Annotated in this window: 43 protein-coding genes (1 of these 43 running past the window's edge); 36 read left to right on the top strand and 7 right to left on the bottom strand. The window is 35.7% G+C overall.

Annotated features, from left to right (window positions below):
• Positions 1–1,209 carry the 3' portion of an L-arabinose isomerase gene (araA, locus tag IAE51_RS04260; protein WP_200094940.1) on the top strand. It extends 216 nt beyond the left edge of the window, so 1,209 of the gene's 1,425 nt are visible here — the last part of the coding sequence; its start codon lies beyond the left edge, outside the window; its stop codon occupies positions 1,207–1,209.
• A gap of 148 nt (positions 1,210–1,357) precedes the next feature.
• Entirely contained in the window at positions 1,358–3,826 is a 2,469-nt protein-coding gene (locus IAE51_RS04255) for a phosphoketolase (protein ID WP_058203006.1), read from the top strand.
• A gap of 73 nt (positions 3,827–3,899) precedes the next feature.
• Here the strand turns inward: IAE51_RS04255 and IAE51_RS04250 are convergent, their stop codons facing one another.
• Positions 3,900–6,074, bottom strand: coding sequence for a GH92 family glycosyl hydrolase (locus IAE51_RS04250; protein ID WP_200094822.1), 2,175 nt, complete (start codon positions 6,072–6,074; stop codon positions 3,900–3,902).
• Positions 6,071–7,108, bottom strand: coding sequence for a LacI family DNA-binding transcriptional regulator (locus tag IAE51_RS04245; protein WP_200094820.1), 1,038 nt, complete (start codon positions 7,106–7,108; stop codon positions 6,071–6,073). The genes IAE51_RS04250 and IAE51_RS04245 overlap by 4 nt, the downstream gene beginning before the upstream one ends.
• A 274-nt stretch (positions 7,109–7,382) precedes the next feature.
• Here IAE51_RS04245 and IAE51_RS04240 point away from each other — a divergent pair, with 274 nt between their 5' ends.
• From IAE51_RS04240 to IAE51_RS04175, 14 genes are all read left to right on the top strand, one after another.
• The gene (locus IAE51_RS04240) at positions 7,383–8,642 is read left to right on the top strand and encodes a glycoside hydrolase family 125 protein (protein WP_052053872.1); all 1,260 of its coding nucleotides are present in this window, start codon (positions 7,383–7,385) and stop codon (positions 8,640–8,642) included.
• A gap of 34 nt (positions 8,643–8,676) precedes the next feature.
• Positions 8,677–11,364 carry an alpha-mannosidase gene (locus IAE51_RS04235; protein WP_200094817.1) on the top strand — a complete coding sequence of 896 codons (2,688 nt, stop codon included), beginning with the start codon at positions 8,677–8,679 and terminating at the stop codon, positions 11,362–11,364.
• Positions 11,361–12,293, top strand: a complete 933-nt coding sequence (locus tag IAE51_RS04230) for a sugar ABC transporter permease (RefSeq protein ID WP_003130089.1) — start codon at positions 11,361–11,363, stop codon at positions 12,291–12,293. Before IAE51_RS04235 ends, IAE51_RS04230 begins: the two co-directional genes overlap by 4 nt.
• A 55-nt stretch (positions 12,294–12,348) precedes the next feature.
• Positions 12,349–13,269: a carbohydrate ABC transporter permease gene (locus IAE51_RS04225; RefSeq protein ID WP_003130090.1), complete on the top strand. Its 921-nt coding sequence runs from the start codon at positions 12,349–12,351 to the stop codon at positions 13,267–13,269.
• 101 nt (positions 13,270–13,370) lie between these two features.
• Positions 13,371–14,822 carry an ABC transporter substrate-binding protein gene (locus IAE51_RS04220; protein WP_003130091.1) on the top strand — a complete coding sequence of 484 codons (1,452 nt, stop codon included), beginning with the start codon at positions 13,371–13,373 and terminating at the stop codon, positions 14,820–14,822.
• Positions 14,823–14,899: 77 nt separating this feature from the next.
• On the top strand, positions 14,900–15,877 hold the full coding sequence (locus tag IAE51_RS04215) for a family 20 glycosylhydrolase (protein WP_003130092.1): 978 nt from the start codon (positions 14,900–14,902) through the stop codon (positions 15,875–15,877).
• Positions 15,867–17,459, top strand: a complete 1,593-nt coding sequence (locus IAE51_RS04210; protein WP_233611031.1) for an alpha-glucosidase — start codon at positions 15,867–15,869, stop codon at positions 17,457–17,459. The genes IAE51_RS04215 and IAE51_RS04210 overlap by 11 nt, the downstream gene beginning before the upstream one ends.
• A 21-nt stretch (positions 17,460–17,480) precedes the next feature.
• The gene (locus IAE51_RS04205) at positions 17,481–20,252 is read left to right on the top strand and encodes a discoidin domain-containing protein (RefSeq protein WP_129880914.1); all 2,772 of its coding nucleotides are present in this window, start codon (positions 17,481–17,483) and stop codon (positions 20,250–20,252) included.
• 114 nt (positions 20,253–20,366) lie between these two features.
• On the top strand, positions 20,367–20,975 hold the full coding sequence (locus IAE51_RS04200) for a YesL family protein (protein WP_012898106.1): 609 nt from the start codon (positions 20,367–20,369) through the stop codon (positions 20,973–20,975).
• 29 nt (positions 20,976–21,004) lie between these two features.
• A complete protein-coding gene (locus tag IAE51_RS04195) occupies positions 21,005–22,432 on the top strand; it encodes a glycoside hydrolase family 1 protein (protein ID WP_129880912.1) in 1,428 nt (475 codons plus the stop codon).
• 36 nt (positions 22,433–22,468) lie between these two features.
• Positions 22,469–23,350, top strand: a complete 882-nt coding sequence (locus IAE51_RS04190) for an ROK family protein (protein WP_129880911.1) — start codon at positions 22,469–22,471, stop codon at positions 23,348–23,350.
• A gap of 102 nt (positions 23,351–23,452) precedes the next feature.
• The gene (gene scrK / locus IAE51_RS04185) at positions 23,453–24,328 is read left to right on the top strand and encodes a fructokinase ScrK (protein ID WP_021723037.1); all 876 of its coding nucleotides are present in this window, start codon (positions 23,453–23,455) and stop codon (positions 24,326–24,328) included.
• 208 nt (positions 24,329–24,536) lie between these two features.
• Positions 24,537–26,078, top strand: coding sequence for a glutamine-hydrolyzing GMP synthase (guaA, locus tag IAE51_RS04180; protein WP_058211934.1), 1,542 nt, complete (start codon positions 24,537–24,539; stop codon positions 26,076–26,078).
• A 272-nt stretch (positions 26,079–26,350) separates the two neighbouring features.
• Positions 26,351–28,096: an MFS transporter gene (locus IAE51_RS04175; RefSeq protein ID WP_195228874.1), complete on the top strand. Its 1,746-nt coding sequence runs from the start codon at positions 26,351–26,353 to the stop codon at positions 28,094–28,096.
• 43 nt (positions 28,097–28,139) lie between these two features.
• On the opposite strand, the gene IAE51_RS04170 is transcribed toward IAE51_RS04175, so the two are convergent.
• Entirely contained in the window at positions 28,140–29,519 is a 1,380-nt protein-coding gene (locus IAE51_RS04170; protein ID WP_195228872.1) for an MATE family efflux transporter, read from the bottom strand.
• 104 nt (positions 29,520–29,623) lie between these two features.
• On the bottom strand, positions 29,624–30,529 hold the full coding sequence (locus IAE51_RS04165; RefSeq protein ID WP_200094813.1) for a magnesium transporter CorA family protein: 906 nt from the start codon (positions 30,527–30,529) through the stop codon (positions 29,624–29,626).
• Between the two features lie 181 nt (positions 30,530–30,710).
• Between IAE51_RS04165 and IAE51_RS04160 the strand changes: the two genes are divergently transcribed.
• Together IAE51_RS04160 and IAE51_RS04155 are read left to right on the top strand one after the other, a co-directional pair.
• Complete coding sequence (locus tag IAE51_RS04160; protein ID WP_200094811.1) at positions 30,711–31,130, top strand: MarR family winged helix-turn-helix transcriptional regulator; 420 nt, start codon at positions 30,711–30,713, stop codon at positions 31,128–31,130.
• 264 nt (positions 31,131–31,394) lie between these two features.
• Complete coding sequence (locus tag IAE51_RS04155) at positions 31,395–33,194, top strand: 1-deoxy-D-xylulose-5-phosphate synthase (RefSeq protein ID WP_200094809.1); 1,800 nt, start codon at positions 31,395–31,397, stop codon at positions 33,192–33,194.
• Between the two features lie 104 nt (positions 33,195–33,298).
• Here the strand turns inward: IAE51_RS04155 and IAE51_RS04150 are convergent, their stop codons facing one another.
• Positions 33,299–34,030, bottom strand: coding sequence for an SDR family oxidoreductase (locus IAE51_RS04150; protein ID WP_129880906.1), 732 nt, complete (start codon positions 34,028–34,030; stop codon positions 33,299–33,301).
• A 76-nt stretch (positions 34,031–34,106) separates the two neighbouring features.
• Between IAE51_RS04150 and IAE51_RS04145 the strand changes: the two genes are divergently transcribed.
• Entirely contained in the window at positions 34,107–34,541 is a 435-nt protein-coding gene (locus tag IAE51_RS04145; RefSeq protein WP_012898088.1) for a MerR family transcriptional regulator, read from the top strand.
• 39 nt (positions 34,542–34,580) lie between these two features.
• Here the strand turns inward: IAE51_RS04145 and IAE51_RS04140 are convergent, their stop codons facing one another.
• Positions 34,581–35,468: a DMT family transporter gene (locus IAE51_RS04140; RefSeq protein ID WP_021722737.1), complete on the bottom strand. Its 888-nt coding sequence runs from the start codon at positions 35,466–35,468 to the stop codon at positions 34,581–34,583.
• Between the two features lie 167 nt (positions 35,469–35,635).
• Positions 35,636–36,022, bottom strand: a complete 387-nt coding sequence (locus IAE51_RS04135) for a Fur family transcriptional regulator (RefSeq protein WP_010905993.1) — start codon at positions 36,020–36,022, stop codon at positions 35,636–35,638.
• A gap of 125 nt (positions 36,023–36,147) precedes the next feature.
• On the opposite strand from IAE51_RS04135, the gene IAE51_RS04130 reads away from it, so the two are divergent.
• From IAE51_RS04130 to IAE51_RS04050, 17 genes are all read left to right on the top strand, one after another.
• Positions 36,148–36,837, top strand: a complete 690-nt coding sequence (locus tag IAE51_RS04130) for a VIT family protein (RefSeq protein ID WP_003130417.1) — start codon at positions 36,148–36,150, stop codon at positions 36,835–36,837.
• Positions 36,837–37,517, top strand: a complete 681-nt coding sequence (locus IAE51_RS04125; protein WP_003130418.1) for a VIT family protein — start codon at positions 36,837–36,839, stop codon at positions 37,515–37,517. Before IAE51_RS04130 ends, IAE51_RS04125 begins: the two co-directional genes overlap by 1 nt.
• A 75-nt stretch (positions 37,518–37,592) precedes the next feature.
• Positions 37,593–38,336, top strand: a complete 744-nt coding sequence (locus IAE51_RS04120) for a class I SAM-dependent methyltransferase (RefSeq protein WP_058221099.1) — start codon at positions 37,593–37,595, stop codon at positions 38,334–38,336.
• Positions 38,337–38,448: 112 nt separating this feature from the next.
• Positions 38,449–38,868 carry a MarR family winged helix-turn-helix transcriptional regulator gene (locus IAE51_RS04115; protein WP_017864691.1) on the top strand — a complete coding sequence of 140 codons (420 nt, stop codon included), beginning with the start codon at positions 38,449–38,451 and terminating at the stop codon, positions 38,866–38,868.
• An 11-nt stretch (positions 38,869–38,879) separates the two neighbouring features.
• Positions 38,880–39,518, top strand: a complete 639-nt coding sequence (locus IAE51_RS04110) for a nitroreductase family protein (protein ID WP_025016710.1) — start codon at positions 38,880–38,882, stop codon at positions 39,516–39,518.
• 14 nt (positions 39,519–39,532) lie between these two features.
• A complete protein-coding gene (locus tag IAE51_RS04105) occupies positions 39,533–39,892 on the top strand; it encodes a DUF1304 domain-containing protein (protein ID WP_012898082.1) in 360 nt (119 codons plus the stop codon).
• Between the two features lie 458 nt (positions 39,893–40,350).
• Positions 40,351–41,721 (top strand): anthranilate synthase component I, encoded by a 1,371-nt coding sequence (gene trpE, locus IAE51_RS04100; protein ID WP_200094807.1) that lies wholly within the window; start codon positions 40,351–40,353, stop codon positions 41,719–41,721.
• A 123-nt stretch (positions 41,722–41,844) separates the two neighbouring features.
• Entirely contained in the window at positions 41,845–42,441 is a 597-nt protein-coding gene (locus tag IAE51_RS04095; RefSeq protein ID WP_200094806.1) for an aminodeoxychorismate/anthranilate synthase component II, read from the top strand.
• Positions 42,431–43,438, top strand: a complete 1,008-nt coding sequence (gene trpD, locus IAE51_RS04090; protein ID WP_033900942.1) for an anthranilate phosphoribosyltransferase — start codon at positions 42,431–42,433, stop codon at positions 43,436–43,438. The genes IAE51_RS04095 and trpD overlap by 11 nt, the downstream gene beginning before the upstream one ends.
• Positions 43,439–43,484: 46 nt before the next feature.
• Positions 43,485–44,279: an indole-3-glycerol phosphate synthase TrpC gene (trpC, locus tag IAE51_RS04085; RefSeq protein WP_058211742.1), complete on the top strand. Its 795-nt coding sequence runs from the start codon at positions 43,485–43,487 to the stop codon at positions 44,277–44,279.
• Positions 44,269–45,330, top strand: coding sequence for a phosphoribosylanthranilate isomerase (locus tag IAE51_RS04080; RefSeq protein ID WP_200094804.1), 1,062 nt, complete (start codon positions 44,269–44,271; stop codon positions 45,328–45,330). The genes trpC and IAE51_RS04080 overlap by 11 nt, the downstream gene beginning before the upstream one ends.
• A gap of 37 nt (positions 45,331–45,367) precedes the next feature.
• Positions 45,368–46,576 (top strand): tryptophan synthase subunit beta, encoded by a 1,209-nt coding sequence (gene trpB, locus IAE51_RS04075; protein ID WP_012898074.1) that lies wholly within the window; start codon positions 45,368–45,370, stop codon positions 46,574–46,576.
• Entirely contained in the window at positions 46,573–47,334 is a 762-nt protein-coding gene (gene trpA / locus IAE51_RS04070) for a tryptophan synthase subunit alpha (RefSeq protein WP_058206901.1), read from the top strand. The genes trpB and trpA overlap by 4 nt, the downstream gene beginning before the upstream one ends.
• 176 nt (positions 47,335–47,510) lie before the next feature.
• Complete coding sequence (gene licT, locus IAE51_RS04065) at positions 47,511–48,350, top strand: BglG family transcription antiterminator LicT (protein WP_021722748.1); 840 nt, start codon at positions 47,511–47,513, stop codon at positions 48,348–48,350.
• 100 nt (positions 48,351–48,450) lie between these two features.
• Entirely contained in the window at positions 48,451–50,361 is a 1,911-nt protein-coding gene (locus tag IAE51_RS04060; RefSeq protein ID WP_058206903.1) for a beta-glucoside-specific PTS transporter subunit IIABC, read from the top strand.
• A 47-nt stretch (positions 50,362–50,408) separates the two neighbouring features.
• Positions 50,409–51,845 carry a glycoside hydrolase family 1 protein gene (locus IAE51_RS04055; protein WP_057720581.1) on the top strand — a complete coding sequence of 479 codons (1,437 nt, stop codon included), beginning with the start codon at positions 50,409–50,411 and terminating at the stop codon, positions 51,843–51,845.
• A gap of 468 nt (positions 51,846–52,313) precedes the next feature.
• The coding region (locus IAE51_RS04050) for a KxYKxGKxW signal peptide domain-containing protein (RefSeq protein ID WP_200094802.1) at positions 52,314–57,671 on the top strand (5,358 nt) is incomplete at its 3' end.

The following is a 57,671-nucleotide window of genomic DNA, read 5'->3' as shown; positions in this document are numbered from 1 at the left end:
GTTGCGGGCGTGATTACATGGATGCACACCTTTTCTCCAGCCAAAAACTGGATTCGTGGGACACAACTTTTAAATAAACCCTTACTACACTTAGCTACTCAATTTTTGAACCATATTCCTTACAAAACGATTGATTTTGATTATATGAATGTGAATCAATCAGCTCATGGTGACCGAGAATATGCTTTTATCAATGCACGTTTGAAAAAAAATAATAAGATTATATTTGGCCATTGGGAAGATGATGAAATTAGACAACAAATCGCTAAATGGATGAATGTTGCGGTGGCTTACAATGAATCCTATAAAATAAAAATCGTTACATTTGCTGATAAAATGCGAGATGTCGCTGTTACGGACGGAGATAAAGTTGAAGCGCAAATTAAATTTGGCTGGACGGTTGATTATTGGGGAGTAGGTGATTTAGTAGAATATGTTAATGCTGTAGCAGAGAGTGATATTAATCAGCTTTATAAAGATTTACAAAGTAAATATGATTATATTGAAGGAAACAATAGTCCGGAAAAATTCGAAAAAAATGTTAAATATCAATTACGTGAATATTTAGGAATTAAGAAATTTATGGACGATAAAGACTATAGTGCCTTTACTACTAACTTTGAAGACTTGGTAGGCTTAGAACAATTACCTGGACTTGCAGCACAATTACTTTTGGCTGATGGTTATGGATTCGCTGGAGAAGGAGATTGGAAAACAGCAGCACTTGTCCGTCTGTTCAAAATTATGGCGCATAATAAAGAAACAGTCTTTATGGAAGATTATACTTTGGATTTGCGTCAAGGACACGAAGCAATTCTTGGGTCACACATGCTTGAAGTTGATCCTTCAATAGCATCAGACAAGCCACGAGTTGAGGTTCATCCGTTAGATATTGGTGGTAAGTCAGATCCAGCACGCTTAGTATTCACAGGTATGATTGGTGAAGCTGTTGATATTACTATGGCAGATTATGGAAATGAATTTAAGTTAATTTCTTATGAGGTTACTGGAAATAAACCAGAAGAAGAAACTCCGTTCTTACCAGTTGCTAAGCAGCTCTGGACGCCTAAACAAGGATTAAAAGTTGGGGCTGAACAATGGTTAAAAGCAGGAGGGGGACATCATACTGTTTTATCTTTTGTGGTTGATTCAGAACAAATTGGTGATTTGTGTGCAATGTTTGGACTAACTTATATTAATCTTGGATGAAAAATTTGAGAGAGAATTCTCTCTCTTTTCGTATTCGCTAATTTCAATAAACAAAAATATATAGCAATGTTTCCTAGTGGATATATGAACAAATTATTAGAATATCAAGCATAATTGACCTATAATAAAAGAAAATCAGGAGGAAAAAATGACAGAATATAATTCAGAAGCTTATTTGAAAAAGCTTGATAAATGGTGGCGAGCAGCAACTTATCTTGGAGCAGGAATGATCTTCTTGAAAGAAAATCCTTTGTTCTCTGTGACAGGTACTCCAATTAAAGCGGAAAACCTTAAAGCCAATCCTATTGGGCACTGGGGGACGGTTTCAGGACAAACTTTCCTCTATGCTCATGCTAATCGTCTAATCAATAAATATAATCAAAAGATGTTTTACATGGGTGGCCCCGGACATGGTGGACAAGCTATGGTTGTTCCTTCTTATCTTGATGGCTCATATACAGAAGCTTATCCAGAGATTACTCAAGATTTGGAAGGCATGTCACGTTTGTTTAAACGTTTCTCATTTCCTGGAGGAATAGGGTCACATATGACAGCACAAACCCCTGGTTCACTTCATGAAGGAGGTGAGTTGGGTTATGTGCTATCACATGCAACAGGGGCTATTCTTGACCAACCTGAACAAATTGCTTTTGCTGTTGTTGGGGATGGAGAAGCTGAAACTGGACCGTTGATGACAAGTTGGCACTCTATTAAATTCATTAATCCTAAGAATGACGGGGCAATTTTACCAATTCTTGATTTAAATGGTTTTAAAATTTCAAATCCTACTTTGTTCGCTCGAACTTCAGATGTTGATATTCGTAAATTCTTTGAAGGACTGGGTTACTCACCTCGTTATATTGAAAATGATGATATTCATGATTACATGGCTTATCATAAATTAGCAGCTGAAGTTTTTGATAAAGCGATTGAAGACATTCATCAAATTCAGAAAGATGCGCGTGAAGATAATCGTTATCAAAATGGAGAGATTCCAGCTTGGCCAATTGTTATCGCACGTTTACCAAAAGGTTGGGGTGGTCCACGTTATAATGATTGGTCAGGTCCTAAATTTGACGGTAAGGGAATGCCGATTGAACATAGTTTCCGTGCGCATCAAGTTCCACTTCCGTTATCTTCTAAAAATATGGGAACTTTACCAGAATTTGTAAAATGGATGACTTCTTACCAACCAGAAACTTTATTTAATGCTGATGGAAGTTTGAAAGAAGAGTTGCGTGATTTTGCACCAAAAGGTGAGATGCGAATGGCTTCAAACCCTGTAACAAATGGGGGAGTTGATTCTTCTAATTTGGTTTTACCAGATTGGCAAGAATTTGCAAATCCAATTTCTGAAAATAATCGAGGAAAATTACTCCCTGATACAAATGACAATATGGATATGAATGTTTTGTCAAAATATTTTGCTGAAATAGTCAAACTTAATCCTACGCGTTTCCGTTTGTTTGGTCCTGATGAAACCATGTCTAATCGTTTTTGGGAAATGTTTAAGGTGACGAATCGTCAATGGATGCAAGTCATAAAAAATCCAAATGATGAATTTATCTCACCTGAGGGTCGCATTATTGATTCTCAATTATCAGAACACCAGGCAGAAGGTTGGCTTGAAGGTTATACTTTAACTGGACGTACAGGAGTATTTGCAAGTTATGAATCATTCTTGCGAGTCGTGGATTCAATGTTAACTCAACATTTCAAATGGATTCGTCAAGCAGCAGACCAAAAATGGCGCCATGATTATCCTTCGCTTAATGTTATTTCGACTTCAACTGTTTTCCAACAAGACCATAACGGTTATACTCACCAAGATCCTGGAATGTTGACTCATTTGGCAGAAAAGAAATCTGATTTTATCAGACAATACCTGCCAGCTGATGGAAATACTTTGCTAGCCGTATTTGACCGTGCTTTTCAAGATAGAAGTAAAATTAATCATATTGTAGCCTCTAAACAACCTCGTCAACAATGGTTTACTAAAGAAGAAGCTGAAAAATTGGCGACTGACGGAATTGCAACAATTGATTGGGCTTCAACGGCTAAAGATGGAGAAGCAGTAGATTTAGTTTTTGCCTCAGCAGGAGCTGAGCCTACAATTGAAACACTAGCAGCTTTACATCTTGTAAACGAAGTTTTCCCACAGGCGAAATTCCGTTATGTGAATGTGCTTGAACTGGGTCGGTTGCAAAAGAAAAAAGGCGCTCTAAACCAAGAACGTGAACTCTCAGATGAAGAATTTGAAAAATACTTTGGCCCTTCAGGCACTCCAGTAATTTTTGGATTCCATGGGTATGAAGATTTAATCGAATCCATTTTCTATCAAAGAGGACACGATGGTTTGATTGTTCATGGTTACCGTGAAGATGGTGACATCACGACGACTTATGATATGCGGGTTTACTCTGAGCTTGACCGTTTCCACCAAGCGATTGATGCCATGCAAGTTCTTTATGTCAACCGAAAAGTTAATCAAGGTCTAGCGAAAGCTTTCATTGACCGAATGGAACGGACACTAGTTAAACACTTTGAAGTGACAAGAAATGAAGGAGTTGATATTCCTGAGTTTACTGAATGGGTTTGGTCTGATTTAAAGAAATAGGCTTAAATTTATAAAATAAAAAAAACACGCTGATTTTAATCAATCAAGCGTGTTTTTTTTACTGACAGAATGATTAGGTCTGGTCTGTCAGTAATGAATTTTCTGTCAGTGAATAAGGAAGTTGTTCGTTCGTATATTTAAGTGGATTTGGTACGATTCCTAAATCAAATTTTAGGGTTCCGCCTTTTATCAATTCTTCGTGCTTGATAAAAGTATCATTGACTTTTTTGTCAGTAAATATGATTTGGTTGACGAAAACTTGTTGCGGAGCATTTGGTTCTGCAAGAATAATAAGTTGCTGACCAGAGGAAAGGTTGATTCTAGCTTTGTCCCAAAGTGGAATTCCTAATACATATTGATTAGAAGCAGCTGTGACTGGATAGAATCCTAAACTTGAAAAAATATACCAAGCTGCCATTGTTCCATTATCTTCGTCACCAGGATAGCCCTTCGGACTATCATTAAATGTTTCTGTCAGTAAATTTTTGATTAAAGGCGTAGCCATCCAAGGTTTGCCAATGTAGCTAAAAAGGTATGGGTAATGGAAACTTGGTTGATTTGAGATAGCCACTTGTCCAAATTCGATAGCAGCCATTTCACTCATTTCGTGAATTTCAAAACCGTATCCTTCAACATTGAAATTTGGTCGTTGGTTGCAAAGCTCGATGAGTTTGTTTTCAAAATTTTCTCTTGAGCCATGTAGTTTAATCAATCCAGCAAAATCATGAAGAACTGACCAAGAAGTTTGCCAAGCAGAACCTTCTGCATAATCACGACCCCAACGAATATCTAAAAAGTCAGGTCTGAAATTTCCGTCAGCATCTTTTGCTCGCATAAAACCAGTTTCAGAATCAAAAATATTTTGATAGTTTTTTGCTTGATGGGCATAGAAGTCTGAAATTTCTTTGTCACCGGTTTGTTTCGCCACTTGAGAAATACAGTAATCAGAAAATGCGTAATCTAAAGTGTGATTAACTGATTCATGGTGAGTGAGCGGAACATAACCAAGTTTTAGATAATCTTTTGTGCCACGACGGCCGTAATTAGAGTTTTCAGATTGACTTGTGGCTCCTTTTTTCATTGCTTCCAAAAACTCGGGCATCAAATCAGGACGAATGTTTTTGATTGCAGCATCAGCAATGACAGCGTCTATCAAGGTACCGGGCATTAGACCACGTTCATCAGGAGAAAGCCATTTTGGAAGAAAACCAGTCGCACGATAAGAATTTAGGAAACCTTCGAGCATATCACCGTACTCGTCAACGGCTATTAGACTATAAAGCGGATAAACTGTTCGGAAAGTATCCCAGAAGCCATTGTTTGTATAGAGCGGGCCTTTCTTGACAGTTTTAGAGCTTGTATCGTAATGGATTTTTTGATGCTCTTGGTCAAATTCATAAAAAGTTTGTGGAAAGAGAAATGAGCGATAAAGATTGTGATAGAAAGTGGAAACTTCTTGTTGATTATGATGCTCAATTTCGATACGTGAAAAAAGGTTATTCCAAGCTGATTCAGCATTTTCCAAATATGTTTCTGCTGAATTATCTTGTTCACGCTCCAGATTAAGAGCGGCTTGTTCCTTGGAAATAAAAGAGGTAGCAAAATGTATTTGAACCTGCTTGGCTGCTTTGAAATCTAAGCGAACAGAAGAATCTTCATCAGATAAATTTCCACTTAAAACAAAAGGTTGGTCAGCAGTAAATTTGAGATAGAAAGTAAAATTTTCATCTTCACAACCCGCAAAATTAATAATTGAAAGCTCTAAGCTGTAATCGTCAAGTTGTTGAAGTTCATAAGAACCGGGGAGATGAAGCATCAAGCCATTATCTTTAAGGCTTAAATTTTGATAATTCATTGATAGAATTCCACCATACATTGATGGAATTAACTGAGATGTAATCTGATAACGTAATTGAGTAATTTTGAGTTGCGTTGGATTAAAAGTTGATTCTTCTGGACGGTATGAACTCACTGTGTGCCACAAGGAAGTTTCAGGCAAAGGACCTGCAACAGGCGTCATTGTCAAATGTGAGAAATCTCCCATCCAAGGACTGGGTTGGTGAGTGATTCGGTAGCCTTCAAAGGTACGGTCTTCTGGATGAAACCACCAAGCTCCACGAGCAGCACCGGTTGAAGGGGCAAAATAATTCATTCCCCAAGGAAAACCAGTGTAAGGAAGGCAATTTCCATGTGAAAAAGTGGATTGGTTAGCAGTACCATGACGGGTATCAATTTTGTTTATCTTCATTTCAACTCCTCAGTTGTTTTTCTTTTAATTAAATTGATTGGAACTTTGACATCTTTGGGGGTTTGACCACTTTTAATCCAGTCTAAAAGCAGTTCGCCAGCGATTCTTCCCATGCCAATAAAATCTTGAGCAATGGTTGTTAATGGCGGATTTGATAGGCTTGCTGCTTGAATATCATCAAAGCCAATAATTGATATATCATTTGGAACAGAAAAATGGTTATCTTGCAAAGTCTTCATAGTTTGAAGAGCGACTAAGTCATTTTCACAGATAAGTCCTGTGACTTTTTCATTATGAATAAGTTCCAAAACAGAACTTTCGGTATAAAGTGAGTCATCAAGAGTAGTGTGAAACTTGATTCCTTGTTCTTTTAGAACTTTGACATATCCTAAGTATCGATTTCTTGTTGTTTGGGGATGGTGGGTATCATTACTAGCCACAAAAGCAATTCGTTTATGCCCTAAATTTAAGAGCGCTTGAGCGGCTTGCTCACCACCATTAAAGTTATCTGAGGAAACACAAGGAAATCCGAGGTCGTAAATTTGTTTATCTAAAAGAACGACAGGAAAGTTTTGTAGTGAAAGTTCTAATAAGATATCTAGATAATCTTCTGTATACATTGGATAGTAAATTAATCCATCAAAATTTTCTTTAATATCATCCGATGTATTTTCTTTAAGGTAACTTGCGTAAGTGATAAATACGGTTGTGTTTTCAACTTTTAAAGCAGGAACCAAACCTTGTGTGAAATCTCCAAATGACATTCCTTCAAAAGGAATAATAAAGAGCACTCTTTTTAATAGTTTGGTATGGTTTTTATTTAATTCTTGAACAAAAGTTCCTTTTCCTCGTGTTCTACTGACAAGACCAAGCTGTTCTAATTCAGTAAGAGCTCTTTTTGCAGTAATGCGGCTAACTGAATAAGTCTCTGAGAGTTCTTTTTCAGTGGGAAGCTGGTCTCCTGATTTAAATGTTTTAGTGACAATTTTTTGCTTTAAATCATCGGAAATCTGCTGGTAGAGTGGTAAGCTCATAGAAGTATCCCTTTGTATTTTATTTGATATATCATATTTTACTCTTTTTTTATAAAAAAACAAGTCTTTTACAAGTGAAAATGATAAAAATAGGCTTTTTACCTCTATAAAATTCAGAAAAAATAAAAATAGATAACATAATTAATCTTATTTTAATAAAAAAGCGCTTGCAAAATATAAAAATTTATATTAAAATAACCTTAAATGATATATCAAATGAATTTTAAAAGGAGATGCAGTGAAAGCAAATATTCCAAAATCTGTTAAAAAGTTTATGAATGACATAACAATTCTTTGTGGAGAAGAACATAAAGAGTGGGCTGTAAACTTTAATCATTCTTTCTCAAACACACTTGAAACTACTTTAAGAGTGCATGATGACAGGACTACCTTTCTTTTAACAGGTGATATTCCAGCAATGTGGTTACGAGATTCAACAGCTCAAATGAGACCTTATTTGGTACTTGCACGTGAAGATGAAGAAATTCGTGATTTGATTGTTGGTTTAGTAAAAAAACAAATGATATATATTAATCTGGATCCTTATGCTAATGCTTTCAACGAAAGTGAAAACTTTGCTGGGCATCAGACAGACCATACCAACTTTAATGAACATAAAGGCTGGATTTGGGAAAGGAAGTATGAGATTGACTCCCTTTGTTATCCTATTCAACTCGCTTACTTAGTCTATAAAAACACAGGTTATACCAAACATTTTGATGAAGAATTTATCAAAGCAGTCAAAAACACCTTGAATGTTTTTAAAACAGAACAAAATCATGAGGATTCTCCCTACCATTTTGTTCGAGATACTGAGCGACATGAAGATACTTTAATAAGAGATGGAAAAGGAGCCAAGACAGCCTACACTGGAATGACTTGGTCAGGATTTAGACCAAGTGATGATGCTTGTGAGTATGGTTATTTGGTTCCGTCAAATATGTTTGCTGTTGTTATTTTGGATTATATCAAGGAAATTTTTACTGAGCTTCTATCTAATGAAGAAATTGCAAATGAAGCAAAGATTCTTAGAGATGAAATTCAAGAGGGACTTGAGAAATTTGCCAAAACTAAAAATCAACAAGGCGAAGAAGTTTGGGCTTATGATGTTGATGGACTTGGGAACAAAACTTTAATGGATGATAGCAATGTTCCCAATCTGATTGCAGCTCCATATTTGGGATTTTGTCAGGCTGAAGATGAAGTTTATTTGAAAACACGACAAACTTTATTGAGTAAAGAAAATCCTTATTACTATGAAGGAAAATATGCACGAGGAATTGGTTCTAGTCATACACCAGAAAATTATGTCTGGCCAATTGCTTTAGCGATGGAAGGAATGACTACAAATGATAAGAGCGAAAAAGAACGAATCTTAAATCATTTGGTCGAAACAGACGCTGGAACACATTTGATGCATGAAGGATTTGATGTCAATAATCCACAAAATTACACTAGAGAATGGTTTAGCTGGGCTAATATGATGTTTTGTGAGTTGGTCATGGATTATTTTGATATCCAAATTGAAAAATAAGTTAATGAGATTAGTTTTAGAAAGATAGAGCTTTATGAAAAAGAAAACGGTACATATCATCTCTCACAGTCATTGGGATCGAGAATGGTATATGGCTTATGAAGAACATCATATGCGTTTAGTCAATTTAGTGGATGATTTACTTGATTTATTCAAGGAAGATCCTGAGTTTGATAGCTTTCATTTGGATGGACAAACGATTATTTTAGATGACTATTTGCAAGTACGTCCCGAGCGTCGTGAGGAAGTACAAGCAGCAATTTCAGCTGGAAAATTGAAAATTGGTCCATTTTATATCTTACAAGATGATTTCCTCATTAGTTCTGAATCAAACGTTCGTAATATGCTTGTTGGGCGTAAAGAATCGGAGCGTTGGGGGGCTCCAGTTGAGTTGGGGTATTTCCCTGATACTTTTGGGAATATGGGCCAAACGCCACAAATGATGAAAGCGGCAGGACTTAGCGCTGCAGCTTTTGGTCGAGGAGTGAAGCCAATCGGGTTTGATAATCAAGTTTTGGAACAATCAGAGGAAGCCTATAGTTCGCAATTTTCAGAAATGTGGTGGGAAGGTCCTGATGGGACAAAAATTCTTGGAATTCTATTTGCCAATTGGTATTCAAATGGAAATGAAATTCCTGCTGAAAAAGCAGCAGCACTTGACTTTTGGAATCAAAAATTAGCAGATGTTGAAAAATTTGCTTCGACATCACATCTCTTAATGATGAATGGCGTGGATCATCAACCAGTTCAGAAAGATTTGAGCAAAGCGATTCGCTTGGCAAATGAACTTTTCCCAGATTATGAGTTTGTTCATTCTAATTGGCCAACTTATTTAGAAGCTGTAAGGTCAGATTTGCCTGAAAACTTATCTACGGTAACAGGGGAACTAACCTCACAGGAAACTGATGGCTGGTACACTTTAGCAAATACGGCTTCGAGTCGAGTTTATCTCAAACAATGGAATACAAAAGTTGAGCGTCAGTTAGAAAATGTTACAGAACCTCTCGCCAGTTTAGCTTATCGGGTGACAGGAGAGTATCCGCACGACAAATTGACTTATGCTTGGAAAACTTTGATGCAAAATCATCCACATGATAGTATCTGTGGTTGCTCTGTTGACGAAGTTCATCGTGAAATGATGACACGTTTTGAAAAAGCGAATGAAGTAGGAAAATATCTTGCTGATGATGCATTATTTGAACTCGCTAAAGTGATTGACTTTGAAGGCCAACATCCTTTTGTAGTTTTTAATACAGCTGGACATTCTAAAACAGGTGAGGCTGAAGTTGAAGTAGTTCTTGAGCGTAAATTATTTAAAGAAGGAATTCCTGAAAAACTTTATGATGAACTAAAGGCACAGCCCAAGGCAACTTATAAAGTAATCAATCGTGAAGGTCAAGAAGTCCCAGCTGAAATCAGTGAAGAAGAAGTCTTATTTGATTATGATTTACCGAAAGATCGTTTCCGAGTTCCTTACATGAAACGATTTGTAAAAGTGAAATTATTTTTAAATGAAATGAGTGCTTTTTCTTGGGAAAGTTTTGATTTGGTACTTACTGACGATGCTGACAGTTCTGTCAATAATAATGAAAGTATGATTTCTGGTCAAACTATTGAAAATGAAAGTTTGAAACTGACAGTTAATCATAATGGAACATTGAGTATTTTTGATAAGTCGCTCAATAAAGTTTTTAAAGATTTGTTTGTCTTTGAAGACACTGGTGATATTGGAAATGAATATATCTATTTTCAACCTAAAAATACCAAACCAATTCTTTCTACTGACAGTCCTGTTGAGTTTTCAATTATTACTGACAGAGCAGAAATTGCGGAAGTTCAGCTTAAACAAGTGCTGATGATTCCTGAATCTGCTGACGAATTATTGGATGAGGAACAAAAAAAGGTTTTGGAATTCCGTTATCGTAATGCTGGTCGTTCTGATAAACTTTTGCCTTTAGAGGTAACAAGCAAAATCACTGTACGTAAAAATTCAAAAAAAGTTGATTTTGAAACAAGCATTGATAACCAAATGAAAGATCACAGACTTCGTGTACTATTCCCAGCGGGATTAACAAGCGAAAATCACGAAGCTGACAGTATTTATGAAGTAGTGACAAGACCTAATGTTATGCCTGAAACTTGGGAAAATCCAACAAATCCACAGCATCAGCAAGCTTTCGTTAATCTTCATAATGAAGAATATGGTTTAACTGTTGGTAATTTTGGCTTAAATGAATACGAAATTACTGACAGTGCAAATATTGCATTAACTTTACTTAGAGGAGTTGGCGAACTTGGTGATTGGGGTTACTTCCCAACACCAGAGGCTCAAACTTTAGGACGTCATACTTTTAACTATAGTTTAGAATTTCATGGACCGGCTTACGAACGTTATGAAACTTATCAACATGCTTATGTTGCACAAGTTCCATTTTCAACGGTAGAACTGACAAATCCGTCAGCAGAAAAAACTTTACCGTCAGCTGGGAAAATATTAGAAATTGATACTGATAAATTTGCTATCACGGCATTGAAACGTCGCGAATCAGATAATGGTCTAGTTTTACGAGGCTACAATATGTCTGGTCAGTCATTAAGTTTAGCGCTCGAAGAAGAAGCGAAATTACTTAATTTACTCGAAGATGAAATTGAAGCAGACTCACAAACACAAATTGCAGCTCACGAAATCCGGACTTTGTTGATTAAGGAGAAAAATCAATGAAAAAATTTTTTCGGAATATTTGGCGCTATAAAGCACTGATAATTATGGCTCTGCCAGGTGCAATTTGGATGATATTCTTCTTTTATATTCCAGTATTTGCAAATGTGGTGGCTTTTAAAGATTTTCATATTGACCCAGATGGATTTTTGGCCAGTTTGACCAATAGTCCTTGGGTAGGATTTAAAAACTTTGAATTCCTCTTTTCTTCCGGTGCTGCTTTTGATATCACAAGAAATACGGTTCTTTATAATGTTGGGTTTATTACACTGAACTTGATTATTTCTATTGCTTTTGCAATTATCATGAGTGAATTAAGAAATAAAAAGTTGGTAAAAGTGTATCAAACGATGTCACTTCTTCCTTATTTCCTTTCATGGGTTGTTATTTCTTACTTTGTTTATGCCTTCTTGGCACCAGGAAACAAAGGGATTTTCAACCAAATGATTATGCATAATGGTGGGATGCCAGTCAATTGGTATCAAGAACCAAAATATTGGGTCTTCATCATCCTCTTCATTGGAGTTTGGAAGGGAATTGGTTATAATTCGATTATTTACTTTGCAACAGTAATGGGAATTAACCCAACCTACTATGAAGCAGCAATGGTTGATGGAGCAACAAAATGGCAACAGATTAAAAATATTACCATTCCTCAAGTTGTTCCACTGATGACGATTTTGACAATCTTAGCCGTTGGAAATATTTTCCGTGCTGACTTTGGTCTTTTCTATAATGTTCCACGACAATCAGGTGCTTTGACACCAGTAACGCAGGTCCTTGATACCTATATCTATAATGGATTAGCTAACACTGGTGACTTAGGAATGGCGACGGCAGCAGCGCTTTATCAATCGGTAGTAGGATTCATTCTTCTAATGATTACAAACTTCTTTGCCCGCAGACTTGATAGTGATTCAGCATTATTCTAAGAAAGGAGGAAGCTAGTAGGTCAAGCCTTTTATCAAACTTGAAAGCTAATAATATATGAAAAAGAAAAAAATAGCCTCATTATCTGTTCGAGGATTTAATCGTCCAGTTAACTTTGTTTTTAATATCGTCATTGCACTTTTTGCAATCTCTTGTGTCTTACCTTTCCTCTTTGTCTTAGCCATTTCGCTGACAAAAGAATCGGCTTTGCAACAATTCGGTTATAGCTTTTGGCCACGAGAATGGAGCTTTTATGCTTATACATTCTTATTTGACCAAATGAAAGATAAAATGTTGCAATCATTGTTTGTCACAGTACTTGTTACGGTTCTAGGGACTGCAATTAATTCTACAGCAACTTCACTTTATGCTTATGCGATTTCTAGAAATAACTTTCCTTTCCGTCGATTCTTCACTATCTTTTGTTTAATCACAATGTTATTCTCACCTGGGATGATTGCGAATTACTTGGTAATGACTAATCTTCTACAATTGAAAGATACAATTTGGGCTTTGATTTTGCCAATGGCTGTCTCGCCATTTAACATCATTGTTATGAGAACTTTCTTTAAACGTTCAGTTCCAGATTCAATTATTGAATCTGCCCGAATTGACGGAGCAAGTGAACTTAGAATTTTCACTCAAATTGTTCTTCCTTTAGCAGTACCTGGGATTGCAACCATTTCCCTCTTTGCGGCCTTAGGATATTGGAATGACTGGTTTAATGCTCTTCTTTATATCTCAAACGATAAATTGATTCCATTGCAATATTTGCTGATGAAAGTTCAAAACAACTTACAATTCTTAACACAAAATGCAGGAGCAGGCTCACAGATTGCCGGAGGTTTAGCGGCTCTCCCTGGTGAATCAGCACGTATGGCAATTGTTATCATTTCAACTTTACCAATTGCGATTAGTTATCCATTCTTCCAACGTTATTTTGTCAAAGGTTTAACCATTGGTGGCGTTAAAGAATAAGAAGACTCTGCTTATTAGCAGAGTAAATTTAGACGCTTAAAGAAAGCGCAAACATTAATAAAGTTAAAAAAATTGGGGAAACCCTAAAGGAGCATACTCTAATGAAAAATTATCAAAAAGTTGCACTCGGTACCGTATCAGTGCTTGCAGCCTTTACACTTGTGGCTTGTGGTTCATCTGCGAAGTCAAAAAGTAGTTCTGGTAAAACAACTTTACACATGTACCAGATTGGTGATAAGCCAGACAATTACAAAGAATTGATGGCTAACGCTAATAAAATTCTTGAGAAAAAAGCTGGTGTGAAATTGGATATTAGCTACATTGGTTGGGGAGATTACGCTCAAAAAATGAACGTCATCGTTTCATCTGGTGAAGCTTATGACATTGCTTTTGCCCAAGATTATGCAACAAATGCCGCTAAAGGTGCCTTTGCTGATTTAACTGATTTAGCCCCTAAATATGCCAAGACAGCTTATAATGAACTTAATCCTGCTTATATTGAGGGAAATAAAATCAATGGAAAACTTTATGGATATCCTGTAAATGGTAATATTTATGCTCAACAAGTGATTACTTTTAACAAGCAATATTTGGATAAATATAATTTATCAATTGACGGCGTTGATTCATTTGCCTCTGCTGAAAAAGTGATTGAAGAATTCCATAAAAAAGATCCTAATGTTGCAGCTTTTGCCATTGGTCAAGGTTTCAAAACACCAGGTAATGTTGACTATGTCCTTGGAAATGGTTTGCCATTTGCTGTAGATACAACAGGGGATGGTAAAAAAATCCAAAATGTTTATGACATTCCTGCCTATATTGATAATTTGAAGAAAATGCATGATTACTATACTAAAGGTTTAATTCCGGCCGATGCAGCTACTTCAAATACTGCATTTGACTTGAATTCAAATAACTGGTTCGCTCGTGTCGAAACACAAGGTCCTTACGATTACGGCGATACTATTTTGACTCAAGCAGCAGGACAAACACTTGTATCTAAAGCAGTAACTAATCCATTGATTACAACTGACCAAGCTCGTATGGCTAACTTCGTTGTTTCAAATACCTCTAAACATAAAGAAGAAGCGGTTAAAGCACTTGGAATCATCAATAGTGACGCTGAACTTTTAAATGGTTTAGTTTATGGTGTTGAAGGACAACAATGGGAAAAAACTGGTGATAAGAAAATTAAATTACTTCCTTCATACAGTGAAGGTGTAAAACATATGGCTGCTTGGAATACAGGAAATAATGCCATTCTTTATACAACTGATGCGGTTACCAATGAAATGATTACTAAACGTGACCAATCAATTAAAGATGCAAAAGTTTCACCATTGCTTGGCTTTACTTTTGACCAATCAAAAGTGAAATCTGAAATTTCAAACTTATCAAATGTCATGAGTCAATATTTGGATCAATTGAACACAGGATCTGTTGACCCAGTTCAAACTTTACCAAAACTCAAAGCTGAATTGAAAAAAGCAGGTTATGATAAAGTTCAAAAAGAAATGCAAAGTCAATATGATACTTATCTAAAAAATAAATAAGAGGTAAACAAATCCAAGATCTCCTTTCTAAATTCATTTTGAAACTAGTTTGGAGGTCTTATTTTATTGAAATTATTATGGAAAAAGGATTATTAGTCGATATTGGACGAAAATATTGGTCAATAGCAGAGTTAAAAAGATTAGTTCTTTTACTTCAAGAGCATAAGCTGACACATTTACAACTTCATCTCAATGAAAATGAAGGATTTGCGCTAAATTTTACTGACAGCCCTGTCAGTAAAAAATATTCAGAAAATATGCTCAAAGAATTGAAAGAATTTGCAAAAACACACGAAATCACTTTGATTCCTGATTTTGATAGTCCAGGTCACATGGGCTCCTTGTTAGAGCAAAATCCTGAATTTGCACTACCTGACAGCAATCAACAAGCGGTAGATGTTACTAATCCAGCAGTCATTGATTGGATTATGGGAATAATTGATAAGATAGTCGATATTTTCCCAGATTCAGATACTTTTCATATCGGGGCTGATGAATTTATTGATTTTCGGCAAATTGAAAAATATCCTTATTTAGTGGAGAAAACTCGGGAAAAATATGGAAATAAGGCAAGTGGTTTAGAGTTTTATTATGACTATGTTAATCAATTGACCGAGCATTTGCAAAAAAAAGGAAAACAAGTTCGTATTTGGAATGATGGATTTTTACGAAAAGACCTTCAGTCATTGGTTCCTTTGAATAAAAATGTGGAGGTTTGTTATTGGACAAACTGGGACAAAGGGATGGCAGAAGTCAAAGAATGGTTAACTAAGGGTTATACCTTAATAAATTTTTGTGATAATGACCTTTATTATGTTTTAGGTGAAGAAGCAGGCTATTCTTATCCAACGGCTGAAAAACTGGAAAGGGAAGGAAAAATTCAAAAATTTTCTGGTCAGCAATATTTAAATCAAGAAGAAATGAAAGCTGTCAGAGGAACTTACTTTTCGATTTGGGCTGACAATGCTGCAGCTAAGTCTGTCAGTGAAATTTTAGACGATCTTAGCAAGGTACTTCCGGTATTTATGAAAATTTATGGAGGAAATGATGAATAATTGGTGGAAAAAAGCAGTCATTTATCAAATTTATCCCCGGTCATTTAAGGATTCAAATGATGACGGAATTGGTGACATCAATGGAATAATAGAGAAATTAACTTATCTTGAAAAACTAGGAGTGGATGGTATTTGGCTATCTCCGATTTATCAATCTCCGATGATTGATAATGGTTATGACATTAGTGATTACTATAAAATTGACCCACTTTTTGGAACAATGGCTGATTTTGAAGCGCTCATAGAAAAAGCAAAGCAACTTAATATTCGTGTCATTATGGACTTGGTTGTCAATCATACTTCTGACCAACATTTGTGGTTTAAAGAATCCAAAAAATCTAAAAATAATTCGAGAAGAGATTTTTATATTTGGCGGGATCAACCGATTGGAGAAATTAAAAATTGGACTTATGACTCAAGCACTCAACAATATTATTTTCATCTTTTTAGTCCACAGCAGCCTGACTTGAATTGGGAAAATGAAGAAGTGCGTAAGGAAATCCATAAGATGATGAATTTTTGGTTGACTAAGGGAATTTCTGGTTTTAGATTAGATGTCATTGATTTGATTGGAAAAATACCAGATCAAGAAATCACGGTTAATGGTCCAAAACTGCATGATTATCTAAAAGAGATGAATTTAGCAACTTTTGGTAAAAAGGATTATCTCACTGTTGGTGAAGCTTGGTCAAGTTCACCAGAATTAGCAAAGTTATATAGTGGCCCCAATCGTCATGAACTTTCAATGGTTTTTGGTTTCTGGCATCTATTGACATCAGCAGGAAACGGGGACAAATGGAAAAAGCTCCCCTTAAATGTTCCAAAGCTAAAAGAAGCAATGACCGCTTGGCAGAAATTGACGCCAAATGAAGCATGGAATTCTCTTTTTCTAGGCAATCATGATTTGCCACGCATTGTCTCTTTTTGGGGAGATGGGGGGACATATAGAGAAAAATCAGCCAAAGCTTTTGCAATTCTCTTTCATTTGATGCGTGGCACTCCTTTTATTTATCAAGGCGAAGAATTAGGAATGACCAATTTTCCTTTTGAAAATCTGTCAGCAATAAATGACGTAGAATCACATGAATATTTTACTGACAGAAAAAAAGAAGGGCAGTCAGAAGAAGAAATTATCAAAGTTTTACGAGAAATGAGTCGTGATAATGCTAGGACGCCAATGCAATGGACCAGTGATGAGAAAGCTGGTTTTACAAAAGGGAAACCTTGGCTTTCTATCAATCCTAATACTAAGATAATAAATGCTGACCAAGCTGTCAGTGATTCTAACTCTGTATTTTATACTTATCAAAAGTTAATCAAACTTCGTCACCAAGAAAATTGGCTGATAGAAGCAGATTTTGAATTACTTGAAAGTGCTGACGAAATCTTCGCATACTTGAGAAAAACGACAACAAGAACTTTTCTGGTGGTCGCCAATTTATCAAATTCAAGCCAACGTTTTGAAAGTTCTTTTGTCAAAAAAAATGAAATCATCAGTAATGACAGCTTTCCAGATTTACTGACAGACATAGAAATTCAACCTTGGCAAGCTTTTGCTTTAGAAATAAAAAATCTTGATTAATAAATTTTATTGGAGGATTTTATGAAAAAATCGAAAAAAATTTTTATTAGAATATGCCTTTCTACAGGAATTTTGGCATCTGCAACTTTACTGACAGCTTGTTTTGGAACTTCAGCAAAACATGTGAAAGCTAATTATAAAGTGACAGCAGAAGCAATTCCAGATTACCAAAGTAAGAATGCTCCCATTTCATCTTATTGGATGCCTGATAAATTTCTAGAATGGTCAGCGGAAAATGACAAAGATTTAGTTTACAATCAATCCCGAGTGCCACTTACCAAAAGAATTTCTCCTGATAAACTAAGTCCATCCAATCAAAATCAGAACAAAAAGACAAAAATTGTCGCCTTATCGATGATGAACTCACAAACTTCTGGAAATCCTTCGCGAGGCACAACAAAATTTGAGAGCTATACTTTTGATTATTGGCAATACATTGACACACTGGTTTATTGGGGTGGCTCATCTGGTGAAGGAATAATTGTAACTCCGTCAGCAGATGTTATTGATGAAGCACACAGCAATGGTGTTCCGGTACTTGGAACAATTTTCTTACCGCCTAAAGAATACGGTGGAAAAGTAGATTGGGTCAAAACAATGCTCAAAAAAGATGAGCAAGGACAATATCCATTTGCCAGTCAAATGGTTAAGGTCGCCAAGACTTATGGATTTGAGGGATGGTTTATCAATGAAGAAACCCAAGGGCTAAATGCTGATGATGCAGCTAACATGAAAGCCTTGATTCAACAGGTGAAAAAAGAAGATTCTAGTCTTCAAATCATGTGGTATGATGCCATGACTAAAGATGGAAAAGTGGATTGGCAAAATCAGTTAAATGACCAAAATGCGACATTTGTACAAGATAAAGCAGCAGACGCGATGTTTTTAAATTTCTGGTGGACTCAAAATAATTTGGCCGACCAAAAATTACTTGAAAAATCGAATCTCTATGCTAAAAATCACAATATTGACCCTTATAATATTTATGCCGGAATAGATGTGCAAGCGAAAGACGTCCAAACTCCAGTTAAATGGAACCTTTTAGAAAAAGGAAATCAAGCCACTCAAACATCAATTGGACTCTATGCAGCAAGCGCTACCTACACTAACGCAAGTAATTGGGATGATTTTCAAAATCGTGAATCAGCATTCTGGGTCAATCAAAAAGCAGACCCTCGTCAAGTTGATCACTCTGTTAATGAATCATGGACAGGACTTTCCAAATATGTTCTGGAAAAATCAGCAATAAGCGGTAATGAATTTAATACTAATTTTAATTTAGGAAATGGTTATAACTATTTTAAAGCTGGTCAAAAAATCTCAGAAATGGATTGGAACGACCGCAGTTTAGCAGGTATTTTACCATCTTACCGCTGGATTATTGACAACGAAGGAAAAAATAAAATAAGTCCAAGCTTCGACTTTGCAAATGCTTATAACGGTGGAAATTCACTGAAATTTATGGCTGAACATTTAGATGCAGGGAAAAGCTCAAACATCACATTGTTTGCTAGTGATTTGAAAATTGATAAGGGAGCAAAATTCTCCGTTAGTATGCGCTCAGACCAAGTGCTTAAAGTTTCTGCAATCTTAGAACTAGCAAATGGTCAAAAAGTTAGCATTACAGGAGATAAAAGCCTGACTGAGAATTGGTCAGAAATAAGTTTTGATGTTAAGAAATTTGAAGGTCAAACAATCAAAAAAATCGGTTTAAGCATAAAATCTGATCAAGCAATGGATTTTAAAGCCATTAATCTAGGAGAAATGACTTTGACCAATGGTCAAAAAGTCTCTCCAATCACACTTTCGGATGCAAAAGTAACTGATGAAGCTTTTGAAGAAGAAGGAACAGTAGGCGGTTTTAGACTTTCTTGGAAATCAGATGCAACTAAAAATAATCTTTCTACTTATGAAATCTATCAGTTGAATGATGATGGAAGTAAAGAATTTTTAGGAGCAAGCAATATCAATGCCTTCTTTGTTAATGCCTTAAAACGCGGCAAAAATATCAATTCAACAAAATTTGAAATTGTCCCAATTAATAAGGCTGGAGAATCTGGACATTCAGTTACGACCTCTGTGAAATGGCCAGATAATTCATTAGCTAAAGCGGCATTTGTAGCAGATAAAACCCTAGTTACGATTGGTGAAAAAGTAACTTTAATGAATCAATCTAATCTAGCTTCCGTCAAATATAAATGGGAAATTGACGGTGCAAGTCCTGCTACTTCTACAGAAAAGAATCCTCAAGTAAGTTTTGATAAAGCAGGGAGTTATTCCGTCAAATTAACGGTCATCAATGAAAAAGGACAAGAAGATTCAGTCACTCAAACTGAACTGATTACTGTAATTGATCAACCAGTAGAATTAACAAATTTTGCATTAAATCAATCCGTTCAAGTAGACAGTTTCACTAATGAATCTGAATCAGGACCAAAAGCAGTTGATGGAAAATTAAATACCAAATGGTGTGCCGTTGGCACGGGTAAACACAATATTACAATTGACCTTGGGAAATCAGAAAAAATCAATCAAGTCCTGATTGACCATGCTCAAAAAGGAGGAGAATCACCTGACATGAATACTTCTGATTACACCATTGAGATTTCAAAGGATAATCAAAATTGGACAGAAGTTGTCAACGTTAAGAAAAATAAATTGGGGGAAACCAAAGATTCTTTCAAACAGACAGAAGCGCGGTACGTTAGGATCACAGCCATTAAACCAACACAAGGAGCAGATACCGCTGTTCGTTTATATGAAATACAAGTATTAGGACAAAAAAATAGCTGACAAAGGGCTGTAAAAGTTTGCCATAAAAGCAAAGAAAAGGCTATCATGAAAACCCTAACATTTCATTGGAAAAGTGTTATAATGAAGTAATAAAAGTTAGAAAGTTATAGAAAAATGATTGGAAAAGCACTAGAAGAATTCTTTATTCGAATTTGGGTCGTTGTTAAATTGACCTTGATATTTTGGCTCTTAGCGCTCACAGGGCTGTTTGTTTTAGGACTTGGTCCTGCCTTTAAAGTGGTAACAGAGTTGTATTTGGAACATGGTTTTGACTATAAGTCAATCTCAGTGAAACAGGCTTATCAAATTTTCAAGCGAGACTTTTTAAGAGCAAATATCATTTTTTGGCTCTATACCTCTTTGAGTCTTTTGCTCGCTTATAATTTATATCTTTCAGTACAAATCCAAGGTTTACTTTTCTTGGTGATTGATTTCATTCTATTCTTTGGTTTAACTTATCTTATGACCGCTTTTGAATATACAATGATTTTTGATAGTCAATTTGAAATTAGTTTTGGAAACTTATTAAAAATGAGCTTTATTTCAAATTTTATTAGTTTTAAAACCTATCTAAAACTTTTATTTGGGATTGTCCTTATCTTTGTTTTGACTTGGCAATTTAAAGGCATGATTCTCTTTGGTTTGATTGGCCTTTTACAAGTTTATTCTTTAAGTGTGACAAAAACTTGGCGTTTGAAAGTCGAAGAACAGTTAGCAGAGTAAAAAAGAAGAGTTACTGAGAGGGGTGGAAAATGGAATTAAAATTCCAAGAAAATTTTTTGTGGGGAGCAGCAACGAGTGGCCCACAAACTGAAGGGCGTTTTAAAAAGCGGCATGACAATGTTTTTGATTATGATTTTGACCATTATCAAGAACGTTTTTGGGGCGGAATTGGACCTGATACAGCCAGTAATTTTTTCAATGACTTTCGAGAAGACATAAAATTAATGAAGGCTGCTGGTCTAAAATCAATAAGGACAAGTATTCAATGGTCGCGTTTGATAGATGATTTAGAAAAGAATACGGTAAATGAAAAAGCGGTTGATTTCTATAACGCTGTAATTAATGAATTTATAGCGCAAGGGATTCGTCCGATGATTAATTTAAATCATTTTGATTTACCAGTTGAACTTTTAAAAACATATGGAGGCTGGGAAAGTCGTCATGTTGTTGATTTATATGCAGGTTTTGCAGCAAAATGTTTTGCTGAATTCAGCGACCGAGTGAGTGATTGGTTTACTTTTAATGAGCCAATGGTTGTCGTTGAGTGTGCTTATCTATTAGGTTTCCATTATCCTGATATTGTTGATGGAAAAAAAGCTGTTCAAGTGGCTTATCATTTGCAACTCGCCTCATCTCTTGCGATTGAACAATACCGAAAAATCAATAAAAATCCTGAAGGACGAATTGGAATCATTTTAAATTTAACTCCGTCCTATCCAGCAACTGAAAAAATAGAAGATTTAAAAGCAGCTGAAATGGCAGACCTTTGGCAAAATCGCCTCTTTTTAGATGCATCAATAAAGGGAGAATTTCCAGAAGAATTAGTCAGCCTTTTACAAGAAGAAAATGTCTTGTGGCAGTCGGAAGCAGAAGATTTGAAACGGATTAAGGAAAACAAAGTGGACCTTTTGGGAGTAAATTACTACCATCCGAGTCGAGTACAAGAACCTGAATATTCTAGTGATAGTTTGGCTCAAGATTGGCGTCCCGACAAATATTACGCATCGTTCAATAAACGTGGGGTGCGGATGAATGCTGACAGAGGTTGGGAGATACATCCACAAACCATTTACGAAATTGCCAAGCGAATTCAAGAAGATTATGGGAATATTCCTTGGTTTATTTCTGAAAATGGGATGGGCGTAGAAAATGAAGAGCGTTTCAAAGATGAAGAGGGCCAAATCCAAGATGATTATCGAATTGTTTTTACAACAGAACATCTTTTTTGGCTCCATAAAGCAATTCAAGAAGGCTCTAATTGTTTTGGTTACCATGTTTGGACACCAATTGATTGCTGGAGTTGGCGTAATTCATACAAAAATCGCTATGGTTTGATTAGTTTGAATATCCATACCCAAGTGAAAACTTTAAAAAAATCAGCTTATTGGTATAAAAATTTAACAGACTCATCACTTTTACAAGTTCCAGATTCGATTTTAGAAAAATACAATCAATGATTTCTGTTAAAATATAAGAAAATTTGGAGGAGAAATATGTCATTATTAACAATAGATATTGGTGGAACAAGCATTAAATATGCAAGATTTGCTGACGGAAAATTAGGAGAAGAAGGTGCTTTCGGAACTCCTGATAATCTGGATCAATTTTATCAATCACTGACAGCAGTCGTTGAACAATTTAAGGAAAATTCTGATGTTTGTGGTGTCGCTATTAGTTCTCCAGGAGCAGTAAATAAAGCGACTGGTGTCATTGAAGGAGCAAGTGCTCTCCCTTATATTCATGAATTTGATATTCATGCTGAACTAGAAAAACGATTTGGTTTACCTGTTTCTATCGAAAATGATGCCAATTGTGCAGCGCTTGCCGAAGTGAAATTTGGTGCGGCAAAAGGTTTGTCAGATGTTTTGCTTCTTGTGCTTGGAACAGGTGTTGGCGGTTCTGTAGTTATGAATGGGAAAGTTCATCATGGGAAACATCTTTTCGGCGGTGAATTTGGCTTTATGCTCATGGATGATGAACATTCGTTTTCAACATTAGGAACAACGATTAGAATGGCTGAGCGCTATAATAAACGCACAGGAGAAGCTCTTGATGCCATCGAAATCTTTGAAAAAGCCTTTAATGGTGATGAAATAGCCAATGAAGAAAAAGAAATTTTTCTATACAATGTCGCAAAAGGGATTTTTAATCTGACTTATTCTTTTGATCCAGAATTAGTGATTATTGGAGGAGGAGTTTCCCAAGCTGAATGGTTAATTCCAGAACTACAAAAACAACTTCAAAAAATCATGGAAATTATTGAAGTAGCGACTTTTATGCCAGAAATTGTAACTTGTGAATTCAGAAATTCTGCCAACTTAATTGGTGCAGCGGTAGATTTTTCACAAACTTACGCAAATAAGACTGACAAATAAGCTAGAAGTTTTCTGTCAGTAATATTTTTTACTGACAGAAAATTCCTTCACTAATATTATACGAAATAGAACATAAAAAGTAACAAATTATAGGAAAAAATTATGACAAATCATTATGGCTCAATCGAAGCAGGCGGAACAAAATTTGTACTTGCGATTGGTGATGAGCAGTTTAACATTTTAAAAACAAATCAAATTCCAACGACTAGTCCCGAAGAAACAATTACTAGAACCATTGAATTTTTTAAAGAAAATCCTGTTAAATCATTGGCAGTTGGTTCTTTTGGGCCTATTGACATCAAGCCTGAAAGTGCAACTTATGGCTATATAACAACCACGCCAAAAGCTGGTTGGGCAAATGTTGATTTATTAGGAAAACTCAAAGCCGCACTTGATATTCCGATGGTTTTCACTACCGATGTCAATAGCTCGGCTTACGGTGAGATGATTGTGACTGGCGGAAAATCATTGGTTTACTTCACAATTGGAACAGGAATTGGTGGAGGAGCCGTACAAGATGGGAAATTTATTGGAGGATTTTCTCATGCAGAAATGGGTCATCAATATGTGAAGCGTCATCCAGACGATCTTAATTTTGCAGGCGTTTGTCCATTTCATGGTGATTGTCTAGAAGGAGTGGCAGCCGGTCCTTCCCTTGAAGCCCGCTTAGGAATTCGTGGAGAAGATATTCCAGCTGACAGTAAAGTTTGGGATATCCAAGCTTTCTACATTGCACAAATCGCCGTTAATACAACCTTAGCACTTGCACCTGAGAAAATTGTTTTTGGTGGTGGCGTTATGACCCAAACGCACATGATTGAGCGCGTGCGTAAGGAATTCACAAAATTAATGGCAGGTTATGTCCACGTGCCCTATTTACTGACAGATTATATTATGACTCCGTCAGTCGCAAATAATGGTTCGGCAACGATTGGAAATTTTGCTTTGGCAAAAGAATTAGATGAAAAAAATTACTGACAGCTTTGTCAGTAGTTTTTCATTTTCGTCAGTAAAAATAAATGTAATCACTATCATACGATTTTTCTAAAATTTATTTTATTTATTCACAAATATCTCTGCAAAAAACAATAAATTATGATAGAATAAATCTAATAAAATAATTGAACAAAAGTTCGAACTTTCCAACAGGAATTCGGACTTTTGCACCTTATTAGAGGAGGGTCCCTTGTCCGACACTACACTTGAAAAAATCATTGTACTCGACTATGGTTCACAATACAATCAACTTATTGCGCGTCGTATCCGAGAAATCGGTGTTTTCTCAGAACTCATGAGTCACAAAGTTACAGCCAAAGAAATTCGTGAGATTAATCCAATCGGTATTATTCTTTCAGGCGGTCCAAATTCAGTTTATGATGAAGGTTCATTCGATATTGATCCTGAAATCTTTGAACTTGGTTTGCCAGTTCTTGGTATTTGCTACGGAATGCAATTGATGAGCTACAAGCTCGGCGGTATGGTAGAAGCAGCAGGCGAACGCGAATACGGTGTTGCCCCACTTCAACTTACTGAAAAATCAGCATTGTTTGCAGGAACCCCCGAAGTTCAAGATGTTTTGATGAGCCACGGTGACCGTGTAACAGCTATTCCTGAAGGTTTCCACGTTGTCGGAACTTCACCAAACAGTCCATTTGCTGCTGTTGAAAATACAGAACGCAACTTGTACGGTATCCAATTCCACCCAGAAGTTCGTCATTCAGTTCACGGGACAGAAATGCTCAGAAACTTTGCGCTTAACATTTGTGGAGCAAAAGGGAACTGGTCAATGGAAAACTTCATTGATATGCAAATCAAAAATATTCGTGAAAAAGTTGGCGATAAAAAAGTTCTTCTTGGACTTTCAGGTGGTGTTGATTCATCAGTTGTAGGTGTACTTTTACAACGTGCCATCGGTGACCAATTGACATCAATCTTTGTTGACCACGGTTTCCTTCGTAAAGGCGAAGCTGACCAAGTCATGGAGACATTGGGCGGAAAATTTGGTCTTAATATCATCAAAGTAGATGCTCAAAAACGCTTCATGGACAAACTTGTTGGCCTTTCAGACCCAGAAACAAAACGTAAAATTATCGGTAACGAATTTGTTTATGTTTTTGATGATGAAGCAAACAAATTAGAAGGTGTTGACTTCCTTGCCCAAGGAACCCTCTACACCGACGTCATTGAATCAGGAACAGATACAGCTCAAACAATCAAATCACACCATAACGTTGGTGGACTTCCTGAAGATATGCAATTCCAATTGATTGAACCATTGAATACACTCTTTAAAGATGAAGTTCGTGCGCTTGGAACACAACTTGGAATGCCTGATGAAATCGTTTGGCGTCAACCTTTCCCTGGACCAGGACTTGCCATTCGTGTCCTTGGTGATTTAACAGAAGAAAAACTAGAAACTGTTCGTGAATCAGATGCAATTCTTCGTGAAGAAATTGCTGCTGCAGGCCTTGAACGTGATGTTTGGCAATATTTCACAGTAAATACAGACGTGAAATCAGTCGGTGTCATGGGAGACCAACGAACATATGACTATACACTAGCTATTCGTGCCATCACTTCAATCGATGGAATGACAGCTGACTTTGCCCAACTTCCTTGGGATCTTCTCCAAAAAATCTCAAAACGTATCGTTAATGAGGTGGACCACGTCAACCGTATCGTCTACGATATTACGAGCAAACCACCAGCAACTGTTGAGTGGCAATAGAATAAAAAACTGATAACAGTATCTGTTATCAGTTTTTTTATTTTAATAATAAATTTTAAGACTAGCACTCATTGTTCAATAGCATTATTTCCTAAAAGATTACGTAATATTAATCAATTTTATCGCTTTGAAAGCGTTATACTTGATTTGCTTGAAATTAATTAGGTGTAACTATGTTTTGCAATATTTAAGAGTAAAAAGTCTTTAATTTGCAACCTAATATAATTGTAACTTTTTACTTTCAAGAAATATATTTGAATTTGGAGAAAGTTATGGTTGGCAATGAAAAAACAAATTTTTTTAGGGAATTTTTTAGTTTCAAAACAAACAAAGCAGAAGGAGTAATTGGGTTTCATCGAGCTTTAGGAATTGGTTCATGGGATATGTTTAATGGAGGAACTGGTGGCCTTATTGGTTCTTGGCTCTTATATTTTATGACCTCTTTTGGTGGGGTTAATCCTGGATTAGCTGCACTTTTAATTTCAGCCCGACTGGTTATAGATATGTTCTGGGCTCCTGCCGTTGCTGTTATTTCAGATAATTTTTATCACTTTGCACTCGGCCGAAAATATGGGCGTAGACGCTTCTTTTTAATTTTTGCAATTCCAACATCGGTTGCTTTTGCAGCGATGTGGATTCCAATGGCAGGTGGCCTTTCTTGGCTTTATTATCTTGTGTCATTTATACTTTTTGATTTTTGTTTGGATTTAGTTCTCATTCCTTGGGAAGCTATCCCTGCAGAAATTACCTCTACCTATACACAACGTAATAAAATGGGGTCAATCAGAATGTGGGCTTCAGGTTTAGCCCAACCCTTAATCGCTTTTGTCCCGACTCTCTTTATGAAACTTTTACCTGCTGAACATGGAATGCAAACTTCCGCCTGGGCCTTATTTGCAACAGCTTGTGTTTGGGGTGTCATTGGGATTATATTTACACTCTTTGTTTACTTTTCTTCTTGGGACCCTATTCTGATTTCTAAAGAAAAGACAGAACTTATGTTGCGACATTTAGATGAAGAAAGAAAACGAGCTAAAACTCCTGCTAGGTTATTCTTGGAAAATATTGCTAATTTACTTTTAACCTTAAGGATTAAAACTTTTCGTAAACATCTAGTTCTTTATTTCTCTACTTTTGGGATTATTGATTCTTTTACAGCTATTTTTGTTATCTTTGCGACGATTTCGTTTTTGCCAACTCTAACACTTGATCCAGCGCAAGCAGCTCTTATTTTAGCGACACCCTTATTGATTATGACAATTGCATATACACCATTTGGAGCATGGCTTTTTAATCACCCCAAAATTGGACCACGCCTGCTTTACCTAATTGGTTTTGGCATTGGTATTTTATCATGTATCACTTATGGTATTGTTTATTTCACAAGAGGAAGTTTATCAGAAGCTCAGATTACGGGACTCATCATTTTTACAACTTGTGTTTTCACTGTGGGTCGTAACATCATTGGGGGCCTTCCTTGGGTCGTCTTTCCTTTAATTCCTGATATTGATATGATCATTCATAAAGAACAGCGGGCAGGAGTTTTTGCTGGAGCTATGACTTTTGTACGTAAATTCACTAATATTGTCTTTAATGTTGTCATTGGAGCGGTTATGGGAGCTGCTGGTTATAACCAACATGTTTCTAATGTGGCAGACAAAATGTCAAATTATGTACAAGTGCACCATGTGACGACCAGACAAGCTTTTCACCATTTGGTAACAAGTTCTACATTAGAACATCAGATTCAAAGTGCAGGCTTTGGAATTGCTATGCTGATGACGTTTTTAGTTGGAGGCTTGATGCTGATTGCTTTATGGAATGCTTTTACTTTTAAACTTAATTCAAAAACACATGCTATTTTGGTTGAAGAAATTTCACGTCTACAAAAGGCTGATTCGATTGGGGGAGAAGTGGCAGTAAAAAATGCTAAAGAGTCAGCTGACCTCAAAACAAAACAAACAATTGAAGCTTTATCAGGCTTAAATTATGATAAATTCGTCTGGACTGGAAAATAATATATAAAAAAACGAGGCCATAAATTTCCTCGTTTTTAATATATTATTCAGCAACGGCTAATTCAGTTTGATTTTCCATAAGTTTACCATTGTTTAATTTTAATAAATAAGGGATAAGCATGATGAGACCTGCTACAAAGGCAATTCCTTCTGTTAGGGTCATTGACCAGATGAGGCCAGTTAATCCGTAAAAATGATGTAAGATAATGACGATTGGGATATAAAGAATCCCTTGGATAGTAGACATTACCCCAGTTTGCGCACCTAGACCAGAAGCTTCAAAAATTCCAGTAAATAATCCCGAAAAACCATTGAAGACAGATGAAACCAGTTGTGCGGCTAGTACGATTAAGCCCACTTTGATTACTGAACTATCATCAGTAAAGAGTTGCATGACAGGAACTCTAAAAAGATAGACAATTAAAGCAAAGAGAATAGAAATTCCGCCAATCCAAAGAGTTAACTCTTTAAGTGCTTCTTTTAATCGTTGAGTATTGTTTGAAGCAAAACTATAGGCAAAGAGTGGAATGGCCCCTAAAAAGAGTCCCATAGTCAAAAATTCAGGCAGTTGAGTGATTCTAAGGGCAATCCCAAAGCTAGCAAGAACATTATCACCATATTGAACAGAAAAATGATTTAACAAAAGTGTTGTGACAATCATAAATGCTGATTTGAAAACTTCTGCAACCCCAATTTTATAGATTTCAAATTGGTCTTTTAAACTGATTTTAAAATGTTTTAAAAATCCTTTAAGCGATTCACTTTTATTTTCTAAAAACCAGACATAATAAGCTGTAGAAGCTAGATTTGCAATCACCATTGAAAGTCCAGCCCCAATGACATGAAGATTTAAAACTAGGATAAAGAGGGCATCTAAGACAATACTAGTCGCAACCCCAACGAACATGCCATACATTGATTCTTTTGAGGCACCTTCTGCACGAACTAATTGTTCCAGTCCATAGTTTAAAATCATACTAAAACCACCACCTAATAAAACTCCAGCATATTCTTTAGTATAAGTAAGAGTTGCGGCGTCTGCTCCTAAAATATGAGCGATTGGACTTAAAAAGAAAAGCGAAACAAGCCCAATAAGTAAACCAATGATTAAACTCATATAGAAAGAATAACCAGCGATTTTCTTTCCTTTTTCTTTATCGCCAGAACCTAGCAGGCGAGTGATAAAGGTTCCACCTCCAACACCAAAAAGGTTTCCGATGGCCATAAAAACAATGGTTATTGTTAAACCTAGAGTGATTGTTGACATCATATTTGTGTCATGGACAAGGCCGATAAAGTAGGCATTGATTAAGTTATAGATTGTTGTTGCGGAAATTCCAATCATCATGGGAATTGATAAGTGAGCAATTGCTTTTCTGATGGGTGCTTCCTTAAGATAATAAGAGTTGGATTTTTTACTCATTTTTATTGTTCTTCTTTCTGAATCGAAATGATAGATATTCTAATAGTTAGATATCTAACTATTAGAATATCATAATACTTATTTTTTGTTTTGTCAACCCAAAACTATCGTTTAGAAAAATAATCTTTTTTGACGAAGAAGAGAGTCAGTAAAACTGACAAGAAAAGGGCTAGTAAACAAATGATTTCCCAAGATATTTTTGGGAGATTAGTCAAGGGGAGCGGAACATTCATACCATAAAAACTAAAAATGATGGTAGGAATAGTCAGAATAATTGAATAAGAGGTCAAAAATTTCATGACACTATTTGTATTATTATTAATGATTGAATCATAAGAATCAGTCATCTCATTCAAAATCCTATTTGAAATATTAGACATATCAAAAGCTTGGTCAACTTCAATCATTAAATCATCAATAAGTTCCTTTTCATCATCATAAAGTTTTAAATATTTACCACTTTTAATTTTAGAAATGACTAAAGAATTTGATTTCAAGGACATAATGAAATAAATTAAACTTCGCTCAATTTTCATCAAATTAATCAAGTCTTCATTTTTCGGTGCCTTACCCAAAGTTTGTTCAATTAATATTCTTTTACGATTGAGAATTCTAATTTTATCGACATAAATTTTGCCAATAGCTAGCATGAAATGAAGGACAAAAGAAGTCTTATGTTTTGGATTTAACTGATGAAGCAGTTTTGAATTTTTTAAGATTGTTGCCATCTTTTTATCCGCTACATTTGTGATGATGACCTCTTTTGTTACAATAAAACTCATAGGTCCCGATGAATAATAAGCCACATCTGTTTGATCTTCAAATGGCATATCAAAAATAATCAGTAGACTTTTAGTTTCATCGTCAATCTCTATTCGAGCACTCTCGTCCTTATCTGTTGCATAAGATAAGAACTCTTCCGGAATGTGATATGTTTTTGAGAGATAACTTTTATCAAACAGTTTTTGGTCTGAGAAATTAATCCATTCTCTTGTTAAATTTTCAGACATTTGATTCTCCTTTTTTAAAAAATAGTTAGAGTTCTAACTAACAAGAATTATCATAAATCAAATAAATGAAAATGTCAAGAACTAACTGTTAGATATCTAATTGTTATAAATTGACAAATGAATAAAAGACCATTATACTAAGAAATAAGAAACAGCAAATCAAATAAGAGGAGTCCTCCAAATGGCTAATACAATCTATTCAAATTTATTTCGTTCTATTTCACAAAAATCAATGATGACCTCTAGTCAAATGATGAAAGATTTAGAAGTGAATCAACAACAAGCTAGAGTAATCGCATATATTGCAGAAAATCAAGATAAAGGTCTCATCCAAAAAGATTTAGCAGAAGTATTTAATAGACGAGGAGCAAGTATAACAAGTATGCTCCAAGGTTTGGAAAAAAAAGGATATATCGAAAGACGAATTCCTAAAGAGAATGAACGTCAAAAAAATATCTATATTTTGCCCAAAGGGCTAAAAATTATTAATCAGATTAATCAAATATTTGAAGCATCTGAAAAGAAATTGATTGAACCCTTGACCGAGAAAGAACAAGCTGAGTTCTTGAGACTCTTAGAAAAAATAGATGACAATTTATAAGATAATAGGAAAAAGACTAATAATTACGTTAGTCTTTTTTTATTTCAGTCCAATGCGTTTCTCAAAATAATATTATAGACTTTCTTTAAAAAAGATGACAGATTTCTTGACAAGTAAAATGTAAAAAAGTATAATTTCTTTAACGTTTACAAACGTAAACGTTACTGTTATATTAGCTTATTAAAAAATGACCTTATTAAACTTAAATAATATTAAATTTTACTCGCAGCTTTATAATCTAAATAGAACTAGGAAGAAAAAATTATGACAGTATTAGACAAAGTAAATGACCCCAAAGACATCAAGGCTCTTACACCGCTAGAACTAGAAGAGCTCGCTACAAATGTACGTGATGCAATTCTTAATCGTGTCAGTCAATATCCAGGGGGCCATCTCGGACCAAATCTTGGTGTGGTAGAAATGACTGTTGCTTTACATAAAGTCTTTAACTCACCTGTTGATAAATTAATTTGGGACGTTAGTCATCAAAGCTATCCGCATAAAGTTTTAACAGGACGTAAAGAATTTTTTACTGATAAGGACAAATTTTCTGGAACAACAGGCTATACAGATCCTGAAGAAAATGAACATGACTTTATACGAGTCGGTCATACATCTACATCTATTGCAACAGCTATGGGATATGCCTTGGCTCGAGATATGCAAGGAAAAAAAGAAAATATTGTAGCCATCATTGGTGATGGCGCACTCTCAGGAGGACTTGCATTTGAGGGACTTGATGGCGCAGGTACACTTAACGGGAATCTTATTATTATTGTAAATGATAATGAAATGGCCATCACCGAAAATCATGGAGGAATCTATCAACATCTTGCAGATTTGCGAGCAAGTAAAGGAACCTCAGCAAATAATCTTTTTAAATCATTTGGGCTTGATTACCGTTACCTTGAGGAGGGAAATGATATCCAAAGTTTGATTGCCCTTTTTGAATCAGTAAAAGATATCAATCGGCCAATTGTTCTTCATATCCACACAGAGAAAGGACATGGTTATAAACCAGCAGTTGAAAATAAAGAAGGAATGCACCAAGTCTTTGCACCCTTTGATATTGCTACAGGTCAACCAGTCAATAGCTCAACCAATATCGTTCGCAGCTATAATAATGTATTTCTTGACTTTATGGAAGAAAAGTTAGCCAAGGGTGACAATCTTATCGCCATTAATGCCGCAATTCCAATGTTCTTTGGCTTGTCTCAATTTGCTAAGAATCATCCAAAAAATTATGTTGATGGAGGAATTGCTGAACAATATACAGTGACACTTGGTGGAGCAATCGCAGCAGCAGGAACTCGAGCTATTATTTTCCAAAATGCAACTTTCTTACAACGTGCCTATGACCAACTTAACCATGATTTGGCACTGAATAAAGAACCAGCAATTGTTATTATCAGTAACAGCCAAATTGGCGGAACAAACGATACTCACCAAGGAAGTTTTGTTTATAGTCAAACATCAAATATTCCCAATGTAATTGACCTTGCAGCAACAAGTGAAGAAGACCTTTTTGCAATGCTTAATTGGGCATATAATCAACATGAACATCCAGTATTTATACACTTGCCAGAGCATACTTTGGAAAATCGCCCAACAAAAATTACTGATTTTAGTAAACCTCAGTATGAAGTTGTTAAGTTTGGCGAAAAAGTTGCAATCTTAGGACTTGGTGCAATGCTTGAGAAAGCTGAAAATGTGGCAGAAGAACTTGAAAAATCAGGATTTAATCCAACGGTTGTAAATCCATTCTTTGCAAATTTGTTGGATGTAGCTGCTTTAGACAAATTATCTGAAACTCATGGACTCTTTGTTACGATTGAAGATGGCACTAAAGATGGGGGATTTGGTCAAAAAGTGGCGACCTATTTGGCAAGTAAAGGGATAAAAACACTTGTATATGGTGCAGATACTGAGTTTATTGATGCTGTTCCAAAAGAAGAACTTTACAATCGTTATCACATAAGACCAGAACTTATGGCAACTGATATTATTGAAGCAACCAAAGAATCTAAAGGACCTAATTTTTTTAAGAAAATATTTTCTAAATAAAAGTTTTTGGAGGCAGAGCTTATCTCCTAGATAAAATATGAAATAAATAGCTAAAAAAGATACTAGCGATTAACTAGTATCTTTTTTAGCTAAGATATTAAATATTAAGCATTTTGATTGGTTGCGGCAATATCAATTTCTCTGATGTTGACCGTTTGAGGCATATCATAAATGAATTTCACGGTTTGCGCCACTCTTTCAGGAGCAAGTGTTGTACCACCCATTGATTCTTTCCAAAGATTATAATCATTTAGGGCACTTTCGTCAGTAACATGTGTCAATAATTCTGTTTCGGCAGCACCAGGTGCAACAAGTGAAATTCGAACATTTTTACCAGAAACTTCCTCTCTGACAGTCTCACTTAAACCATGTACACCAAATTTTGAAGCGACATAAGCGGCGTGGTTGGTAAAAGTTTTTTTACCAGCAAGAGAAGACATGTTAATTACTGTTCCTCCTTGGCGTTCAACCATTTGTGGAAGAACAATTTGCATTCCATTAAGGACACCCAAAACATTAGTATCCATCATTTGTTTCCATTCTGCTGGATTTTGATTAAGAACATTTCCTAATAACATGACACCTGCATTATTGACTAGAAGATCAGTTTTGCCATATTTTTCTTCAGCTTTAGTAATTGCATTTTCAAATGATGTTTTGTCCGTGACATCTACAGATTCCACAAGGACATTCGTAAAATCAAGGGGCAAGGCTTTGATTTTATCTGTACGACGACCTAAAAGCAACATTGGGAATCCATCAGCATTAAATAATTTTGCAATTTTAGCACCAAATCCTGAACTTGCTCCTGTTATAACAATAAGTGGTTTAGACATTTTATTTCTCCTTAAGAGTATTTTTTTGATATACTGATTATACAACATGGAGTTAACTCCATGTCAAGGAGAAAGAATGACAAAATATACAATTGGCGATATTTCACGTAAATTAAACGTTTCTAACGATGCTGTACGTTATTATGATAAGGAAGGTTTGCTCCCTTTTGCTAAAAGAAATAAAGCTGGTCGAAGAGAATTTACAGATGACGATCTTGGCTATATTGAAGTCATTGATTGTTTAAAAAAATCAGGCATACCCATAAAAGATATTGCTCAATTTATTGATTGGTGTATGGAGGGCGACTCAACACTTGATGAACGTTTAGATTTTATGAAAACACACGAAGAGCAATTAGAAGAAAAAATTAAAGTTTTAGAAATGAATTTGGCCTTTTTAAGATGGAAAATTTGGTACTATCAAACAGCATCAGAAGCAGGCACTGAAAGTATCCACTTTATTCCGGGAACAACACAAGTTAAACCAGAGATAAGAGATATTTTCAAATAATATAAAAAAAACAAAACGTATTTTTTACGTTTTGTTTTTTTATTTTTTCTTAGTTGGAAAATTTATGAGAAATAGTGACAGAAAGACGACAAAAATACCTAACTGTTGGAATCCTAAAAATGAAACGCCTAGGAATAAAGTGGAAATTAAAATAGCGGTGACAGGTTCAAGCATTCCAAGCATACCAACAATATGAGGTTCTGTATATTTTAGACTATTGATATAAAGAGAGTAAGCTAAGAGCGTTCCAACAACAACGATGAGGCTGACCAAAAGTAAATCAGTCTGATCAAAATTTTTAGGTAAATTTGTGACTGGATGTAAGAAATTAGAAATGACACCACCAATTAATAAGGCCCAAGCAACAAGGCTTAAAGGAGAGTGTTCTTTGATAAGTGGACATGGAATAAGAGTGTAAGCACAAACACCAAGGGCGGATAAAAGCCCCCAAACAAGAGCAGAAGCTGAAAAACTAAGTTCTCCAATATTTCCATTGGTCACAAGCAGAAAAACACCAATTAAAGAAAGAAAAATGGCAATAATATCAAGACGACGTGGAATTGCTTTACTTTTGATAGCTAAAATAATAATAATGATGGAGGGACCTAGGGATTGTAAAATAGTTGCAATAGCTGCATTTCCGTAATAAACAGATAATAGAAAAGAAGATTGTGCAAAAAGTACTCCGAAAATCCCAAAAGCTACAATTCTTAGACTTGATTTTACAGAAGACCAGACACTAAAGATGTTGTGTTTAGTAATTGCTAACCAAGCAAGTAACAACAAGCCTGAAAAGAGCATGCGCGTGGTAACTAGCCAACCTGGCTCAATAGAACAACGATTAAAGAGGAGTCCAGCAATAATACTACTAATCCCAAAAAACGCGGCTCCCAAAGAAGCGTAAATAATTCCTTTAAATTTAGTCATATATGTACCATGTGTTGAGTTTTTTTGTTTTTGACATTTTTATCCTCAATTTCTAAATATATTATCTTCCTATAATCATTATATATAAATTACAGGGCATAGTAAAATATTCACTGGAAATGGTATAAAAGAATAAAAAAAGCACTAATTAATTGGATTAGTGCTTTTTAATCTTCAACTCCATAAATTTCAACTTTGTAACCAGTAATATTAAGACCACTAGCTTTTCGAGCGGCCTCCATTAGGGGACGAAAATCAAAATTATCTACATTCATAATCTCACCTGTCGTTTTATTGACAACATGATAATGAGGCTCTCCGTAGTAGTCATATCTTCTTTTACTACCGTCATTTATAGCAATCACTAACTCACTATCAACCAATTTATCAAGGGTATTATAGACCGTTGCTAAGCTAATATTTTCCAAATCTTCGTGAATTTGCTCTGCCGTTGGGTGAGTTTGATGTTTTATCAGGTATTCTAAGACAATGAGACGCTGTGGTGTAGCTTTTAAACCATGAGATTGTAATAGTTCTTTTAAGTCTTGTTCCAAAATCAGCACTCCTATCTTTATTATTTATTTTATTATATCATCAACAGAAAATCATTTCAATGACTTGACATTTGTTTAGAATCATTCTAAAATATAGTTTAGAATGATTCTAAAAGGGTGAGATAATGAAAGAAAAAAATAACTTAATTCAAAGGAATAATATTGTCAGGGCAAGTATTATGGGAGCAAATGACGGGATTATTTCGATTGCAGGGATTGTCATTGGTGTCTCTGGCGCAACCTCTCATATTGGGACAATTTTGCTGGCAGGTTTTGCCGGAACTTTAGCAGGTACGGTCAGTATGGCAATGGGAGAATATGTTTCGGTCAGTTCGCAACGTGATGCTCAGGAAAAAATTATCCAAGAACAAAAAGTAGCACTTGCTACTAATTATCAAAATGAATTTGATTTTGTTTATCAAAAATATAGAGCAGATGGGATTTCTAATGAACTAGCTCATAAAGCAACGGATGAGATGATGAAAAAGGATGCTTTAGCAACAACGGTTCGTGAAAGACACGGTTTTACAATTGGACAAGAATTGAGTGCTAAAGGAGCGGCAATTGCCTCAATGCTCTCATTTCCAACTGGAGCACTTTTGCCTATGCTAGCCATTTCTTTAATTCCTAAAAGTTGGAGTGCTTTGGCAACATTTATTTCCGTACTAATCGCTCTAGGATTTACAGGTTATGCCGCCGCTTATTTAAATGGTGCTGATAAAAAACATGCAACTTTTAGAAATATTATTGCTGGGATTCTAACGATGCTTGTTACTTATGTAGTGGGTTTGCTCTTTAAACAAGGAGGTTTGTGATGAAAAAACAAACAATGACAATAGATGAAAAATTAAATAGTGTCCGTGCGGGAGTCTTGGGTTCAAATGATGGAATTCTTACAGTTGTTGGTGTGCTCTTTTCGGTTTCCGCAGCTTCTGGAAGTAGCTTTGCTTTACTGATTGCTAGTTTGGCAAATTTAATTTCTGGTGCTTTTTCAATGGCTTCTGGTGAGTATGCAAGTGTCAGTTCTCAATCTGATAGTGAGAAAGTTGTGGTTCAAGAAGAAAAAATATTATTGAAAAAGGATTTTAAAAATCAAAAAGCAGCAGTGAAAGATTTTTATATTGAAAAAGGAATCAGTCCGGAAACTTCAGCAGAAATTGCTAATGAATTACTTGCTCGAAAACCTTTGGAAACTGTTCTGTCAGTAAAATATGATATTGCTTTAGGACATTATATGAATCCTTGGCAAGCAGCAGGTTCATCATTAATTTCATTTACGATTGGTGGACTTTTTCCTTTACTAACCATGATTTTAGTTAAGGGTGCTTGGCAATTTCCAGCAACAATTTTTGCAACAATGCTTGCAATGGCCTTAACTGGAATGATTAGTGCTAAGCTTTCTGATGGCTTGGTAATTAAAGCAATTCTTAGAAATATTATTATTGGTTTACTAACAATTTTTATTCATTATTTTATTGGTCGGATTTTAGGTTAATGAATTTAGGTTTAGTTAAAAGCTTTTGTTATAATTATAGATAGGACTGATAATTATTGAGAAAGAGGCTGACAAATGGATGATAATACTAAAGAATTAGAACAATATTGGGATGAGTTTTCTCAAGAATATGAAGAAATTCAAAATGAAAGCTTGGTTGATATTGGTCAGCAATTAAAGGAATTTTTGGTGGCTGAAAAACTTTTACCAACAAGTCAATTTTTAGATTTAGCTGGTGGGACAGGCAAATATATTCCACACTTTTCAAATTTTACTGACAGCTATCATCTTGTTGATCTGTCAGCAAAAATGTTAGAATTTGCCAAGAATAAGTCAGCTGATTCAAATAAAATCACTTTTACGCATCAAGAACAAAATAAATTTTTAAAGAATACAAAAGAAAATACTTATGATTTTGTATTTTCAGCCATGAATCCTGCATTGGAGTCAAAAGAAGCCTTAGTAGAATTAAATCGGATTGCCAATGGAAATGTTGGAATTTTACGTTTGATTTTTGATGAGGATAATCTCTTTAGTCAGGTCGAACAATTGTATTTGCCTAATCAAGAACAGAATAAAGAAGCGCAGATGTTGCTTTATAAGGTATGGTTAGAGGAATTAGGCTGGGAATTTAAAAGTAAGAAATTTAGATTCTTTTTATCAGAAAAAGTAAGTTCACAGTTTTTCTCTGATTATTTCTCTGATGAGCTTTCAAATGCAGAATTAGCGGCTTTGACGCAATTATTTTTTAGTGAAACAGAAATTCGAGAAATGGAAAGATTAGTGATATTTGAGTTATTATATTGGGAAAAATGCTAGGTTGAATCCTAGTTTTTTATTTCTCAATTCTTTTAGTTGTAATTTATTTATTTTAATACTATAATTGACTAATCAATGATTGACCAATCAATTAAGAAAGGTGAAATAAATTATGAAGCTTGAAAAAGTCAGCCAGTTACTCTATCAGCTCAAAATTGTAAATCAAGAAATGACGGCAAAATTTGAGAAGTCAACGGGTTATAGTATTACTCGTTATCAACTGATGATGATTTTAAAATGTAAAGGTCGTTGCTCTCAAAGTCAATTACAAAATGAATTAAAAATTGATAGTGCTGCTGTAACAAGACATTTAAAATTACTTGAAGAAAAAAATCTTGTCAAAAGAGAGCGCAATAAAGAAAATAATCGAGAAGTATTTGTTGAAATTACCGATAAAGCTAAAAATGATTTAGCACTTTGTGCAAAAAAACATGATGATTCTCTAGATGCAAGTCAACAAATATTAAATATTGGGCTCAGTGCTTTAGAAGAAGAACAACTTTTAGAACTACTCACAAAATTAACACAATGAAAGAAGAAAAAATGAATAAGAACTTTAAAAATAACGATTTCTCAGATATTACTTTTGGTAGAAAATCTGTCAGACTTTATGATGAAAACTACAAAATTTCTCACGAAGAAATGCTTGAAATGATTCAAGAAGCAACAGCTGCACCTTCATCAGTAAATATGCAACCTTGGCGTTTTATCATTGCTGAAACCGAAGAATCAAAAGCAAAATTAAAACCTTTAATTCGCTTTAACACCCGGCAAAATGATACTTCATCAGCAATGATTTTAATTTTTGGTGACATGCTTAATTATGAATTAGGTGAAGAAATCTATGATCAAGCAGTTGCTGAAGGAAAAATGCCTCAGGAAGTCAGAGATCAACAAATTGGAGCAATTATTCCTTATTACAAGAGTTTTTCTAAACAAGAAATGAATGATGTTGTCAAAATTGACTCAAGTTTGGCAGCAATGCAATTGATGTTGGTGGCAAGAGCTCACGGTTATGAGACAAATCCAATTGGTGGTTTTGAAAAAGATCAATTAGCAGAAGCTTTCGATTTAGACAAAGAACGTTTTGTCCCAGTTATGATTTTGTCAATTGGTAAAGCCGTTGAAGAAGGTTATGAATCTGTCCGCATGAATGCTGATAAAATCACTACTTTTAAATAAAAAGGAGAAGTAATTTGACCATTTTAACAATTATTCTGTCGCTTTTGGTTGCTTTGGAATTTTTCTACATTATGTATTTAGAGACCTTTGCTACAAGCTCAAAAACAACCAGTCGTGTGTTTAATATGGGAAAAGAGGAGCTAGAACGTTCTTCAGTTCAAACGCTTTTTAAAAATCAAGGGATTTATAACGGTTTGATTGGTTTAGGATTAATTTATGCAATATTCTTTTCGTCAGCGCCACTTGAAATTGTTAGATTACTGCTTATTTATATTATTTTAGTGGCTTTGTATGGCTCTTTGACCAGTAATAAAAAGATTATTTTGACCCAAGGTGGTTTAGCCATTTTAGCTCTAATTTCTTCATTTTTTTAAAAAAAATATTTTTAAATCCTTGACAAGTCTCATAAAAAGTTTTACAATTATTTTCAACATCAGAAAAGTAACTCTATATCAGAATTTTTTCAGGAAGTCTGCGGTTGTGCGAGCAGATAAATTCATCAGAGTGAATGGGCTGATTTGAAAGTCGAGAACGATTTGTTTTTCGCAATTTGATTTGAAACAATAAAAATCACGGATGCTCCCGATACCAAGCGACTTGTTGTTAGACGAGGAAAAGAAGAGTTTTTCTAGTATTTTTGTAATACTTTTAGGGACTCTTAAATTACGGTGGCACCGCGTGACATACGCCCGTAGAGTATTTGATACTCTACGGGCTTTTTTGTATTTTTTTGAAAGGATTTCTAAAATGAACCAACGATGGCAAAGCTTAAATTTTAACTAATCAGTATCAATGGAAAAGACTTCCTCAAACCTATAGATAGAGAGAAAACATGAGAAAAATTAAAGAGATTTCAGCAGACACCATGACCCCAATTTCGGTTTATCTTCGCCTGAAAGGGAAGAATAAAGTAATTTTAGAATCCATTCCCAGAGAAAATGACCAATCACGTTTTTCAATTATTGCGTTGAATCCTGTGAAGCACATCAAATTTACTGACGGAATTTTAAGCGTAAATGACGAAATCATTAGCGATGAAAATCCAATGGAATTTCTGGAAAAATTAGTTTGTCAGCCAGAAAGTACTGACGAAAATTTAGACTTGCCTTTTACAAGTGGAGCGATTGGATATGCTGGATTTGATACCTATGGTATTTTTGAAGGCATTCAACCTGAACTGAAAGATTCGATTGGAACGCCAGATATGTATTTTATGTTATACGAATCAGCCCTAATTTTTGACCACAAACGAGAAAAACTGATTTTTATTGAAGACAATACTTACAGTCAGCGTTCAGAAAAAGAGTTACAAAACGCGCTGTCAGCAAATATTGAGTCATTATCTTTACTGACAGAAACAGAAAATGAACTGACAGAATTAAGTAAACTGAATTTCGTCAGCAATATGTCTCAAGAACTTTTTGAAGAAAAAGTTACTAAAGCAAAGGAACTTATCAGAAATGGTGACATGTTCCAAGTTGTTTTATCACAACGTTTAACAGCCGATTTTACTGACAACCCCTTTAATTATTACAGAAAGCTTCGGGTTGAAAATCCGTCATCGTATATGTACTTTATGGAATTCGATAATTTTCATGTCATTGGCAGCTCACCAGAGCGTTTGGTTGCTGTTCATGGAAATCAAGTTTCAACCAATCCAATTGCCGGAACAAGAAAACGCGGGCAAACTGAATTTGAAGACCAAGCTCTTATTGAAGATTTAGAAAGTGATCCCAAAGAAGTCGCTGAACACAAAATGCTTGTTGATTTAGGACGAAATGATATTGGTAAAATTTCCAAATATGGTTCAATCGAAGTTCCTGTTTTCATGAAAGTTGAGAAATATCGCTACGTCATGCATATTACAAGTGAAGTGACCGGCGAGCTTCGTCCTGAATTTACAGCTATGGATGCCTTACGCGCCACATTGCCAGCGGGGACGCTATCAGGAGCACCGAAACATCGAGCCTACCAAAGAATTTATGAATTTGAAACGCAAAAACGAGGAATTTATGGAGGAGCTATCGGTTATCTAACGAAAAATGGAAATTGCGATTTTGCAATTGCCATTCGGACAATGGTCTTGAAAGACAAGAAAGCACATGTTCAAGCAGGAGCCGGAATTGTTTACGATTCAGTACCCGAACATGAATATCAAGAAACCTTAAACAAAGCCCAAGGCTTATTGAAAGTTGGTCAATAAATAGACCCAAAAAGATGTAGAGATAAAAAATTTAACATCATCAGATAATTTTGTCAGTAATTTTTTACTGACAGAAAATAAAAAATTACTGACAGGCCTTGTCGTTAAAAATAGGAGACAAAATTGATTTTAATAATAGATAATTACGATAGTTTCACTTACAACTTAGTGCAGTATGTAGGTGCTTTGACTGATGTAGCAGTTGTGAAAAATGACGATGATTCTTTGGAAAATATGGCAGAAAAAGCAGACGCCTTAATATTCTCACCAGGCCCTGGTTGGCCTGCGGATGCTGGAAAAATGGAAACACTTATTCAGCAATTTGCAGGTCAAAAACCAATTTTAGGAATATGTCTAGGTTTTCAAGCTATCGTTGAAGTTTTTGGTGGCAAACTTCGATTGGCCCATCAAGTCATGCATGGCAAGAATTCACAAGTCCGTCAGACCTCAGGAAATTTACTTTTCAATCATCTTCCCTCAAAATTTCTAGTCATGCGCTATCATTCAATTGTCATGGATGAGGCAGTCGCTTTACCAGATTTTGCAATCACAGCAGTCGCGACAGATGATGGTGAAATTATGGCTATTGAAAATGAAAAAGAACAGATTTATGGAATACAATTTCACCCAGAATCCATTGGCACATTGGATGGTATGACCATGATTGAAAATTTTGTCAACCAAGTAAATGAAAACAAGGAGTCATCAAATGAAAAATGAACTTGAAAAAGTGATGTCAGGCCGTGACATGACCGAAAATGAAATGAACATGCTTGCTAATTCAATTATCCAAGGTGAATTAAGCGAGGTCCAAATTGCCAGCTTTTTAGTAGCATTAAAAATGAAAGGTGAAGCAGCAAGCGAATTGACTGGTTTGGCTCGAGCTTTACAAAAAGCAGCGATTCCCATTCCAACAAATTTGACAAATGCGATGGACAATTGTGGAACAGGAGGCGACCGCTCATTCAGTTTTAATATTTCAACCACAGCCGCTTTTGTTTTAGCAGCTGGTGGAGTCAATATGGCAAAACACGGAAATCGCTCCATTACCAGTAAATCTGGCTCGGCAGACGTTCTTGAGGCCTTAGGAATCAATCTTTATTTACCAGCAGAAAAGTTAGCTCAAGTTTTTGACAAAGTTGGTTTAGTTTTCCTTTTTGCTCAAAATCTCCACCCAGCGATGAAATACTTCACGCCAGTCCGCAGACAACTCGAAATTCCAACAATTATGAATTTGACTGGGCCGCTAATCAATCCAATTCCACTTGATACGCAACTTCTTGGTACCTCACGTCCAGATTTACTTGAATTAACAGCAAATGTTTTGAAAGGCTTGGGCCGTAAGCGAGCATTAGTCATCACAGGTGAAGGCGGAATGGACGAAGCAACTCCCTTTGGACTTAATCATTACGCACTTTTAGAAAATGACAAAGTGACTTTGCATGAATTTAGAGCCTCAGACGTTGGTATTTCAGAAGTTCAACTCAATGATATTCGTGGAGGTGAAGCCCCAGAAAATGCTGAAATTTTAAAAAATGTCCTTGAAAATCAACCGTCAGCCTTTTTAGAAACGACCGTTTTAAATGCCGGACTTGGATTCTATGCCAACGGAAAAGTTGATTCCATCAAATCCGGAGTTGACCTTGCAAGAGAAGTAATTAGTACAGGAGCAGCTCTTACCAAGTTGCATGAATTACAAGCAGAACAAATTGGTTAAAAATCTTGATGGCAAATTTTGAAATAGCAGAAAATGAGAGAAAAATATGAACATAAAAAAAGGAAAATTTCTAGAAACAATCCTAGCAGAAAAAAGACTTGAAATTGCTAAAATGCCAGAAGAACAAGTAGGAAAAGTTCGTCAAACATACAATTTTTATGATTACTTAAAAGAACATTCCGACCAGCTTCAAGTGATTGCCGAAGTCAAAAAAGCTTCGCCCAGTCTAGGTGATATTAATTTAGAAGTGGATATCGTTGACCAAGCCAAAAATTACGAACAAGCCGGTGCCGCTATGATTTCCGTCTTAACTGACCCTGTATTTTTTAAAGGAAATATTGAATATCTCTGTGAAATTTCAGAAAATGTCCAAATCCCCACCTTGAACAAGGATTTTATCATCGATAAAAAACAAATCAATCGGGCAGTAAATGCGGGAGCAACAGTTATTTTACTCATTGTCGCAGTTTTTGAAAATCAATACCCCAAACTCCAAAACCTCTACAACTACGCACTTTCACTAGGACTTGAAGTTCTTGTTGAAACACATAATAAAGCAGAACTTGAGATTGCTCATCAGCTTGGGGCTAAAATTATTGGAGTTAATAATCGTAATTTAAAAACCTTTGAAGTGAGCTTGCAAAATTCAGTAGATTTGACTCCCTACTTTAAAGAAGACAATATCTACATTTCCGAATCAGGCATTTTTAGCGCAAACGAAGCCCAAAAAGTTTCCGATGCTTTCAATGGAATATTGGTTGGAACAGCACTCATGCAATCAGAAAATCTAGAAAAATCTTTGAAAGATTTAAAAGTCAAGAGGAAAACGAATGAAAATTAAAATCTGTGGCTTATCTACAAAAGAAGCTGTTGATACAGCCGTAGAATCTGGTGTCACACATCTCGGTTTTATTCTTAGTCCCTCAAAACGCCAAGTTGCACCAGAAAAAATTCTTCAAATCACAAACGATGTCCCAAAAACAGTCAAAAAAGTAGGAGTTTTTGTTGATGAACCTATTAATTTTGTAAAAAAAGCTATTCAAGTTGCTCAACTTGATCTGGTTCAGCTTCACGGAAATGAAGATATGAATTACATTAATCAACTAGATGTTTCGGTTATTAAAGCAATAAGGCCAGACCAAGAATTTAAAGAATACGAAGATGTAATTTTATTATTTGATAGTCCACAAGCTGGAAGTGGTCAAGCATTTGATTGGGACTCTTTGGTGACCAGTGGTCTGAAAAATAAATTTTTCATCGCTGGTGGACTTAATCCAGAAAATGTAGCAGCTGCTATTCAACATTTTCCAAATGCCTACGGTGTGGATGTTTCTTCTGGAGTAGAAACTGACGGAATTAAAAACCTTACAAAAATAAAAAACTTTGTTCAAAATGCAAGCCTTGCCTCATCAAAGCAATTATTTATAGAATTTTTAAGAATCACAAAAAAGCTAAATGAAAATAAGATTATCCCTTATTTAATGGGAAGTTTAGCAGTTGAGCAAATAATCAATTTTCCAACAAATCCTGATGACATTGATATTCAACTCAAAAAGCTTGATTTTGAAAATTTTGAGCAATTAACAAGTTTAATGGAAGAATTAGGTTATCAGCTCATTGACTTACATGAGCATAAATTTGAAAAAGCTAGTATTCATGTTGGCTTTGCAAGTGTGGAGAACCTTAAAAACTATGCCGGGGTTGACGATAATGATATTCCCAAAATCAATTTCAAATCTGAGTTACATCAAGAATTTTTCCTCCCTACTTTAAAGCAAAATATTCAAATTTACCAAGCGGCAGTGACAGATAGCTGGCGAGCCAAAAAAACTAAAGATAAGAAGATTTTAAAGAAATTACTTTTTGAAGAAAATGACGCGAACATTAAATGAGATTTACCATGAAACTTACATAAAAAGGAGCAACAACATGACCTACAACCAACCTAACAACAAAGGATTTTACGGCCAATTCGGGGGCCAATTCGTACCTGAGACACTAATGACAGCAGTAAAACAATTAGAAGAAGCCTATGAAGATAGTAAAAAAGACCCTCTCTTTCAAGCAGAACTTAAAGAATTACTTAAAGACTATGTTGGACGAGAAAACCCACTCTATTATGCAAAACGCTTAACAGAATATGCGGGCGGAGCAAAAATTTATCTTAAAAGAGAAGACCTAAACCATACAGGAGCACACAAAATTAACAATGCCCTCGGACAAGTCCTCCTTGCCAAAAAAATGGGAAAAAATAAAGTCATTGCTGAAACAGGTGCAGGCCAACACGGTGTCGCAACCGCAACTGCTGCTGCCCTCTTTGGCATGGAATGTACGATTTATATGGGTGAAGAAGACGTTAAAAGACAATCTCTCAATGTCTTTCGCATGGAATTACTCGGGGCAAAAGTTCATTCAGTAACTGATGGTTCACGCGTACTTAAAGATGCGGTTAATGCAGCACTTAGAGCATGGGTTGCTCAAGTTGAAGATACGCATTATGTAATGGGCTCAGTTCTTGGACCACATCCATTTCCACAAATTGTGCGTGATTATCAAGCTGTTATTGGACAGGAAGCGCGTGCCCAATTTTTAGAAAAAGAAAATAAACTTCCAGATGCTTTAGTAGCTTGTGTCGGTGGAGGTTCAAATTCGATGGGACTTTTTTATCCCTTCGTTAATGATGAATCAGTTGCAATGTATGGTGTCGAAGCTGCTGGTCTTGGGATTGATACGCCACATCATGCGGCAACAATTACTAAAGGCCGCCCCGGTGTTCTTCACGGAACACTCATGGATGTCCTTCAAGATGAAAATGGTCAAATCTTAGAAGCCTTTAGTATTTCAGCCGGTTTAGACTATCCAGGAATCGGACCAGAACACTCTTATTTCAATGCTGTTGGACGAGCAAAATATGTTGATATTACAGATGAAGAAGCACTTGAAGGTTTTAAAATCTTATCTAGAACTGAAGGAATTATCCCAGCACTAGAAAGTTCTCATGCCATCGCCTATGCAGTCAAATTAGCAAAAGAATTAGGAGCAGATAAATCAATGATTGTTTGTCTTTCAGGACGTGGGGATAAGGATGTGGTTCAAGTTAAAGAACGACTTGAAGCAGAAAAAGAGGTGAAAAAATGAAAACTTTACAAATGACTTTAAGCAATAAAAAAAATAATTTTATTCCTTATATCATGGCTGGCGACCATGAAAAAGGTTTAGAAGGTCTTAAAGAAACCATTCAACTTCTTGAACAAGCCGGGAGCTCCGCTATTGAAATTGGCGTTCCATTTTCAGATCCGGTTGCTGATGGTCCAGTCATCGAACAAGCAGGTTTGCGTGCTTTAGCAAGAAATGTATCACTTTCAAGTATTCTTGAAACCTTAAAAACAATTGATACAAAAGTTCCTCTAGTAATTATGACCTATTTCAATCCCGTTTATCAGTTTGGAATTGAAAAGTTTGTTGCAGCTCTTGAAGAAACACCAGTTAAAGGCCTTATCATTCCAGATTTACCTAAAGAGCATGAGAATTATATCAAACCCTTTATCAATGATAAAGATATCTGTTTAGTTCCTCTGGTCTCATTAACCACGCCACTTTCTCGGCAAAAAGAACTTGTAACCGATGCTGAAGGATTTATCTATGCCGTTGCAATAAATGGAGTAACTGGGAAAGAAAATGCTTATAGTAACCAGCTTGACCAACATTTAAAAGCGTTGTCTTCATTAACGGATGTTCCTGTTTTGACAGGATTTGGAATTTCTACATTATCTGATGTAGACCGTTTTAATAAAGTGTCCTCAGGAGTTATTGTTGGTTCAAAAATTGTTCGTGATTTACATGAAGGTAAAGAAAACGAAGTTATTAAATTTATTGAAAACGCAATCAATTTTTAAGATAATTGAAAAATTAATAAAACCATATATCCTTGACAGTCCACTTTACAAATGGTATACTTTTATTAAATAAAACGGTTACAAAAAATTGGATAGTGATTATTAAGTTAAGCTAGACCTTATCAAACCTATAGTCATAGGGGGATAAGGTCTATTTTTGTGAAATGGAGAAGAATGTGAAAATCAAAAAAGTTCTGAACAATAATGTAGTCATTGCTCAAAATGATAATGAAGAAACCATTCTTATGGGTTTAGGCTTAGGATTTGGGAAAAAAGCAGGTGAAGTTGTTGAAGACAAAAAAATTGAAAAAATTTTTGCATTGAAAGTAACTTCTGAGCAACAGAATTTTTCAGAATTACTTTCGGAAATTCCAAGTGGAATCGTAGAACTTTCGATTTTAACTTTAGCAAAAGCAAAAACAAAATTTGATAAAACAATTTCTGATACCGTTTTGGTTGCTTTCGCTGACCATTTAAATGCAGCAATTATTCGTGAAAAAGACAATATAACTATTAAAAATTTTCTTTTGTGGGATATTAAGAGATTTTTTCCAGAAGAATTTGCACTTTGTCTTGAGACACTTCAAAAAGTTCAAGAAAAACTTAATATCTCACTTCCAGAAGATGAAGCAGGTTTTCTGGCCATGCACATTGTTAATGGAACCCTGGGAAGTGGTCATGAATATGCAACGGAATTAACAAAATTAATGGAAGAAATATTAACAACTCTAAAGTATACTTTACAAGTAAACTTTAATGAGCAAGATATTTATTTTCAAAGGTTCATTACTCACCTTAAATTTTTCACCGAAAGAATACTTTCTAATACAAAAAGTGATGAAAGCACCGATGAAGACTTATTCCTTCTAATAACCAGAAAATACCCAAGAGCATACATAGGAACAAAAAAAGTCAGTGAGTTTCTTAAACAGACAAGGTCGTACGAAGTTTCTCAAAATGAACAAATATATATGACCGTTCATCTAGCACGTATTTTAGAAAAAATACAAGATTAATTTTTAAGATGACTTTAGTCATCATCAACTATGGTAACAATTGGATCGTGACATTAAGTTGGCGAAACCTCTAAAAAATATATTATTTTGGAGGTTTGTAATGGGCAAATATGAAGCTCTTGCAAAAGACATTGTAGCAAATGTAGGTGGCAAAGAAAATGTCATCTCAGTGATTAACTGTATTACACGGTTACGTTTTAAACTCAGAGATGAGAAAAAAGCAAATACCGATGTCCTGAAAAATATGGATGGTGTAGTTACAGTAATGCAATCTGGCGGCCAATACCAAGTCGTTATTGGGAATCATGTACCAGAAGTGCGTGCAGATGTAGATGCTGTCCTTGGGGTACTTGATACCTCACCAGCAGACTCTGCACAAAAAGGAAACCTTTTCGATCAATTTGTGGAATTGATCTCAGGAATTTTCCAACCAATATTAGCTCCATTAGCAGCAGCGGGTATGATTAAAGGGGTTAATGCAATTTTATCCTTTGCCTTGGGACAAAGTTTTCAAGCGTCTGCAACCTATGCTGTTTTTAATGCAATGGGTGATGGTCTATTTCTCTTCCTACCAATTTTCATTGGATATACTTCAATGAAAAAATTTAATGGCTCACCATTTGTTGGAATGATGATTGCCGCAGCACTTGTTTACCCAGGTTTTGTAGACGGAACAGTTGCAAAAACATTTGCAGAAAGTGGTGGATTAAGCCTCTTTGGAATTCCTTTTTCAGTACCAACTGCTGGCTACGGGTCTTCTGTAATGCCAATTATTGCCATTACAGCATTTGCAGCATTTTTAGAACACCAGTTAAAGAAAATTATTCCTGATGTAGTAAAGCTTTTCTTGACACCATTCTTTACGGCAATCATCTCAATTCCTCTAGGCTTCCTAGTTATTGGACCAGTAATGAATCTTGCTTCAGATGCTTTAGGTAAAGGTTTACTAGCATTACAAGGATTTAATCCTATTATCTTTGGTTTAGTGCTAGGATTTGCTTGGCAAGTCTTAGTCATGTTTGGACTACATTGGGCAATTGTTCCATTTGCAATTATCGCATTAGCAAAAGGAGAACCAACCGCGCTTTTAATTGCCGCAAGTGTTGCATCGTTTGCGCAAACTGGAGCTGTTGGAGCAGTGATGTTAAAAACAAAAGACAAACGACTTCGTGAATTAGCAATACCAGCCTTTATTTCTGGTTGGTTTGGTGTTACAGAACCAGCAATTTACGGAATTACCCTCCCTAAGAAACGTCCATTTTGGGTTTCATGTATCGTAAGTGGAATTTTATCAGCTGTTGCCATGGCCTTGGGAATTAAAGCCTATACAATGGGAGCTTTGGGAATCTTCAGTTTTACATCTAATATTACCCTTACAGGTGAAGTTTCAGGCGCGATTAAAATGATGATTGTATCAGCTGTTGCAGTTATAGCAGGCTTTGTAGTAACCTATCTTGTGGGATTTGAAGATGATGTTATTGAAAATCCAATCCCTGACAAAAAATTTAATAAACAAAAAACGAATAAAGAAATAATTGGAAGCCCTCTTGAAGGAAAAGTTATTCCACTATCACAAGTTAAAGATGCAGCCTTTTCTGCAGGTGTAATGGGCAAAGGAGCAGCGATTGAACCAACACTAGGTGAGGTTCGTGCTCCATTTGATGGAATGGTTATGATTTTGTTCCCAACTAAACATGCAGTAGGTTTAATTTCAAATGAGGGAACTGAACTTCTCATTCATATCGGAATAGATACTGTCCAACTTGAAGGGAAATACTTTGAAACTTTTGTAAAACAAGGACAGAGTGTAAAAAAAGGTGACTTACTCCTCAAGTTTGATATTGAGCGTATTCAAAATGCGGGATACAGTACTCAAGTTCCAATCATTGTAACAAATACTCAGGATTATATGGACATTCTAGTTACAAATCAATCGACGATTCATCAAAATGAAGTGTTACTAACTGCAGTTAATGCACAAACAACTGAATTAGTGGCAAATCCAGTTTAAAATAGCATTGATGAAAAACTTTAAAAATTAGATAGGAAAATTATAAAATGACATTTAAAACAGACTTTTTATGGGGTGGAGCAACGGCAGCAAATCAATTAGAAGGTGCTTATGATATAGATGGTAAAGGGCTCTCAGTAGCAGATGCAATGCCAGGAGGTAAAGAAAGATTGGCAATTCTTGCAAGTCCGGAATTTGATTGGACGATTGACACTGAACATTTCACTTATCCAAATCATGATGGAATTGATCATTATCATCAGTTTAAAGAAGACATTGCATTATTTGCAGAAATGGGATTTAAAGCTTACCGTTTTTCGGTAGCTTGGTCAAGAATTTTTCCAATGGGAGATGAAACAACTCCAAATGAAAAAGGTTTGCTTTTTTATGATCAACTAATTGATGAGTGTTTGAAATATGGAATTGAACCAGTGGTTACAATTTCCCACTATGAAATGCCACTTAATTTAGCTAAAACATATGGAGGATGGAAAAATCGCGAACTAATCGAATTTTATGTCCGTTTTGCAAAAGTTTTGTTAGAACGTTATCAAGACAAAGTGAAATATTGGATGACTTTTAATGAAATCAATTCAGCAACATTCTTTTCAGGTTTAAGTCAAGGACTTGTTCCATCTAATGGTGGAGATGACAAAACTAATGTTTTCAAAGCTTGGCATAATCAATTTGTTGCAAGTGCTCAAGCTGTAAAATTTGGGCATGACTTGAATAAGAGTTTACAAATTGGTTGTATGAGTATTTATTCAACAACTTATTCGTTCGATGCAAACCCAGTAAATCAATTAGCAACACAAGAAAGTATTCAAGAGTTTAATTATTTCTGTAATGATGTACAAGTTCGAGGAGCCTATCCCGCATTTACGAATCGACTTCACCGTAAACACGGAGTAAATGTAGATGCACTTGAAATTTCCGAAGAAGATCTAAAGATAATAAAAGAAGGAACAGTTGATTATATAGGATTTAGTTATTATATGTCGACTGTAGAATCAAAAACAGGGGAAGGCGTTCAAGCTTCAGGAAATATGGTTCTTGGAGGAGTTAAAAATCCCTTTTTAAAAGAAAGCGAATGGGGTTGGGCAGTTGACCCTGACGGACTTCGTTACGCCCTTAATGATTTATACGGTCGCTATCAAGTCCCGCTCTTCATTGTCGAAAATGGCTTAGGTGCAATTGATAAAGTAGAAGAAGACGGAACGATACAAGATGATTATCGTATTGATTATCTCAAAAAACACATTCAATCAATGAATGAAGCAGTTGAAGATGGTGTCGACCTAATGGGTTACACACCTTGGGGCTGTATTGATTTAGTTTCAGCATCTACAGGAGAAATGAGTAAGCGTTATGGATTCATCTACGTTGACTTAGATGACGAAGGAAATGGAACAAAAAAACGTTCTAAGAAAAAATCATTTGATTGGTATAAAGAAGTAATTGCTTCAAACGGTACTAACATGTAAAAGATAGAAACCTCATCAATATGATGAGGTTTTTTTTAATTGTTAACTCAAAAGATAATTAAATGAAAGGTAAAATCAAAATGTATTCTATGAAATACTATGTTTACTTAAAATAAAAACAAAAAATCAAAAAGAAATATATTGAAATAAAAGAAAGAAAGTTGTATAATTTATCAAAAGGAATTTGTACATATTCCTGATAAGGTTTTTATTCTTTCATAAAGGCTGAAAATACATCATTTTACATTTATTCATGGAAATAATCATTGAACTAAGTCAAAAGAAAAGAGGCGTGAAGATGAGAATAAGTAATGTTACCATCAGGGGCTTCCCTGTTTATTGAAAGAAGTCACAATGACTTTTAGTAGTTTTAGTTGAAACTTATCATATGTTAAATTATTGGAATATTCACTAGTCATAATAAAAATATTTACTCTAAAAAATATTATGACGAACAAAGGAGAACTGATGAAAAACAATCAATTCAAAATTCCTGAAAATGCGCAAGTTCATGAAAATTTTAGAACTTGGAAATCAGGAAAACAATGGCTCTATGCCTCGTCTATCCTTGCTTTAGTAGTTTCAGGTGGAGCAATTGCTTCCTCTTCCCATGGCGTTTTTGCTGACCAAGTTCTTTCAACTTCAACAGGTAAAACAACTGGAGCAGAAAACACTGCAACTGGTGGACTTGGATCAAATGCTACAGCTGGGGCTGATAATGCTTCTGTAGCAAATTCAGCTAATACAGTGGCAAAATCTTCAGCAAATCCGAGTAGTTATACTGATGCACAAGTAAATTCTTCAAGTGCTGTACTTAAGCAAGATAATAATTCTGGAAATCCAATTGGCGCACCAGAAACGAGTAACTCACAAAACACAAACGGTACTGGCGGAGCAACAACAATTGGTATCAATAGTTCATCTACTGCTTCAAGTGGAGGAACGATTAATACAACCTCTTCGACAAACTTGAATTCAAATGGAGCAGTAACAGCTGGTTCTGGAGCAGCTTCACAAACAACAGTTGATATTAAAGCAACTCAGTCAATTTCAAATTCAGGTTCTACGCTTTCTGATGGTTCTTATTCATGGAGTGTTTCGCCATCGACTGACCAAACACAAGCAGGTTATTCTGTAGCTGCTGTAACAATTACAACTCCTGGTACGGATTCTGGTCAGTCCTCTGCAGGAGGAGCGACAGCTCAACTTGCTGGTGGGACATACACAAAACTTACAAGAGGTCAGCCATCTTCCGGAAGTTTTACAGCAACTTCAACAGCAAATACAATTACAGCTTCTTCAGTAGCAGCAAATAATTCAATGATTGATGCACTTCGTAAATCAAATGCTTCTATCGAATCTGCATATTACTCAGAAACAGCAGTCTTAATTTCTGATGGTGCCACTACAGTATTATCTTCTTTAGCTAGTAATGTTTCATCAGCTTTTGCGCTGGTTTCAGCTGTAGCGACATCTGATAATTTATTAACCTACAGCTCTGCTTATTCTCTACTGAGTGCAACCCTGACATCTATCCAAGCCAGCTATACAGCAAGTTCACTGCTTGCACTACAAAATATGTCATCTGCAGGTTCTTATGCGATAGCTGCATCAAATGCTACAACAACGATTTCTTCTGCAAGTTCAGTAGTTTCATCAGCAACCTCAACAGCATCAGTAGCTTCTTCAAATGCCATTTCGAATTCATCTGAAATGAATAAACAATCTGCTTTTTCAGTAGCAGCAATTGGGGCTAACTCTGCTGGCTTATCAAGCTATACTTCATCAGCTACTAGCACTTTTACTTCTCAAGTAGCCGCAGGTCAATCGGCAGCAAATCTTGCAACAACAAGTAATTATATTTGGGAAAGTTTGGCTTCAAGCTATACATCAAGCGTAGCTTCATCATACGCCCAAAGTGCCTATGATTCCGCTTATAAAGCAGCAGGGGGGACCATTGTTGCTGGTGTATATCTTCCTCCGATTACAGACATCGGTGGAGCAAAAACCTCTACAGCTGCCCAATCAGCTGCTGATTCTGATCCTAACAATATTTCATATGCCTCACTTGCAAGTTCTTATGGTTTGATAGCTAATTCATATAGTACAGCCGCGGTTAATGCCTCTGGAGCCTATGTACAAGCTTCAAATGCATATTCTTCAGCTAATGTCACAATGACAACCATGAGTTCTATAGTTTCATCGGCAACTTCAGTAGCAACTTCGGCATCTTCACTGTTAAATTCAGCTTCGGCAGCACAATCAGCTTTTAATAGTATTGCTAACTCTTATATTACTATTATTCATTCAGAGTCAGTCTTACTTGATGGAGCACAGTCTGCTTATATCTCAATCGCTACTTCAATTACAGATTCCATTGCAACTAATAATTCAGGTACAGCAATTGCGTCATCTGTAGCGGCATATAATGATTTACAAAAATCACAAGCAGATGATTTTGCTAACGCTTCTACATTTGCATCTAATGCGTCTACTGCAAATACTACTTTTGATGAACAGAGTGAGATACTTTCCTCAGCTTCGGTTGTAGCAGCTTCTGCAAGTGCTGGAATTGCAATGCAAAATTCTTTAGCAACTTCTTATTCAATAATTGCATCCTCATATCAAACACAATCGAATACAAGCTTAGCTTCATCATATGCTAATATTGCTAACTCTTATAGTACAATTGCTTCAAGTTTGGCTACAGTTCAACAAACTGCGCAATCTTTATATGATATGGCATCAACAGCGGCAGCTACCGCGTCAACTGCAGTTTTCACTAATAACACGAATTTAACAAGTCTTTCAGCTTTAATTACTGCTCAAACAGGGTCAACCCTTGAATTTCTTGAATTAGGGAATATTCTTGCGCTATCCTCAGCTGTAGTTGCAAACAATCAAACAATTGCTTCGCTTGGTTCTAACAATGCTTTGACAACAACTTATGGAAATTATCAAACGACCCAAGATTCGCAAGCCTTAGTTTCTGTTCAGTTTACAGGTAATTCATCAGCAACATCACTTGTGAATACAGCCTTTAGTTCAGGAGTTGCTTCTTATGCTGCCGCAGCAGTAGCAGTTGACTCTTTAGCGACGGCAACGAATTCGACATTACTTAGCCTTGCATTACAGCTTTATACAGCTCAACAAGCAGAAAATAACATGCTTAAAATGGTTGGAGCATCAAATCTATTAATTGATACAACCAATACTCAACAACTTATAACTCAATTGAGCGCTTCCCAAGCAAATAAATTGATGAATTCCGCAGCAGTTGTTGCAGCATCACAAGCAACCACAGCTTTGATTGGAACGCCAACATATTCACTATTAGGAGCAGTAAATAATGCTACCACATTTAATATCGATATTAATGGAAATGTAACGCCAGTAGCTGGAGGAACAGGAACGACTCAAGTTACTGTTTATAATAATGGTGCATTATATAATATCTATTCAGAAGATTTGCAAACCTATCAACTTAATGCTTTGATGGATTATGTTGTGAACGTTGGAATCCCAATTACAGGTCCTACTTTTGGCTCTTTTAAAATTTCCGATATCCTAGGACTAAATAACTATCAAGATATTACTCAAGCGACAACAGCAGTGCTTGGAAATTCGATAGCTCAAGCAGCAACTCAAGCACAGCAACCCTTATCTGCTTTAATTAACGCATTACTTTCTTATCAACAAACAGTAAATGCAGCACAAACGACTTTGGATGGTTTAGCAACAAATGCTAAAGCTGTAGTTAAGGGAACAAATGGTATTTATACACAATCTATTTTGGCACCTGTAACAATGAATACTGATGGTACATTAACGATCAATACCGATGGGATTTCATATACAACAGCGGTTAGTCAAAATATTTCAAATATCATGGCTAACTTAATTAGTCAGGCGACATTGGCAGCCAATACCGTATCTACACTTCCTATTGCTGTTTCTACAGCACAAGCAAGCCAAGCTTCAACAAAAGTTTCCGCAGCAGCCTTATCTTCATCCAATATTGCTGGATTAATGCCAATCAATCTTTCTGCAGCAGTTTCTAATGCAATTACAGCAGGTGATTTGCAATCTAACCTTGGAGTAAATCTTGCCTATGCAAAATATCTTGCATTATCAGGCGCCCTCGCAATTTACGGTTTATCAACGAATACTAATACAGCTTCTGTTGCAGGTAGTTATATTGCAACAGCTCAAGGAAATATTAACACGATTTTCCAAAATATGTTGAATACTGCAAATAATGCAACAGGTTCAGTAGCAGCTGACACGTCCGCCATGAATGTAGTTACTCAATCTAATGGCATTCTATCAGGAGCTTCTAGTGCAATGTCTGTTGCTATGTCTTCAGCTATTCAACAAATTTTAACAAGTTCAGGTTATTCAGCAACTGGACTTGCGACAGTTGCAGTTGGTTTGATATTAAACGATCCAACAGAACAAATTTTAGAGAATTTAAAAACAGCTAATTATTATTATGAAGGTCAATCTGCAGCTATAACTGATAGACAATTAGATAATACTTTTGTTCCAGAAACAACAGTAATTACTGCAAACGCTTTAGGAGCAGTTCAAGGGGTATCAGCAGCACCAGGCCAAACCCAATATACTTCAGTTGTTTATCAAGTAAATACAGATGATATTCAAGGGGTCATCAATGCTGTAACCTCTGATGGTACATCAATCGGTTCATATACCTATGACAAGTATGCTGGAGAAACAGTTTCAGCACCTACAATTTCAGGATATGCACTTGTAGCTGGAACTGCAAGTTCGGCAACAGTTGATACAGCTGGAAGCCCAATCACATTTACCTACGAATCAACTGATCCATCTACTGGTCAAGAGTTCACAGGTTCTTATGGATATACACTTGCCTACGAACAAGGAGAAAATCTTCCAGCAAGCACAAATCAAACAGTTTATGCTGTTCTTGATGTTTGGAATGCGGATATGCCAAGTTCTACTCAAGATGGAACTGCTACTTTGTACGCAGATGGTAAAGCAATTGCCACTATCAATGTGTCTATCAAAGTTGGAGCTGATGGCGTATCTAAAGAAAATATCTTTAAATTCTCTGGACTTGATTTGAGTCAATATGCAAATGCATTCTTGACTTCTGACTTTTCTGTTGGGGATCCTTTGACTGGTAATTCAGGAAATGGTCTTTATGTCTCACCTCTTTGGGATGAAACACAAAGTACAGCTTCATCTGCAGTAAGTATTGCATCTGAAGCTTCAAATGAAGCCTCATCTGGATCCTCAACAGCAAGTTCTCTTGCAAGTCAATATCCAGATGATACTAATGTCCAAAGCTTTGCCTCAGATGCCTCAACATCAGCAAGCACAGCAAGCTCATTAGCGAGTCAAGCAAGCGATCATGCAAGTCAAGCGCAATCACTTGTTGATAAAGCAAGCTCAGAAGCAAATCAAGCTGGATCTGCAGCTATTAGTAGTGATCCTGACTTTGATTCTTATCGGTCAGAAGTTATGGCAGACTCAATAGCAGCATCAAGTCTTGCTTCACAAGCATTAAGTGAAGCTGAAGCCGCATCATATGCTGCAAGTCAAGCTGAATCAGATGCTTCAGCAGCTTCAAGCTATGTTGCTTCTTCAAATGCTAATTCGGATAGTTCAGGCGGAACAACAAATCCAACATCAAGTACAGATGGTGGCTCAAGTTCAGGCGGAACAACAAATCCAACATCAAGCACAGATGGCGGCTCAAGTTCAGGTGGAACAACAAATCCAACATCAAATACAGATGGTGGCTCAAGTTCAGGCGGAACAACAAACCCAACATCAAGCACA

The organism is Lactococcus sp. S64 (assembly GCF_016516525.1).
In the GTDB taxonomy this organism is placed as follows: Bacteria; Bacillota; Bacilli; order Lactobacillales; family Streptococcaceae; genus Lactococcus; species Lactococcus lactis.
Note: the sequence above shows the minus strand (reverse complement) of the source record. Positions and strands in the feature narration are given on the sequence as shown.

Bases quoted from the DNA above. Each gene is read 5' to 3' on its own strand.
- trpB (WP_012898074.1), top strand. From the start codon at position 45,368: ATGACCTACAACCAACCTAACAACAAAGGATTTTACGGCCAATTCGGG.
- IAE51_RS04215 (WP_003130092.1), top strand. From the start codon at position 14,900: ATGGAAAAAGGATTATTAGTCGATATTGGACGAAAATATTGGTCAATA.
- trpD (WP_033900942.1), top strand. From the start codon at position 42,431: ATGAAAAATGAACTTGAAAAAGTGATGTCAGGCCGTGACATGACCGAA.
- IAE51_RS04140 (WP_021722737.1), bottom strand. From the start codon at position 35,468: ATGACTAAATTTAAAGGAATTATTTACGCTTCTTTGGGAGCCGCGTTT.
- IAE51_RS04150 (WP_129880906.1), bottom strand. From the start codon at position 34,030: ATGTCTAAACCACTTATTGTTATAACAGGAGCAAGTTCAGGATTTGGT.
- IAE51_RS04130 (WP_003130417.1), top strand. From the start codon at position 36,148: ATGAAAGAAAAAAATAACTTAATTCAAAGGAATAATATTGTCAGGGCA.
- IAE51_RS04195 (WP_129880912.1), top strand. From the start codon at position 21,005: ATGGAATTAAAATTCCAAGAAAATTTTTTGTGGGGAGCAGCAACGAGT.
- IAE51_RS04175 (WP_195228874.1), top strand. From the start codon at position 26,351: ATGGTTGGCAATGAAAAAACAAATTTTTTTAGGGAATTTTTTAGTTTC.
- IAE51_RS04055 (WP_057720581.1), top strand. From the start codon at position 50,409: ATGACATTTAAAACAGACTTTTTATGGGGTGGAGCAACGGCAGCAAAT.
- IAE51_RS04155 (WP_200094809.1), top strand. From the start codon at position 31,395: ATGACAGTATTAGACAAAGTAAATGACCCCAAAGACATCAAGGCTCTT.
- IAE51_RS04235 (WP_200094817.1), top strand. From the start codon at position 8,677: ATGAAAAAGAAAACGGTACATATCATCTCTCACAGTCATTGGGATCGA.
- IAE51_RS04060 (WP_058206903.1), top strand. From the start codon at position 48,451: ATGGGCAAATATGAAGCTCTTGCAAAAGACATTGTAGCAAATGTAGGT.
- IAE51_RS04120 (WP_058221099.1), top strand. From the start codon at position 37,593: ATGGATGATAATACTAAAGAATTAGAACAATATTGGGATGAGTTTTCT.
- trpE (WP_200094807.1), top strand. From the start codon at position 40,351: ATGAGAAAAATTAAAGAGATTTCAGCAGACACCATGACCCCAATTTCG.
- IAE51_RS04110 (WP_025016710.1), top strand. From the start codon at position 38,880: ATGAATAAGAACTTTAAAAATAACGATTTCTCAGATATTACTTTTGGT.
- IAE51_RS04200 (WP_012898106.1), top strand. From the start codon at position 20,367: ATGATTGGAAAAGCACTAGAAGAATTCTTTATTCGAATTTGGGTCGTT.
- IAE51_RS04245 (WP_200094820.1), bottom strand. From the start codon at position 7,108: ATGAGCTTACCACTCTACCAGCAGATTTCCGATGATTTAAAGCAAAAA.
- IAE51_RS04125 (WP_003130418.1), top strand. From the start codon at position 36,837: ATGAAAAAACAAACAATGACAATAGATGAAAAATTAAATAGTGTCCGT.
- IAE51_RS04160 (WP_200094811.1), top strand. From the start codon at position 30,711: ATGGCTAATACAATCTATTCAAATTTATTTCGTTCTATTTCACAAAAA.
- IAE51_RS04250 (WP_200094822.1), bottom strand. From the start codon at position 6,074: ATGAAGATAAACAAAATTGATACCCGTCATGGTACTGCTAACCAATCC.
- IAE51_RS04080 (WP_200094804.1), top strand. From the start codon at position 44,269: ATGAAAATTAAAATCTGTGGCTTATCTACAAAAGAAGCTGTTGATACA.
- trpC (WP_058211742.1), top strand. From the start codon at position 43,485: ATGAACATAAAAAAAGGAAAATTTCTAGAAACAATCCTAGCAGAAAAA.
- trpA (WP_058206901.1), top strand. From the start codon at position 46,573: ATGAAAACTTTACAAATGACTTTAAGCAATAAAAAAAATAATTTTATT.
- IAE51_RS04255 (WP_058203006.1), top strand. From the start codon at position 1,358: ATGACAGAATATAATTCAGAAGCTTATTTGAAAAAGCTTGATAAATGG.
- scrK (WP_021723037.1), top strand. From the start codon at position 23,453: ATGACAAATCATTATGGCTCAATCGAAGCAGGCGGAACAAAATTTGTA.
- IAE51_RS04115 (WP_017864691.1), top strand. From the start codon at position 38,449: ATGAAGCTTGAAAAAGTCAGCCAGTTACTCTATCAGCTCAAAATTGTA.
- IAE51_RS04170 (WP_195228872.1), bottom strand. From the start codon at position 29,519: ATGAGTAAAAAATCCAACTCTTATTATCTTAAGGAAGCACCCATCAGA.
- IAE51_RS04190 (WP_129880911.1), top strand. From the start codon at position 22,469: ATGTCATTATTAACAATAGATATTGGTGGAACAAGCATTAAATATGCA.
- IAE51_RS04230 (WP_003130089.1), top strand. From the start codon at position 11,361: ATGAAAAAATTTTTTCGGAATATTTGGCGCTATAAAGCACTGATAATT.
- IAE51_RS04220 (WP_003130091.1), top strand. From the start codon at position 13,371: ATGAAAAATTATCAAAAAGTTGCACTCGGTACCGTATCAGTGCTTGCA.
- IAE51_RS04210 (WP_233611031.1), top strand. From the start codon at position 15,867: ATGATGAATAATTGGTGGAAAAAAGCAGTCATTTATCAAATTTATCCC.
- IAE51_RS04145 (WP_012898088.1), top strand. From the start codon at position 34,107: ATGACAAAATATACAATTGGCGATATTTCACGTAAATTAAACGTTTCT.
- IAE51_RS04165 (WP_200094813.1), bottom strand. From the start codon at position 30,529: ATGTCTGAAAATTTAACAAGAGAATGGATTAATTTCTCAGACCAAAAA.
- IAE51_RS04240 (WP_052053872.1), top strand. From the start codon at position 7,383: ATGAATGACATAACAATTCTTTGTGGAGAAGAACATAAAGAGTGGGCT.
- IAE51_RS04205 (WP_129880914.1), top strand. From the start codon at position 17,481: ATGAAAAAATCGAAAAAAATTTTTATTAGAATATGCCTTTCTACAGGA.
- IAE51_RS04225 (WP_003130090.1), top strand. From the start codon at position 12,349: ATGAAAAAGAAAAAAATAGCCTCATTATCTGTTCGAGGATTTAATCGT.